Here is a 52,503-nt window from a genome sequence, read left to right on the forward strand (position 1 = left end):
ACTTCCCGACCAAGGAAGAGCTCTTCTTCGCCGACCGCACCCCCTGGGTGGACGCGCCGGCCGAGGCCGTGCGCCTGCGCGACCCGGCCGTCTCCCCCACCGACGCGCTGCGCCGGGCGATGGTCGCGTCCGTCGGCGCCTACCTGGAGGGGCTGGCCGACCCCGGGCACCGGGCGATGGTCGCGGCCGTCTCGGCGACGCCGGCGCTGCGCACGCGCGAGCGGGAGCTCGGCGAGCTGTCCCGCCGCCGGCTGCAGGCCGCCCTCGCCGAGGCGTGGGCCGACCTGCTGGACCGCGACCCGGACGAGCTGCGCCGGGCCGCCGCGCTGGTCGCCGCCACCTGGATCGCGACGGTGCGCACCGTGGCCGACGAGTTCCGCGAGCCGATCCCGGCGGCCGAGCAGGTGCCCGACCGGGCCCGCGAGGCCGTCGAGCTCACCGACCGGGTCCTCTCCGCGCTGCAGTCCACGCTGGACGGCGTCGGGACGCTGGCCCGCCGGTGAGCGCGGGGGGACCGGCGAGCCGACCCGGCCGGCCGCCCGGTCAGCGCAGCACGACCTCCCGGTCCTGGGTCTCGACCAGCGGCACCAGCACGTCGCCCACCAGCCGCTCGAGCCGCTCGGTCGGGATCGCGCCGTCCCCGCCGCCGGTGAACCGCTGCCACAGGAACGCCTCGAGCACCGAGCGCAGCAGCGCCAGCCGGGCCTCGGGCACGGCCTCGCCGCGGGCGGCGGCGCGCTCCCCGATGACGGCGACGGCCGCGGCGAGCGGGCGGACCAGGGCGGCGTCCAGGCCGGCGCGCAGCTCCTCGTCGTGGCGGGCCGCGCCCACCAGGCTGGCCACCGCGCACTCCTCGCGGGTGAGCGGCCGGCGCCACCGGTCGACCAGCGAGGCGACGTCACCCTGCAGCGAGCCGGTGTCCGCGGGCCGGTCCACCACCTGGAAGCGGCTCACCGCGTGCCGGGCCAGCGCGGACATGGTCGGCCAGCGCCGGTAGATGCCGGCCTTGCCGGCATGGGCGCGGGCGGCGACGCGGTCGCTGTTGAGCCGGCCCCAGCCCTCCTCGGCGAGGATGTCGACCGCCACCGAGAGCAACTGCTCGGACAGCTCGGCGCTGAGGGGTCTGCCGGGCGTCCCGCTCACACCGCGCTCCCGTCCGTGGTCGTGCGCACCGCGACATCCTGTCGGTTGCCCGGACCGGCCACAAGCACGTGAGACGGCCAGGACCGGAACGCGTATGTGTCGGTCGTCACGCCCCGGCGGCGCTCTGGACCTCCACGCGTAGCAGTCCCCCGGCCGAGCCGTCGTCCAGGGAGGCGGCCAGCTCCGCCCAGCGGCGGTCCCGGTCGCCGTCCCCCGGCCCGGCCGCGGCCCGCACCGCCGCCGCGTCCAGCAGGGCGGATCCACCGTCGGCCAGCCGGCCCAGCCCCGCGGCGCGCAGGACCTCGTCGGCCTCGGCGTCGGTGACCTGCCCGAGGGCGAGCACCAGCCGGCTCAGGTCCTCGACGTCCACCACGCGGACCTCCGGGCGCTCCTCGGCGCCACCCACCACCTCGACGATCACGGCGACCTCCTCCATGTGTCAGTGCGTAGCTCCGTGTGCCCCGCCGGCTCCCCTGCAGGGGCTCGCCGCGAGCTCGCGAGCGGTGGGGGGCACGGGGGTCCTACACGTGCCAGGGGAACGGCGAGAAGTCGGGGTCGCGCTTCTCCAGGAACGCGTCCCGGCCCTCGACGGCCTCCTCGGCCATGTAGGCCAGCCGGGTGGTCTCCCCGGCGAACAACTGCTGACCGACCAGACCGTCGTCGATCAGGTTGAACGAGTACTTGAGCATCCGCTGGGCGGTGGGGCTCTTGGCGACGATGCGCCGCCCCCAGTCCAGCGCGGTCGCCTCGAGCTCGGCGTGCGGCACGACCCGGTTGACCATGCCCATGGCGTGGGCGTCGGCGGCGCTGTACTCGTCGCCGAGGAAGAAGACCTCGCGGGCGAACTTCTGCCCCACCTGCCGGGCCAGGTAGGCCGAGCCGAAGCCGCCGTCGAAGCTGCCGACGTCGGCGTCGGTCTGCTTGAACCGGGCGTGCTCGGCGCTGGCCAGGGTCAGGTCGCTGACGACGTGCAGGCTGTGCCCGCCGCCGGCCGCCCACCCGGGGACGACGCAGACGACGACCTTCGGCATGAAGCGGATCAGCCGCTGCGCCTCCAGCACGTGCAACCGGCCGCTGGACCCGGCGGCGTGCTCGTAGCCGTACCGGCCGCGGACCCGCTGGTCCCCGCCCGAGCAGAACGCCCAGCCGCCGTCCTTGGGGCTGGGGCCGTTGCCGGTGAGCAGGACGCAGCCGACGTCGGTGGACAGCCGGGCGTGCTCGAGGACGGCGATGAGCTCGTCGACCGTCTGCGGCCGGAACGCGTTGCGCACCTCGGGCCGGTCGAAGGCGATGCGGACGACGCCGGCGTCCACGGCGCGGTGGTAGGTGATGTCGGTCAGGTCGAAGCCCTCGACCGGGCGCCACGCGGCCGCGTCGAAGATCTCCGAGACGTCGTCGCGAGCGCTCATGTCCCGCACGGTAGTGCCGGCGCCGGACCGCGGGCCGGCCGGTCCGGGCTCACCCGCCGAGCAGGCTGCCGACGCCGCCGGTCACCCCGCCGACGACCGAGCCGGCCCCGCCGGTCACGCCACCGAGCACCTCGCCGGCCCCCTGGGTGAGCCCACCGACCGGATCGCCACCGGTCACGCCACCGACCACCTCACCGGCGCCCTGCGTCACGCCGCCGACGACGGAGCCCACCCCGCCGGTCACACCACCGACCACCTCGCCGGCGCTCTCCGTCACGCCGCCGACCGTCTGCTCGACGACGGAGGGCACGTCCGGCGGGGCGGGCGCCGGGGGCCGCGGCGCCGACGGGGTGCCCGCGCCGCCACCGGGAGCCGGGCCGCCACCGGGAGCCGGGCCCGATCCCGCGCCGGGCAGGGACGGCGCCGGCGCGGCGCCTCCGGGCGCGGGGACCCCGGGCGCGGCCGCTCCGGGCGCGGGGACGACGGGCAGGGGGACCCCGGGCGCGGCGGCACCCGGGACCGGGACCCCCGCGCCACCACCGGCCGCGACCCCGCCGGCCGGCGCCCCGGCGGCCGGCACCCCGCCGGGCGCGGCGGCGAGGGGCAGCCCGGCGAGGGAGCCCTGCCCGCGGGCGCCAGCCACCCCGATGCCCGACACGTGCGCCGGCGTCAATCCGCTGCTGCTCGTGGTGAACGGCCACTCCTCCAGCCCGGGCGCGCCGAACTCCGGGGAGAGGCGGCCGAACTGCCCGGGGCCGGTGACGTCGACGCCGCCGCCGGGGTCGCCGGCCGCGGGGGCCCCCGCCGCGGTCGGGCCCGAGGTCAGGGCCAGCACCGGGGCCGCCACCAGCCCGGCGACCGCCGCCGTCATCAGCACCCGCCAGGTGCGGCGCTCGGTCGCGTGGGCGGCGTCGGCGGCCGCCGCGTGCCGGCTGCCGCGCCGGGCCGGACGGGACCGCGGGCTGTGGCGCCGGACGGCTCCGGGCGCGAGGGCGGACGAGGTCACGGGAGCCGCCCTACCCGGCAGTGACCGTGTCACACCTCACCGTCACGGGATGGCCGGCGCGTAGCGTCCGCCGGGTGACCGCCCCGGTGCTGCGCGTCGGCACCCTCAACCTCGCCTCCGGTCGCGGGCCGGCCGGCGCGGTCCTGCCGGCGGAACGGCTCGCCGCGGCGCTGGCCGGTCTCGACGTCGACGTCCTCGCCGTCCAGGAGACCGACGCCGGGCAGCCGCGGTCGGGCCGGGACGACCAGCCCGCGGTCGTGGCCGCGGCGCTCGGCGCGGCGCACTGGCGGGCGGCGGCCACCCTGGCGGGCACCCCCGGCCCGGTGCGCACCTGGACCGCGGAGGCACCGCCGGTGCCGCGCGGTCCGGGCCAGCCGGTGCCCGGGCCGCGGTACGGCATCGCGCTGGTCAGCCGCTGCCCGGTGCACGCCTGGTCGGTGCTGCCGCTGGGCGGCGGGCGGGCCCGGCTGCCCGTGCGCGCCCCCGACCCGCGGACCGGCCGGCCGCGCTGGTGGTGGGTGCCCGACGAGCCCCGCGTCGCGCTGGCCGCCCACCTGCCGGGCCTGACCGTCGTCGGCACGCACCTGTCCTTCGCGCCGCCGACGGCGGTGCGCCAGCTGCGGGCGCTGCGCCGCTGGGCGGCCACGCTGCCCGGGCCGGTCGTGGTCGCCGGCGACCTCAACCTGCCCGGGGGCCTGCCGGCGCGGCTGCTCGGCGGGGTCGCGCTCGTGCGAGCGCACACCTTCCCGGGCCCGGCCCCGCGCGTGCAGCTGGACCACCTCGTCGGGCTGGGCGTGGCCGCGGCCGGCCCGGGCACGGCGGCCGCGCTGGCCGTCGGCGACCACCGGGCCCTCGTCGCCCCGGTGCGCGGCGGGGACCCCGGGTAGGGCGCGCCCCCTCAGAGCAGCGGCAGCAGGCGCGGCAGCGAGGCGGCCAGCCCGGGGTGCAGCGGCACCCGGTCCAGGCCGCTCAGCGGGATCCAGCCGACGGCGGTGCTCTCCCCGTCCAGGCGCAGGGCCGCGGGCTCGATCGGGCGGGCCGGCGTCGCCAGGACGGTGGTGTAGGCCCAGCCGCCGTGGTCGTCGACCGAGCGGATGCCGAGGACGACGTCGTCCCCGGTCAGGCCGAGCTCCTCGCGCACCTCGCGCAGGGCGCCGTGCTCGGGCTCCTCGTCGCGGTGCAGCGCTCCGCCGGGGGTCCCCCAGGTGCCGCCGTGGTGGGACCACTCGGCGCGGTGCTGCAGCAGCAGCTCGGGGCCGTCGCCGCCGGCGCGGTGCACCAGCAGTCCCGCCGCGCCGGCCCGCCCCCAGTGGCGGTGGCCCAGCGCGCAGGTCGTCCAGGCGTCGGTCGGGGAGAACACCACGTGCCCAGTGAACCCCAGACCCGCGCTGGCAGGATCGCCGCGGTGAGCACCGTGCAGCTGCGCCGCTACCGCATCGAGCCGGGGCGGATGGCCGAGTTCCTCGCCTGGTTCCCCACCGTGCTGCCCGTCCGCGAGCAGTACGGGTTCACCGTCCGGTTCGCCTACGCCGACCACGCGCTGGACACCTTCACCTGGGCGACCGCCCACGAGGGCGACGAGGCGGCGTTCACCGCGGCCGAGGCGGTCTACACCGCGTCCCCGGAGCGGGCGGCGGTGTTCGCGACGTTCCCGCGCTGCATCACCGAGCAGGTCAACGGCTTCGTCGACGACGTGCTGGCCCGCTGAGCATGCGGGTCGCGGTCTTCACCGGCTCGCAGAGCGGGCCGGAGTCCCACCGCGCGGCGGCGGCCGCGCTCGCCGGCGACCTGGCCCGCGCGGGGGTCGGCATCGTCTACGGCGGCGGGCACGTGGGGCTGATGGGCGTCGTCGCCGAGGCGGCGCTGGGCGCCGGCGGCGAGGTCGTCGGGGTGATCCCGCAGCACCTGGTGGACGACGAGCTCGCCCACCCCGGGCTGCCCCGGCTGGAGGTCGTCTCCTCCATGCACGAGCGCAAGGCGCGGATGGCCGAGCTCGCGGACGCGTTCGTCGCCCTGCCCGGGGCCGCGGGCACGCTCGAGGAGCTGTTCGAGGCGTGGACGTGGGGGATGCTCGGCCTGCACGCCAAGCCCACGGTGCTGGTCGACGTCGACGGGTTCTGGCAGCCCCTGCTGGCCCAGCTGCGCCGGATGGCCGACGACGGCTACCTCGACCGCCGCCGGCTCGACGCGCTCGGGGTGGTGACCGACGCCGCGGGGCTGCTGGCCTTCGTCGAGGGCTACGAGCACCCGCCGCGGAAGTGGACGCCGACCCCGCCCTGACCGCCCCGACCTGCCGTGACCCGCTCGCCGCGGGTGTGACGGCGCCGGCGAGCGCCTAGCGTCCGTGCGGTGGAGCGCTGGGACGTCGTCGTCGTGGGCGCCGGTCCCGCGGGCTCGGCGGCGGCCCTGGCGGCGCGCCGGGCCGGGGCCTCGGTGCTGCTGCTCGACCGCGCCGGGTTCCCGCGGGACAAGGTGTGCGGCGACGGCGTGGCCGCCGAGGCGCTCGACGTGCTGGCCGTGCTGGGCGCCGACCCGGCCGCGCTGGTCGCCGGGTACCCGGCCGTGCCGCGGCTGTCGCTGCGCGCGCCGCGCGGCGCCGTCGTGGAACGCGACACCGCCCGCCCCTCGCACGTCGTCCCGCGCGCGGTGCTCGACGCGCGGGTCCTGGACGCCGCCCGTGCCGCCGGCGCCGCCTTCCGCCGGCACCGGGTCCGCGCCCTGGAGGTCGACGGCGACGGGGTGGTGGTGGACGGCGTGCTGCGCGCCGGCGCGGTCGTCGGGGCCGACGGCGCGGAGTCCGTCGTCCGCCGGGCGCTCGGCGTCCCCCGCAACCGCGACGACCGCCTCGCCGTCGCCATCCGCGGCTACGCCGCCGAGCCGCCGCTGCGCCCGGGCACCCAGCTGCTGGTGACGACCGAGCAGCGCTGGCCGGCCTACGCCTGGTCGTTCCCGCTGGGGAACGGCCGGGCCAACGTCGGCTACGGCGAGCTGGTGTCCGGCGGCGCCGACCGGTCGGCGCTGGTCGCGGGGCTGCGGCGGCTGCTGCCCGGGGTCGAGCCGGACGGGTTGCGGGCGCACCGGCTGCCGCTGTCGACCGGCCGGCCGCGGCAGCCCGACGGCCGGGTGCTGCTGGCCGGCGACGCGGCGTCGCTGGTCAACCCGCTCACCGGCGAGGGCATCTTCTACGCGGTGCTGTCCGGGGCGCTGGCCGGCACGGCGGCGACCGCGGGGGCGCGGGCCGGGGCGCTGTACCGGCGGGCGCTGCGGGCGCGGCTGGGCGCGCACCTGCGGTCGACGGCGGCGGCGTCGCAGCTGTCCCGGTGGCCCCGGCTGATGGACGCCGCGGTCCGCGGGGCCGCCGCGGACGGGCGGGTCTTCGACGAGGTGGTGGCGCTCGGCCTGGCCGACGGCCGGCTGGGCTCTCGCACGCTGGCCGCGGCGGTGCGCCACCTGCGCTGAGCGCCGGCTCAGGAGGGCGCGACCTCGAGGCGGTCCCGGCCGGCCCGCTTGGCGCGGTAGAGGGCGTCGTCGGCCGCCGCGTACAGGCCGCGGGCACCGCCGGCCGAGCCCGGGGCGTGCGCGACGCCGACGCTGACCGACAGGGCGAGCAGGCCCCCGCCGGGCAGCGCGAGCGGGGTCGACCGGACCGCGTGCAGGAGCGCCTCGGCCCGGCGGACGGCGGTCTCCGGCGCGCAGCCGGGGAGCAGGACGGCCAGCTCGTCCCCGCCGAGGCGGCTGAGGACGGCGTCACCGGCGCGGACGTGCCGGCGCAGCAGCGCCGCGAGGTGCACGAGGGCGTCGTCGCCGACGGGGTGCCCGTGGCGGTCGTTGATCTGCTTGAACGAGTCGACGTCGACCAGGACCAGGGCGGTGCCCTCGTGGTGCGGCCGGGGCTCCAGGGCGCGCTCGAGGGCCGCCTCGAACACGCGCCGGTTGAGCAGCCCGGTGAGGGAGTCGACCGTGGCCTGCTCCTCGAGCCGGCGGACCAGCCGGTCCTGCACGGCGGCGGCCCGGTCGAGCATCGTCGCGGTGACCACGAGCACGGCACCGAAGAAGGCGACGTCGACGAGGGCCTCGGGCGCCGGCAACAGGTGCAGCAGACTGACGGTGTCGCCCACGACGGCCGCGCCGGTGACGACGGCGACCGCGCCCCGCCGCAGGTGCGTCGCGGCCCACAGCACCGGGAAGGCCAGGAAGGCCTGCGCCGCCGCCGACGGGTCGCGGGTGAGCACGTTCATGACGCAGACCAGCAGGGCCCCGGCGACCCCGATCAGCGGGAAGGCCCCGGCGCGGTCCAGCGTCTCCGGCTGGGCCAGCCGGGCCAACACGGCGACGGCCACGAGCACGGCCGCGCCCGCCCAGGAGGTCGCGCGCGAGGTCGCGTCCGCGGAGTGGGGTCCGAAGGCGGTGAAGACCACGAGGACCACCGCGCAGACGCACACGATCAGGACCGCGGATCGCGCGGTGCCCCGTGCGTCCCGGGCCCGGAAGGTGGTCGGCAACCTCACCCCCCTCCGATCGGCACCGCGCAGTTCCGCCACGAGGGCCGCGTCACCCCTGTGGGTGAGGCGCGCGACCGCGTCCGGATGTGTTCCGGGACGGGCGGCGCGCTGGCACAGTGTCGCGGTCGCCGGGAGGGTCCCGGGGACGCTGGAGGGACATCTGATGGCGGACGCGAGCTGGCTGCCCGACCCGAGCGGGGCGCACGAGCTGCGCTACTGGAACGGCACCGCCTGGACCGAGCACGTCTCGGACCAGGGGACGACGGGCATCGACGTCCCCGACCCGCAGCTGCCCCCGCCCGGCGCGGTGCCGCCTCCCCCGCCGCCCGGGGACGCCGCCGTCCCGGCGTCCGCCCAGCCCCCGGCGTACGGGCAGCAGCCGGCGTACGGCGAGCCCCCGGCGTACGGGCAGCCGGCGCAGCAGCCGGCGGCCAAGCCCAGCTGGAAGGACCGGCTCAAGCAGGTCGCCGACCAGGGCAAGGCGGTCGCCGAGCAGGGCAAGGCCAAGCTCGCCGAGCAGTCGGCCAAGCGGACCGAGCAGTGGGCCAACGACCCGAACACGCTGTGGTTCGGGGAGAGCAAGGGCGGCGCCACCGGCGTGGCGGGCGTCGCCAAGGCGCGGTACCGGATCACGAAGGACCGCATCTGGATCGAGAGCGGGCTGCTGGGCACCCGGACCGAGAGCGTGCCGATGTGGGCGGTCCGCGACATGGACGTGCGCCAGGCCGTCTGGCAGCGCGGCAAGGACGTCGGCGACCTGGTGCTCGGCCTCGACGACCCGGCCTACGGCGTCCAGCAGGACACCTTCACCCTCACCGGCATGCCGGAGCAGGGCACCACCAGCGGGCAGGTGGTGCTGGACAACATCGAGAACCCGCACCAGGTGTACGACCTGCTCGCCCCGCTGGTGAGCGAGGCCCGGCACAAGAAGACGATCGAGCGGCAGTCGCAGTACGTGCACCAGATGAACCCGGGCGTGGCCTACGCCGCTGCGGCACCTGCCCCGGCCCCCGCCCCGGCGGAGCCGGACCTGGTGGACCAGCTGCGCCGCCTGGGCGAGCTCCGCGACGCGGGGATCCTCACCGAGGAGGAGTTCGCCGCGCAGAAGGCCAAGCTGCTCGGCTGAGGCCGGCCAGCCCCCCCACCGCCCCGCGCGAGACCACCCCGATGCGCCTGGCGGTCGTCACCGCCCACGCGATGACGACCGCCATGCGCACGGGGGCGCGCACAGGAGTCCGCCGTCCCGCCCGCGACGGCGAGCTCGGGCAGCGTCGCGCTCCTCAGGACCGCCGCGGCGGCACGTACCGGCAGGCGTCCAGCAGCAGCGCCCGCCACTCCTCCCGGTCCGTCGGGCGGTCCTGGTTCACCGCGAGAGCGGGGTCGACCGACCGCCCGGTGAGCGCCGGCCGGGTCCTGCGGTCGGCTAGGTCCAGGCCCGTCTCGATGGTCAGTGGGTCCCAACCCTGCAGGTGGTTGACCAGGAGGTCGATCTCGTCCCAGACGATCACCCCCATCCGGATCGCGTTGGCGCGGACGACGAGGTAGCGCTCCAGGTCGCCCGCGTCGCGCACTGTCTGGGCCACCAGCACCAGCTGGTGCAGCGGGATGACGGCGATGTCGTGGCGGCGGCCCCTGACCTGGTCGAGCGCTGCCCCGTCCAGCACGGCGCTGGCGTACGCGTGCAGCGGCACGGCGATCCCGTGCAGGCTCGCGCCCGTGGGCGGGGTGAACGATCCGGTGCCGGTGACGAGGGTCGAGCCGCCGGCCAGCCGCCCGAGGCGGAGGTCGAGCTGGTCGACGGCCCTCCCGACCTCCTGGGTGAACGCGTTGATGACCGTGGCCGCGTGAGTCGAGACGAGGTGGGACTTCGCCTCGCCGACGACCACCAGGCCGGGGTCCGGACCGTGCACCAGGGCGACGTCGGTCTGCCCGGCGTCCGACACGTTGCGGTCCCCCGCCACGGGCCCGATCGCGAGCGGCAGCTCCGGGACCGACAGCGGGCCGGCGGCGACCGCGCGCAGCGACCGCGCGACGACCTCCTCGTACAGGTCGCCGCGAGCGCGGTCCCCCTGCAAACGGCGAACCAGCTCGAAGAAGGGGCGCTCGACGGCGAGCGTCGCGTCCCGCGACGAGGCGGGGAAGACCCCCCGCTCGTAGGCGACCAGCGGGAACACCTCCCGGGTGCCGCCGAGCATCAGCGCAGGGAAGTCCCTGCCAGCGAGCGAACCCGCGGGCAAGCTCATGCCGGACAACAGCCGCCGGAGCCCCTCCGACGGCACCGAGGCCTGGCGCCACCCACCTCGACCGCGACGGTGGTCTGCCAGCCGGAGGTGGGCGAAGTACTCGTCGACAACGGGCGTCGTCAGCCAGGTCAGGGCCGGGTACGCGGCTGGGGCCGACGCGATCGCCTCCGCAGTGCACTCCAGGAGCAGTTGCGACACCCAGGCGAAGCGGACGTCCGTCGACGCGACGCGGCGGACAGCCTCGAAGTGGGGATTGAGCGCGATCGAGGGCGCGACCTCGTCGTCGCGCGGCAGCGTCATGGCCGCGACCTGCTGGAGGGCAACCCATCGCCCAGCCGCAGTGAGGTACTCCGCCAGCGCCTTGCGCGATTCCCCGTGTCCCCCGCCGGCGGCGGCGATCGGCCAGATGTAGCGGTGGAGTCCGTAGGTCCCGAGCAGGTCGCCCGCCGCGCCCTGCGCCGATGCGGACACCAGGTCCTGGTCCAGCGCGGCTCGGGGGTCGATCCGCGTCAGCACCGCCGTCGCGCGCCTCGCCGTGTCGTGCAAGGCGGCGACGAGGTCGTGGTGCAGCCGGGCAGTCGCGGCGGCCCGCTTCCGGGTGTGCGCCAGGCCGGGGAAGACGGCGGCCGCGTCAGGCTCCAGCAAGCACCGCACCTGCGCCGTGGTATCCGCGTCGGTCCCGTCGGCCACCACCTCGAGGATGAGCTCCGACAGTTCCTGCGTGTGGACGTCCGACGACGCCACGGGGAGACGAGCCACCTGGTGATCCTCGGCCGTCCAGGACACTCCCTGTAGTGGAGCCCAGCGCGTCGCCGAGGCGCGAGCGGAGGGCGTGGGATTCGAACCCACGAAGAGGGGTCACCTCTTAGCGGTTTTCAAGACCGCCGCACTAGGCCACTATGCGAGCCCTCCTGGCGCGTCGAGGCTAGCGCCCGCCGGGACGCCGGCCCGCCGCCGCAGCCCGCGCACAGCACAGCGGCCGCCGCCCCTGCCGGGACGGCGGCCGCTGCGGTGGTGCGGGTTACTCGGCGGCGGCGCGCTTGCGCCGGCCGGCGACCACGAGCCCGCCACCGATCACGAGGGCGGCCAGGCCACCCAGCGCCGGGACGGCGATGTCGGCGCCGGTGTAGGCCAGCCCTTCGGCGTCCGCGGCCCGGGCCGAGGTCACCGCCGCGGTGCCGTCGGCGGCGACCGCCACCTCGATGACGAGGTTGCGGACGTTGCCGTTGGCGTCCACGCCGGTGGCGACCAGGTGGTGGGTCCCGGCGGGCAGGTCGGCCGGCAGGGTCACGTCCACGAGGAAGGTGCCGTCCGGCCCGGCGACGGCGGTGCCGAGGGAGATCGGCGTCGAGTACACGAGCAGCTCGATGGTCGCGCCGGGGAGGAAGCCGGTGCCGCGCAGGGTCACCGTCTGCCCGGGCGCGACGCTGCTGAGGCTGCTGCCGTCGGCGCGCGAGATGTCACCGTCGTCCTGCGTGGGGACGGCGGCCGGCTTCTGCACCGCGGGGACGACGGCGCTCTCGGCGAACCCGGGGTTGCCGAGCCCGTCCGCGCCGATGCCCATCACCATGACGTCGTAGGCCTCGCCGGCCGGGACCGGGAGGACGCACGAGGTGTCACCGGCCTCGGCGGTGCAGGTGATCTCCTGGTCGGCGACGTCGGGCGAGTGGCCGTCGATCGACGCGGCCCGGGCCCGGACCTCGTAGCCGGTGAGGCCCACGGCACCGGCCGGCGCCGTCCAGGTCACCTTGAGCGCGCCGGGCAGGACCGTGGCCTGCACGTGCCCGGGCGCCGGCAGGGCGTAGCGCGGGGTGGCCGTGGCCACCGTGCTGGCCACGCCGGGGACCTCGCCGGCGACCCCGCGCACCTCCAGGGCGTACGCGTGGCCGTTGGTCAGCCCGGTGATCTGCCCCGTGTGCTGACCGCCCAGGTCGGTGCTGGTGGACAGCGTCGTCCAGGTACCGCCGTCGAGCCGGTACTGGTAGCCGGTGGTCGGCGCGTAGTCCGTGCCGGACATCGCGTAGAAGCCGACCGCGAGGGCACGGTCGAGGCCGACGACGTAGGTGAGGGACACCGGGGCGGGGACGGTCGGGGTGGTCACCGGCGGCTGGACGATCGGGGCCACGGGCGTGGCGTTCTGGACCGCGCTGCCCACGCCGGGGCCGACCGCGCTCGTCGCCCGGAGGACGAGGGCGTAGGACTGGCCGTTCTGCAGTCCGCTCCGGATGCCGGTGCGGATGCCGGTGTCCGGGTCGGTCGTGACCGCCAGGTCGTCGAAGCTGGTGCCTCCGTTGGTGCTCAGCTGCCAGCCGATCACGTCGGCCATGGCGTCGCCGGCGTCCGCGCCCGGCTTGAAGCTGATGCCCAGCTGACCGTTGCCCGGGACGACCGACAGGTCGGTCGGGGCGGCCGGGGCGCCCTGCGGCATGGCGGGCTGCCAGTCGGCCGGGTCGCCCTCGAGCTCGCCGTTCTCGCCGGCCAGGCCGCGCACCATGACGTGGTAGATCGTGCCGTTGGTGAGCTCGCCGATGACGCCTTCGAGGTGGTCGCCCTCGTCGGTGGTGGTCAGCGGGTGCCAGGTGTCGCCTTCGTCGGTGGAGTACTGCCACGCGGTGGCGGCGGGCCGGTCCTCGTCCTCGGTGACCGGCTGGAAGCGGACCGTCAGCTTCTCGTTGCCGGGCAGGACGTCGACGGCGACCGGCGCGGCGGGCTTCGCGACGACGACCGGGGCCTCGGGGGTGCCCGTGACGGTGGCGTCGGCGCCGTCGCCGAGGGCACTGGTGGCGTGGATGTGGACGGTCGCCTCCTCGCCGTTGACGAGGCCGGGGATGACGGTGCTCAGGACGCCGTCGACCTCGTCGGGCGTGAAGACCGTCCACTGCGAGCCGTCGAGGCTGTACTCGTAGCCGGTGACGTCGGAGGTCGTCGCGTCGTCGACCGGCGCCGTGAAGGAGACCGTGAGCGTGCCGTCGCCCGGCGTGGCGCTGAGACCGGTGGGCGCCACGGGGGTGGTCTCGCACGGCACGGGAGTGCCGGTCACCATGCCGTCGCCGCGGTAGGTACCCAGGGCCGCCGCGTCCTCGGTCGACAGCGTGCGGCCGGCCACGACGTTCTCGTCGCCGCCGCCACCCTCTCCGCCGGCGACCGCGGTCGTGCCGTCGTCCTCGAGCCCGTCGGCACCGTCCCCGCCGAAGGCGCGGATGAAGACCGAGGACGAGTCGTCCTCGCCCTGGAGGTACACGACCGAGGCCGCGCCGCCGCCGCTCCCGCCGGTGCCCGTCTCGGTCGTGGCGGCGGTGCCGGACTGCCCGGACATCGTGGCGTCCGGCGCCGACGTGGTCGCGCCGCCACCACCGAGCTGGGCGTGCTCGCCGGCCACATAGCCGCCGAGACCCGCGTGCACGTCGAAGACCTGACCCTCGGTGACGGGGGTGCGGACCGCGACCCGGCCGCCGAGGTCACCGAGGTCGTCGCTGGTGGGGACGCCGGAGCGACCGCCCGAACCGCCCTGGACGACCCAGTCGACGAAGCAGACGCCGGCAGGCACGGGCGCGGAGAGGCCTGTGCCCTCGATGGACCAGCCGGACTCGGCCTGGGCGGTGCCGGCCAGGGTGAAGACGACGCTGGACATGCCGATCGCGGTGACGGCAAGGACAGCCCTGGCCCGAGAGGCCGGGACGGAGGCGCGCACGCTGTTCTCCTCGAGATGGCTCGGGCACTCCCCGAACGAGGCCGGCCGGTACCGGTCGACACGGGGACGGAACCATCTCGTCTGAATTCGGCGCCGGCCAACACCCGGCACGGTGCGTCGCGTTACCGCTTCGTTATGAACTCGATGTTTGAGCCTCTGACCAGCACGGATGCGCTCTATCACCACTCGATCGAGTTCCGGAAGTCACCGGATGTGCCGGACTCGAGGCGCCCGGACCGGCAGGTCTCGCCAGGTCCCGAGACCCCGGCGAGGCGCGGGGCCCGCGCGCGGGGCGCCATGGTCCCCGGCCCGGAGAGGACGACGTCCCGACGCGCGACACCGGCCGGCCGCCGGCGGCCGGTGGGGAGACCCCGGCAGGGGGCCCGGCTCAGGCCGGCCGGATGTTCTGGTTGCCGCGGAAGGTGTTGTCCGGGTCGAACCGACGCTTCACCTGCTGCAGCCGGGCGTGGTTGGCGTCCCCGTACGCCGCCCGGATCCGGTCCTGCCCCTCCGCCCCGATGAAGTTCAGGTACGTGCCGCCGTTGGTGTAGCGGGCGACGTCCCGGCGGAAGGCGTGCACCCACTCGACGTTGGCCGCGTCCTGGCCGGGGTCGGCCCACGTGGCGAACGGGTGGGTGACCCACCGGGCCGAGCGGTGGGTCAGCGGGGTGGCCTCGTCGGGCACCCGCGCGATCGCCCCGCCCCAGGCCACCATCAGCTGCTGGGTCAGCGGCGACACCCGGTCCGACCCGTACTTGACGAAGACCTCCACGGCGTCGTCGGGCATGGTGTCGTGGTAGTCCCCGCTCCAGTACTGCCGCATGCCGGGCGGGTCGTCGATCATGCACTGGAAGTCCACGTAGGGCATCGGCGAGATCAGGTCGGCGTCCGGCCGCAGGTCGCGGAACGGCCGCACCGCCTCCAGCCCGTCGTCGACGTCGCCGGCCCACATCAGCGCGAGGGCGGCGACCGTCCGGCCCTGCAGGTGCACCGGCACGAACGGCTCCGGCGGCCCGTCGAGGAACACCAGCGCGTTGCCCAGCCGCTCGTCCGCGGTCTCCATGAGGTCGCGGAAAGCCAGCGCCACGTCGCGTCCGGCGGTGCCCGGCCACAGCAGCAGGCCGGCCAGCACCGTCGGGCCCAGCGGGTGCAGGTCGAAGGTGAACGACGTCGCGACGCCGAAGTTGCCACCGCCGCCGTGCAGCGCCCAGAACAGGTCCGGCTCCTCCGTCGCGCTGGCCGTGACCCGCTCCCCGGCCGCCGTCACCAGGTCGACCGAGCGGAGGTTGTCGCAGGACAGGCCGTGCAGGCGCTCCAGCCAGCCGGAGCCGCCGCCGAGGGTCAGCCCGGCCACGCCCGTGCTGGACACCCGGCCGCCCGTGGTGGCCAGCCCGTGCTCCTGGGTGGCCCGGTCGAACCGGCTCCAGGTGACGCCCGCGCCGACGGTGACCGTCCGCGCCTCCGGGTCCACCCGGACCGCGTCCATCGGCCGGACGTCGACCACCAGCCCGCCGTCGTTGGTGCTGAACCCGGCGACGGAGTGCCCGCCGGCGCGGACGGCGACCGCCAGGCCCTCGGACCGCGCCAGGCGGAGGGCCTCGGCGACGTCGTCCGGCGTCGCGCAGCGGGCGATGACCGCCGGCCGCCGGTCGATCCCCGCGTTGAACAGCGTGCGCAGCTCGTCGTACCGGCCATCGGTCGGTCGGATGAGTTCCATGGCGTCGCTCCCCTGCGCTCCTCCCCCGCTCCGGACGGCGGCACGCTCCTCCCTCCGCCGGGCAGCCGCCAGGGCACGAGTGCCCGGGCCGGGCGGCGGCGCCGGAGGATGACGGGGTGAGCACCCTCGCCGCCGCCGCGGAGACCCTGCGCGTGCCGCAGGCCGTCGACCTGGCCGCGATCGTGGTCGGGGCGCTGACCGGCGGGCTGCTGGCCGCCCGCGAGGGGTTCGCCGTCTCCGGCGTGCTGCTGCTGGCCGTCAGCGGCGGGCTGGGCGGCGGGCTGATCCGCGACGTCCTGCTCGCCGAGGGGCCCCCGGTCGCCCTCACCAACCGCGCCTACCTGCCCACGGTCGCCATCACCGCGGCGGTGACCTTCTTCTTCTCCGGCTGGCTGGCCCGCCTGACCGGGCTGCTGGTGGTCCTGGACGCCGTCACGCTCGGCTTCTTCACCGTGATCGGCGCGCAGAAGGCGCAGCTGGCCGGGCTGCCCAGCGCCTCGGTCGTCTTCATCGGCACGCTCACCGCGGTCGGCGGCGCGGTCATCCGCGACGTGCTGCTCGCCCAGCGTGCCGACATCGTGCAGCCCGGCCCGTACAACGCCGTCGCCGCGCTGATCGGCGCCACCGCCCTGGCGCTGCTGGCCGGGCCCGGCGGGCTGTCCCCGCTGCCGGTCGCCGTCCTGGTCATCGTGCTGGTGGCGGCGCTGCGGGTGCTGTCGGTGTGGCGCGGCTGGGAGGCGCCGGTCGCCGTCGACCTGCCGCACCGCGCCCGCACCTCCCTGGGGCGCATCCGCTGGCGGCGCCGGGGCCGGCCACCGGAGGGCGGTCCCCGCCCGCCTCGGTGAGGATGGGCGGATGCCCGACCGCACCCACGACTTCGTCGTGTACGGCGCCTCCGGCTTCGTCGGGGAGCTGCTGGCCGCCCACCTCGCCGGCGCCGCCCCCGCCGGGCTGCGGATCGCCCTCGCCGGCCGCTCGCGGGACCGGCTGGCCGCCGTCCGCGACCGGCTCCCCGGGCCCGCCCGCGGCTGGGACCTGCTCACCGCCGACTCCACCGACCCCGCGGCCGTGACCGCGCTCGCGGAGGGCACCCGCGTGCTGGCGACGACGGTCGGCCCGTACGCGCGCTACGGCCTGCCGGTCGTCGAGGCCTGCGCGCGGGCCGGCACGCACTACGCCGACCTGACCGGCGAGGTGCTGTTCCACCGCGACGCCATCGACCGCGCCGACGCCCCCGCCCGGGAGTCCGGCGCCCGGATCGTGCACTCCTGCGGCTACGACTCGATCCCCTCGGACCTGTCGGTGCACCTGCTGGCCGAGCGGGCGCGGGCCGACGGCGCCGGCGGGCTCACCGACGTCCGGCTGGTCGCCACGGCCCGCGGCGGGTTCAGCGGCGGCACGATCGACTCGATGCGCGCCCAGGTCGAGGCGGTCGGTGGCGACCGCTCCCTGCGCCGCGTGCTCGCCGACCCGTACGCCCTCAGCCCCGACCGCGCCGCCGAGCCCGACACCCGCCAGCCCCCGGACGCCGCACCACCGGCCCGAGGCCGCGACGGCCGCTGGACCGCGCCGTTCGTCATGGCCTCCTACAACACCCGCGTCGTCCGCCGCAGCAACGCGCTGCAGGGGTGGGCGTACGGGCGGGGCCTGCGCTACGGCGAGGCGATGGGCACCGGCCGCGGGCCGGCCGGCGCCGCCACCGCGGTCGCGGTCACCGCGGGGCTCGCCGCCGCGCTGGGCGCGATGTCGTTCGGCCCGACCCGGGCGCTGCTGGACCGGGTGCTGCCCGCCCCCGGCACCGGCCCCGACGAGGCGGCCCGCGAGCGCGGCTTCTTCCGGATGACGGTCGAGGCCGCCACCGAGTCCGGCCGCCGGTACCGGGCGGTCGCCTCCGGCCAGGGCGATCCCGGCTACAAGGCGACGGCGGTGATGCTCGGCCAGAGCGCGCTGGCCCTGGCGCTGGACGCCGACCGGCTGCCCGCCCGCGCCGGCTCGCTCACCCCGGCGACCGGGCTGGGCGACGTCCTGGTCGAGCGCCTGCGCGCCGCCGGCCACACCTACGAGGTCACCGCCGTCTGACGGCGACCCGCCTCACTCCAGCCGGAGGGCCAGCAGCGCCACGTCGTCCTCGGCGTCGGGGAGGAACAGCCGCTCCAGCACCCGGTCGCACAGCTCCTCCAGGGGCAGGCCGGCGGTCTCGCGGAGGACGGCGACCAGCTGCTCGGTGCCCGTGTCGAGGTCGCGGTCGCGGCGCTCGACCAGCCCGTCGGTGTGCAGCAGCAGCGTCGTGCCGCGGTCGAGCACCACGCAGGAGTCCGTCCGCGGGGCCGTGGCGTCGACCCCCAGCAGCAGCTCGCCGGCCAGGTCCAGCACCCGGACCGCGCCGTCGGGCCCGACCAGCACCGGCGGCGGGTGGCCGGCGTCGGACCAGCGCAGCAGCGCCGCCCCCTCGGCCAGCCCCGCGGGCCGCTCCAGGCGGGCGAGCACCGCCGTCGCCATCACCTCGGGGGCGAGGCCGGCCAGCGCCCGGTCCAGCCGGGTCAGCACCTCCGCCGGCGGCGCGCCGCTGGAGTGGCTGATGCCGCGCAGCAGCCCGCGCACCTGGCCCATCGCGGCGGCGGCGTGGCGGTCGTGGCCGACGACGTCGCCGATCGCGAGCACCGTCGTCCCGTCCTCCTGGCGGAAGGCGTCGTACCAGTCCCCGCCGATCTCGGCGCCGGCCGCGGCGGGCACGTAGCGCACCACGATCCGGCAGCCGGGCACCCGCGGCGGGGCGGTGAGCATGCTGTGCTGCAGCGCGTCGGCGAGGTCCCGCTGCTGGGCGTGCAACCGCGCCGAGTGCAGCGCGAGCCCCGCCCGCCGGCCGACCTCGACGGCGGTCCCGACCTCGGCCTCGGTGTGCGCGCCGCGCTCGTCGCCGTTGAACAGGCCCAGCGCGCCGACGGTGCGGCCGCGGGCCACGAGCGGGACGACGGCGCCGCCCGCCGCGCCCAGCCGGGCCAGCGCCTCCCGCGTCGCCGGGTCCGGCAGCGCCGCGCGGATGCTGGCCTCGGGGATGCGCGGGAGCACCAGCGGGCGGCCGGTGCGGGTGACGATCCGCGCCGTCGACTCCTCGGTCATCACCGACACCATCGCGTGCACGTACTCGGCAAGCTGCCGGTCCTGCCGCGGGTCGCGGTGCGCCGAGGCCATCTCCTCCATCCGGCCGTGCTCGTCGGTGACCACCAGCCAGCACCAGTCGCCCAGCGCGGGCACCACCAGCTGCGCCAGCTGCGCCACCTGGCGGGTGATGTCCAGGTCGCCGGCGAGCACCTGGCCGACGTCGGCGAGCAGCTGCAGCCGGCGGTTGGCCGCGTCCCGCTCGGCGTCGGCGTGCAGCCGGGAGACGCTCAGCGCGATCTGCGCGCTCAGCGCGTCGAGCAGGTCGACGTCCTCGGCCGGGAAGGGGTGCGCGGTCTCCCAGACGACGACGTAGCTGCCCAGCAGCCGCCCCTCGACGCGCAGCGGCAGCGCAGCGAGCGCCCGGGTGCCCAGCACGTCGTTGATCTCGACCAGCCCCGGGAAGCGGGCCTCCGCCTCGCCGCGGTCGGCGAACAGCAGGCGCTCGCCGGTGCGGGCGGTGTGGCCGGTCGGCAGGTCCTCGTCGGCGGGGAGGACGACGCCCTCCGGGGGCAGCCGGACGTCGGCCGCCTCGGCGACGGTGTCGACCAGCCGCCGGCTGAGGTGCAGCCGCAGGGTGCCGTCGGGCTCGACGACGGTGAGCCCGCTGGCCGACGCCCCGAGCACGGCCGCGCCGCGCAGCGCGACCTCGGCGAGCTCCGGGACGGCGGCGGTGTTGGCCATCTCCGCCGCGACCTCGGCGATCGCGGCGGCCCGCTGCACCGCCGCCAGCCGCCGCTGCGACTCGGCGCGCGCCTCGGTCACGTCCAGGACCGTCCCGATCATGCGGACCGGCTCGCCGCGGGGATCGCGCACCAGCCGGCCCCGGGAGACCGTCCAGCGCACCGACCCGTCGGCGTGCAGCGCCCGGGACTCGACGGCGAACTCGCCGGTCAGGGTGTCGGCCCGCGCCATCGCCTCCCGCACGAGCTCGTGGTCGTCGGGGTGGATGCGGCTGGTCATCACCTCGTCGAGCTCGCCGTCGGCCAGGGCGGCGTCCAGCCCGAAGAGCGCCGCGCACCGCTCGTCCCAGGACACCGCGCCGGTGCGCAGGTCGCGCTCCCAGATGCCGATGCCGCTGGCCTCCAGCGCGATGTCCAGCCGGGCCGCGGAGGCCCCGATCGCCGACCGGGCCGCGGAGAGCTCCAGCTCGGCGACGACCGAGACGGCCAGCTGCTCGAGCAGCTCGCCGTCGTCGGCGGTCCACCGCCGCGGGACGTCGTCGTAGACGGCGAGGACGCCCACGACCAGCCCGGACGCCGACACCAGCGGGGCACCGAGGTAGGCGGCGACCTCCCCCGACGTCACCGCCGGCAGGCAGGCCACCCGCCGGTCGGCGGCGGCGTCGGTCACCACCAGCGGCCGCCCGCTGCGGACGGCGAGCGCCGACAGCTCGCCGGTCAGCAGCGCCCGCCCGCCCACGACCCCGGGCGGCAGGCCGTACCCGCCGACGACGGTGTCCTCGTCGGTGAACAGCGTGACCTTGGCGTGGCCGGCGCCGAGCAGCCGGGCGGCCAGCCCCGACAACCGGTCGAACGCGGCCGGGCCGGGGACCTCGAGGAACAGCCGCCGGGCGGCGGCCACGCGGTGCGGGTCGTCCAGCGGGTCCGGGGCAGCAGCAGGCGACGCCGAGCCGGTCACGGCTCCTCCTCGTCCCCCGCCGCGGACGCCCTCCGCCGCGGATCCCACCATGCTGGCACGGAATCACGGAACGAACCCGTCCGCCGCGCTGGGCCGCCCCTCCCCCGCCCGGGTGACCGGCCCCGCCGCGCGGTCAACCCCGCTCCGGGCGGGGTCGATGGCGGGGGCATGACGGCACCGGCCACGCTCAGCGCCCTGCTGCCCGACTGCCGCCCGCTGCTGGCCGACCCCGCCGACCTCGCGCTGGTGTTCCAGCCGATCGTCGACCTGCCCGCGGCCCGCGTCGTCGGCTACGAGGCGCTGTCCCGCTTCCCCGGCACCGCCGCCCCGGACGTCTGGTTCGCCGCCGCGCGCGACGCCGGCATCGGCGCCGAGCTGGAGGCCCTCGCCCTGCACCGGGCGCTGGCCGCCCGCGCGGCCCTGCCGCCGGGCGCCTTCCTCACCGTGAACGTCAGCCCGCACCTGCTCGGTGCCCCGCCGGTCACCGCCGCGCTGGCGACCGTGGACGACCTGCGGGGCGTCGTCGTCGAGCTCACCGAGCACACCCCGGTGACCGACCTGGCCGCGGTGCGCCGCGAGGCCGACCGGCTCCGCGCCCGCGGCGCGCTGATCGCCCTCGACGACGTCGGCACCGGCTGGTCGGGGCTGCACCTGATGGCGACGGTGCGGCCCGAGCTGGTGAAGCTCGACCGCGCGCTGGTCCGGGACGTCGACGGCGACCCGGTCCGGCTGGCCCTGGCCGAGACGGTCGGCGACCTCGCCGGCCGGATCGGCGCCCGGCTGCTGGCCGAGGGCGTCGAGACCGCGGCGGAGCTGGCCGCCTTCGCCCGGCTGGGCACCCCGCTGGCCCAGGGCTGGCTGCTGGGCCGCCCGGCCGCCGGCTTCGCCCCGCTGGCGCCCGACGTGGCCCGCCTCGTCCGGACGCACACCGCCCGCGCCCGGCTCGGCGGCACCGTGGCCGGCCTCGTCCGGCCGGTACGCCAGGTCGAGGCCGGCGAGCGCCTGCCCGCCGTCCCGCCCGCGGTCCTCGTCGGCCCCGGCGAGCAGCCGCGCGCCTGGTACCTGGCCGACCCGCGCACCGGCGAGGCGTACACCGCGACGGTGTCGCTGCGCGTGCCGCCGGACGCCGACGTGCGCGAGACCCTGCAGCGGGCCCTCGCCCGGCCCCCGGCCCAGCGGTGGGACCCCGTGGCCTGCGCCGACAGCACCGGCGCCGTCGCCGGGCTGCTGCGCGTCGAGGACCTCGCCGCCGCCGCCGTTCCCGGCCGCGGCTGACCCTCCCGGGGCCCGGGCGGCCTACGCCGAGGCGTCGGTCAGCAGGGCCCGCTCCTCGTCGGTGAGCACGAGGTCCAGCACCGGCAGCAGGTCGGCCAGCTGGTCGACCGACCGGCCGCTGGCGATCGGGGCGGTGACGGTCGGCTGGTCGGCCAGCCAGCGCAGCGCCACCGCCGCACCCGTCGTCCCGTGCGCGTCGGCGACCTCGCGCAGCGCGGCGAGCACCCGGTCGCCGCGCTCCCCCACGTAGGCGCCCGCGCCCTTCGCCCGCGGCGAGTCGACCTGCTCGCCGGGGCGGTACTTGCCGGTCAGGAAGCCCTTGGCCAGCGCGAAATAGGGGAAGCAGCCCAGGCCGGCGCCGGCGACGACGTCCCGCAGGCCGTCCTCGTAGACCGCCCGCTCCATGAGGTTGTAGTGCGGCTGCAGCGCCACGTAGCCGGTCACCCCGAGCCGCTGCGCGGTGTCCAGGGCCTCGGTGAGCCGGGCCGCGGAGTGGTTGGAGGCCGCGGCGTACCGGACCTTGCCGGCCTGCACGAGGTCGTCGAAGGCCCGCAGCGTCTCCTCCAGCGGCGTGCTGTCGTCGTCGTAGTGCGCGTAGTAGACGTCGATGTGGTCGGTGCGCAGGTTGGTCAGCGACCGCTCGGCCGCGGCCCGGACCTCCGCCGCGGACAGCGGGTGCTCCTTGCGCCCCGGCGAGGCCTTCGTGGCGACGACGACGCGGTCGCGGGACCCGCTGTCGGCCAGCCAGCGGCCGAGGATCTGCTCGGACCGCCCGTCCCCGTACATCTCCGCGGTGTCGACCATCGGCCGCTGCGTGCTGGGCACGGCGTCGACGAAGCGGTCCAGCAGCGCGCGGGACGTCGGCTCGTCCGCCGTCCACCCGAAGACGTTCGCACCGAGGCACAGATCGCTGACGACGAGGTCGGTCCGGGGCAGCTGGGGCACCGTCCCACCGTAGGCCGGGCCCCCCTCCGGCGCGGTGGGACGGCTGTGACCTGCGGGGCAGCACCGCCCCCACACTGGCGGGACGCCGGGCAGACGTGGCAGCGTGCCCCACGGTCCGCCACTCCCGGCACGCCCGGCGAGGAGACGGAACCGTCCGTTCGACCGGGCGCCCCCGCGGCCCCGGCCACCCCCATCCGAGAGGACCCCCGTGAACAAGGCCGAACTCGTCTCCGCCATCGCCAAGCGCGCCGACGTCCCGGCGGCGACCGTCGACTCGGTGCTCGCCGGCCTGCAGGAGGAGCTCGTCGACGCGATCACCCGTGGCGAGAAGGTCGCCGTCTCCGGCCTGCTGACCGTCGAGCGCACCCAGCGCTCCGCGCGGACCGGCCGCAACCCGCAGACCGGCGAGTCGATCGAGATCCCGGCCGCCAACACCGTCAAGGTGACCGCCGGCAGCAACCTGAAGAAGGCCGCCAGCAACGTCCCGGTCTGACCCGCGGGCAGTACCGCCACGACCGGGTTGACTGGTCGTGGCGCGTCCTCCCCCACCACCTGCCGTGGGGGAGGACGCGCTGCGGTGGGGATCCCGCCGCACCCGGGGCGCCGTCCCCGGGCCGCCGTCCCCCGGGCCGCGGGGAGGGCCGTTCCCCGGGCCGCCTCCCCGCGCGGCGGGCAAGGTGGGGGCATGACCTCCCTGACGGTGGACACCGACCCGGCCGAGGTGGGCCTCGACGCCGGGCGCCTGACCCGCCTGGACCGGCGGCTGGCCCGGTTCGTCGACGAGCGGCGCATCCCCGGCTTCCTGGTGACGGTCGCCCGCCACGGGCGGCTGGTGCACGTGGGCCGGTACGGGCAGCGCGACGTCGAGCGCGGGCTGCCCGTCGAGCCGGACACCCGCTGGCGCATCTTCTCGATGACCAAGCCCGTCACCTCGGTCGCGGCGATGTCGCTGTACGAGGAGGGCGCGTTCCAGCTCACCGACCCGATCAGCACCTGGCTGCCGGAGTTCGCCGAGACCCGCGTGTACGTCGCCGGGTCCGCGCTGAAGCCGGTGACCGCCCCGCAGACCGAGCCGATCCGCGTGTGGCACCTGCTCACCCACACCGCGGGGCTCACCTACGGCTTCCACCACGCCCACCCGGTCGACTCCATGTACCGGGCGGCGGGCCACGAGTGGGGCACCCCCGCCGGCGCCGACTCCGCCGAGGTCTGCCGGCAGTGGGCGGCCATCCCCCTGGTCTTCCAGCCGGGCAGCGAGTGGAACTACGGCGTCTCGACCGACGTCCTCGGCCGGCTGGTGGAGGTCGTCGCCGGCAAGCCGCTGGACCAGGTGTTCGCCGAGCGCGTGTTCGGCCCGCTGGGCATGACGCAGACGTCGTTCGGCCTGCGCGACGGCGACGACCCCGACTCCCTCGCGCAGCTGTACGGCGCCGTCCCCGCCGAGGACGGGACGACGTTCGCCCCGCTGACCGCCATGGGCGCCGCGGCCCTGTCCACGCCGGCGTTCCTCTCCGGCGGCGGCGGGCTGGTCTCCACCGCCGGGGACTACCTGCGCTTCGTCGAGTGCCTGCGCCGCGGCGGCGCGTACGACGGCGGCCGGGTGCTGGGGTCGCGGACGGTCGCGCACATGGTCCGCAACCACCTGCCCGGCGACCAGGACCTGGAGACGTTCGGCCGGCCGCTGTTCGCCGAGACCCCGCTGCGGGGTGTCGGCTTCGGGCTGGGCTTCTCGATGGTGCTCGACCCCGCCCGCTACGGCGTCGTCGCCAGCGCCGGCGACTACAGCTGGGGCGGAGCGGCGTCCACGGCGTTCTACGTCGACCCGGTCGAGGACCTGACGGTCACCTTCTACACGCAGCTGCTGCCCTCGAGCACGCTGCCGATCCGCAACCTGCTGCGCCAGCTGGTGAACCAGGCGCTGGTCTGAGGAGGCCCCGCGCTCCAGGCATGGGAGGCGATCCCCCCGTCCGGCGGCTCCCGGACGCGGGGATCGCCTCCCATGCCCCGAGGGGCGGGCGGCTACAGGTAGCGGCGGTAGACGACGGTCGCGACCATCGCCGGCTTGCTGCCGCCCTCGATCTCGATGGCGACGTCGATGTTCAGCTGCACGCCACCGTCGAACGGGGTGGCCGCGGCGAGCGTCGCGCCGGCCCGCACCCGGGCGCCGACGGGCACCGGCGAGGGGAAGCGCACCTTCTCGGTGCCGTAGTTGACGCCCATCCGGAAGCCGCGCATCTCCACGATCTGCGGCATCAGGCTGGGCACGAGCGACAGCGTCAGGTAGCCGTGCGCGATCGGCCCGCCGAACGGGCTCTCCTTCTTCGCGCGCTCCGGGTCCACGTGGATCCACTGGTGGTCCCCGGTCGCGTCGGCGAACAGGTTCACCTGCTCCTGGGTGATCGTGACCCAGTCGCTGTGGCCCATGTGCTGGCCGACGAGACCCTGCACGCCCTCGATGCCCTCGACAACCGTCTGCGCCATGTCTGCGCCCCCTCCGACTCGGTCTGGTTGGCTGACTCCACCACACCGGCTCGCGCGAGGGAGGAACGGGTTGCTGCGCATCGGCGCCCTCGACGTGCCCGACGGCCACCTGGTCGTCATGGCGATCGTCAACCGCACCCCGGACTCCTTCTACGACCGCGGCGCGACCTACGAGCTCGGCAGGGCGGTCGAGCGGGTGGACCGGGTCGTCGCCGAGGGCGCCGACATGGTGGACGTCGGCGGGGTCAAGGCCGCACCCGGCGAGGAGGTGGACGCCGCCGAGGAGATCCGCCGCACCGTCGACCTCGTCGCCGCGATCCGCGCCGCGCACCCCGCGCTGCCGATCTCGATCGACACGTGGCGGGCCGAGGTCGCCCGGGAGGCGCTGGCCGCCGGCGCCGACGTCGTCAACGACGCCTGGGGCGGCGTCGACCCCGAGCTGGCCGCGGTCGCGGCCGAGGCCGGTGCCGGGATCGTCTGCACGCACGCCGGCGGCCTGCCCCCGCGCACCCGCCCGCACCGGGTCGCCTACGACGACGTGGTCGCCGACGTCGTCGCGCGGACGACGGCGCTGGCCGACGCCGCCGTCGCCGCCGGGGTGGACCGCGAGCGGGTGCTGATCGACCCGGGCCACGACTTCGGGAAGAACACCCGGCACTCGCTGGAGGCCACCCGCCGGCTCGGGGAGCTGGTGGACACGGGCTGGCCGGTGCTGGTGGCGCTGTCGAACAAGGACTTCGTGGGCGAGACGCTCGACGTCGTCCTGGAGGAGCGGCTGACCGGCACGCTCGCGGCGACGGCGGTCAGCGCGTGGCTGGGCGCGCGGGTGTTCCGCGCGCACGACGTCGCCCCGACCCGCCAGACGCTGGACATGGTCGCCTCCATCCGCGGCGACCGGCCGCCCGCCCGCACGGTCCGCGGCCTGGCCTGAGGTCCGCGACCGCCGGGCCCCACACCCCGGCACCGCCGCGGTACGGGGCGACCGCCGCGCTGCAGCGCGGCACCGGCACCCACACCCCGGCACCGCCGCGGCACCGCGCGGCTACGTTGCCGGGCATGTCCGCCACCGGGTTCCTGACCGCCGACGAGCTCAACGCCCTGCTGCCGGGCACCCTCCCGGGTCTGCTGGGCATCGTGGTCGACACGCACGAGCCCGGCCGCCTGACCAGCCACCTCGACGTCCGCCCCGAGCTGCTCGCGCCCAACGGCTACCTGCACGCCGGCACCGTCGTCACCCTCGCCGACACCAGCTGCGGCCTGCCCACGCGCGCGCTGCTGCCCGAGGGGTCCACCGGCTTCACCACGATCGAGCTGAAGAGCAACCACCTGGGGACGGCGCGGGAGGGCCGGCTCACCTGCGTGGCCACCAACGCCCACGCCGGGCGGACGACGCAGGTCTGGGACGCCGTCGTGACCGCGGGTGACCGCACGCTGGCGCTCTTCCGCTGCACCCAGTCGGTCCTCTGGCCCCGCTGAGGCCGGTCGCGCGGACCCGCGTGTGCTCCGGGTCACGGTCGGTGTGAGACTGGCGCCACACCAGCACCGAGGAGGAGTGCCGTGCCCCTGAGCAGCCCGTACCCCGACGTCGAGATCCCGCGCGTCTCCGTGCCGGAGTTCGTCCTCGCGGCCGGCCGCGAGCGCCCCGACGCCCCCGCCCTGATCGACGGGCTCAAGGGCGACACGATCACGCACGGTCAGCTGGCCGCCTACGTCGACCGCGTCGCGGCGAACCTGCACGCCCGCGGCCTGCGCAAGGGCGACGTCGTGGCCGTCTTCTGCCCGAACACCCCCTGGTTCCCGGTGGTGTTCCACGGCATCGCCGCCGCCGGCTGCGTGATGTCGCCGATCAACTCGCTGTACACCCCCGACGAGATCGCCTTCCAGCTGAAGGACTCCGGGGCCAAGCTGCTCGTCACCATCTCGATGTTCATGGACCGGGCCGCCGCCGCGGTGGAGAAGGCCCCGGTCGGCGAGATCGTCGTGCTGGACGGCATGGAGGGCCACGCCGGCATGCTCGACCTGCTCGACGGCGCCGCCCCGTCGGTACAGGTGGACGTCGACCCGGCGAACGACCTGGTCGCGCTCCCCTACTCCAGCGGCACCACCGGCCTGCCCAAGGGCGTGATGCTCACCCACCGCAACCTGGTGGCCAACGTCGCGCAGTGCCAGCCGCTGATGGAGCTCGGCGAGGACGAGCGGATCATCGCCGTCCTGCCGTTCTTCCACATCTACGGCCTGACGGTGCTGATGAACCAGGGGCTGGCCTGGGGCGGGGCCGTGGTCACCCTGCCGCGGTTCGACCTCGAGGACTTCCTGCGCACCATCCAGGACCACAAGATCACCCGCGCGTTCGTGGCGCCGCCGATCCTGCTGGCGCTGGCCAAGCACCCGCTGGTCGACCAGTACGACCTGTCCTCGCTGACCTCGATCACCTCGGGCGCGGCCCCGCTGGACGAGGGGCTGGCCAACGCCGCCCAGCAGCGGCTGCGCAAGGGCGCGGCCGACGGCGTGGTGGTCGGGCAGGGCTACGGGATGACCGAGCTGTCGCCCGTCTCGCACACCACCCCCGACCACGACCGCCGGCCGTCGAGCGCCCGGACCGACGTCCCCAAGGGGTCGGTCGGTTACGCGATCCCCAACACCGAGTGCCGGCTGGTCGACCCGGCCACCGGCGAGGACGCCGCCCCCGGCGCGAGCGGCGAGCTGTGGGTGCGCGGGCCGCAGGTCATGAAGGGGTACCTGAACAACGAGAAGGCCACCGCCGAGACCCTGGACGCCGACGGCTGGCTGCACACCGGCGACGTCGCGGTCGTCGACGACGAGGGCCGCTACACGGTCGTCGACCGGGTCAAGGAGCTCATCAAGTACAAGGGCTACCAGGTGGCGCCGGCCGAGCTGGAGGCCGTGCTCATCGGCCACCCGGAGATCGCCGACGCGGCCGTCATCGGGGTCAAGGACGCCGAGAGCGGCGAGGAGCTGCCCAAGGCGTTCGTCGTCCGCGCCCCGGGCTCGGAGATCACCGCGGACGCGGTCATGGCCTACATGACCGAGCGGGTGGCCCCGCACAAGAAGATCCGGTTCGTCGATTTCATCGACCAGGTACCGAAGTCGGCGGCCGGGAAGATCCTGCGCAAGGACCTCAAGAACCGGGGCTGAGAGGGCCGGGCCTGGGAGAACCGGGGTCGGGGGCCGGCTGGTCCGCGGGGCTCACCCGCGGACCAGCCCGACCACCCGCAGGTGCCGGTCCTCGCCCCGGCGCAGGGCCCGGCGCACTCGCAGCGGCGCCTGGTGCACGACCGCGACCCGCTCGGCCGGGCCCGCGGCCTCCAGGAACCACGGCGCGGCGACCCGCGACGGCAGCCCGGCCGCCGCGGCCAGCCGCCGCAGGCACGCCAGCGGCGGCTCCTGCGGGCCGTGCTCGTGGGCGGGCACGCGCACGGCCGCCGCCTCGAGCCGGCCGGCCAGGTCCGCGCAGGCCATCGCCAGCGCGGGGGCCCCGGCGCTGACGTCGGCGGCGAACGTCGGCAGCGCCGCGGCCACCCGTGCCGCCGCGGGCGTGACGTCGGCCCCGAGCCGGCCGCCCGCGCCGCCGGTCCCGGCGAGCAGGAGCAGCGCGAGCTCCCCGACCGCGGCCTGGCGCGCGCGGTCGCAGGGGGCGTCCAGGGCGATGCCGGTGACCGCGTCGGCCAGCGCCCGGGCGGTGGACCGCAGCGCCCGCAGCTCGATCGGGCAGGCCGGGGCCGTGCGCGGGGACGCCGGGCGCGCGGGCGCCGGGGGGAGGCGGAACGGGGAGGTCGTGGTCATGCCCCCGACGGTCGCGGCACGCGCTGGTGGGCGGCTTGCGCCGGGGTTGCGTGCCCCTGGGAGCGCGACCGCGGGTTCCCGGGCGCGGGCGGCGGCCCGCTCCTCCTAGGGTCGGGGCATGCGAGCGGTCACCCTGGACGGTCCCGGCGGTCCCGAGGTCCTGGGCTGGGGCGAGGTCCCCGACCCCGTGTGCGGCCCCGGCGAGGTGGTGGTCGACGTCGTCGCCACCGCGGTCAACCGCGCGGACCTGCTGCAGCGGCAGGGCCACTACCCGCCCCCGCCCGGCGCCAGCGAGGTCCTGGGCCTGGAGTGCAGCGGCGTCGTCAGCGAGGTCGGGGCGGACGTGACCGGCTGGGGCGTCGGCGACGAGGTGTGCGCGCTGCTGTCCGGCGGCGGCTACGCCGAGCGCGTCGCCGTCCCCGCCGGGCAGCTGCTGCCGCGGCCGGCCGGCGTGGAGCTCGCCACCGCCGCGGCGCTGCCCGAGGTCGTCTGCACCGTCTGGTCGAACGTCTTCCTGCTCGCCGGCCTGCGCCGCGGCGAGACGTTCCTCGTGCACGGCGGCTCCAGCGGCATCGGCACCATGGCGATCCAGCTGGCCGCCCGCGCCGGCGCCCGCGTGCTCACCACCGCCGGGAGCGCGGCGAAGCTCGCCGTCTGCCGCGAGCTCGGCGCCGACGTCGGCATCGACTACCGGCAGGAGGACTTCGTCGAGCGCGTCCGGGAGGCCACCGGAGGCGCCGGGGTGGACGTCGTCCTGGACAACATGGGCGCCAAGTACCTGGCCCGCAACGTCGAGGCGCTGGCGACCGGCGGCCGGCTGGTGTGCATCGGCATGCAGGGCGGCACGCGGGCCGAGCTCGACCTCGGGGTCCTCATGCGCAAGCGCGCGTCGGTGCACGCCACCACGCTGCGCTCCCGGCCGGCGACCGGCCGCGGGAGCAAGGCGGAGATCGTCGCCGCGGTGCTGCACGACGTGTGGCCCGACGTCGAGCGGGGCGTGGTCCGGCCGATCGTCGACCGGCGCCTGCCGATGTCCCGCGCGGCCGAGGCCCACCGGGTGGTGGCGGCCAGCGAGCACATCGGCAAGGTGCTGCTGGTCAACGAGCCCTAGCTCAGCGCGGGCGCAGGGCGGCCACCGCGTCGATCACATAGCCGACTTCCTCGGCGGTGTTGTAGTGCATCAGCCCGAGGCCGACCGCCCCGCCCGCCTCCGTGGCGCCGATCGCGTCGAACAGTTCCCGGGCGCCGCGGTCGCCGTCCCAGGCGCAGATCCCCCGGCGGGCCAGGTCGGCGGTGACCTGCCGCGGGCGCATGCCGTCGACGGTGAACGACAGCACCGGAGTCGGGCCGTCGGCGGCGCCCAGCACCTGCACGTGGCGCATCGCGCGCAGCGCCTGGTCCAGCCAGCCGAACAGCTCGCCCTCGTACGTGGCGACCGCGGTCATCGACCGGTGCAGCCGCTCCCGCCGCGTGCCCGACGCCTCGCCGCACAGCCCGGCGAGGTGGTCCACGGCCGCGGTGACGCCGGCGAACAGCTGGAGCGGCTGGGCGCCGATCTCGAACCGGTCGGGCACCCGGTCCGGCGCCGGCAGCAGCTTGTCCGGCCGCAGCCCCGCCAGCACGTCCGGGTCGGCGACGACGGCGGCCACGTGCGGGCCGCACCACTTGTACGCCGAGACGGTCAGGAAGTCCGCGCCCATCGCCCGGCGGTCGACCGGGTGGTGCGCGGCGGCGTGCACGCCGTCCACGAACACCAGCGCCCCCACCCCGTGCGCGCGGGCGGCGATGGCGGCGACGTCCGGGCGGGTGCCGATGGCGTTGCTCGCCGCCGTCACCGCCACCAGCCGGGTGCGCGGCGTGAGCAGCTCGTCGTACTGCCAGGCGGGCAGCTCGCCGGTCTCGATGTCGACCTCCGCCCAGCGGACCCGCACGCCCCGCCGCTCGGCGGCCTGGATCCAGGGCCGGATGTTGGCGTCGTGGTCGAGCCGGCTGACGACGATCTCGTCGCCCGGGCGCCACGTGTGGGCCAGCGCCCCGGCCATGACGTAGGTGAGCGCGGTGGCGCTGGCGCCCAGGACGACGCCCGCGGGCACGCCGCCGGTGAGGTCGGCCAGCGCGGACCGGGCGCCGGCGACCAGGCCCTCCGCCCGCGCCGAGGCCGGGAAGACGCCGCCGCGCGGGGCCACCGGCGCCCGCATGGCCTGCGTGATCGCGTGGACGACGTCCTCCGGGAGCAGCGTGCCCATCGGGCCCTCGGCGTGCACCAGGCCGTCGGAGAGGCCGGGGAACCGCCCCCGGACCCGGGCGACGTCCAGTCGCCCCTCCCCCGCCCCCATGTGCGCCGACCCTAGCCGCACCTGCGCGCGGGGGACGGCCCTCCCGGGCGGGCACCCGCCCGGCCCGCCGGGGGAGGATGGGGGCATGACCATCCCCGGGAACGGAAGTGAGCGTCCTCAGCAGGTCGTGGTCGTGGGACCGGACGGGCGACCGGTCGGCACGGTCCCGATGGCCGCGGCCGAGGACGGCGGTGCAGCCGACGGCGGTGGCGTGGGCGACATGGTCGAGCAGCCGGCGAAGGTCATGCGGATCGGCACGATGATCAAGCAGCTGCTCGAGGAGGTGCGGGCCGCTCCCCTCGACGACGCCAGCCGGCAGCGGCTGCGCGACATCCACGCGTCGTCCATCCGGGAGCTGGAGCAGGGGCTCGCGCCGGAGCTGCGCGAGGAGCTGGAGCGGATCACGCTGCCGTTCGGCGAGGACTCCACGCCGTCGGACGCGGAGCTGCGGATCGCGCAGGCCCAGCTGGTCGGCTGGCTGGAGGGTGTCTTCCACGGCATCCAGACCGCGCTGTTCGCCCAGCAGATGGCCGCCCGCGCGCAGCTGGAGGAGATGCGCCGCAAGGCCCTGCCTGGCGGCCCGGGCGTCGGGCAGCCGCAGCAGCCCGACTTCCGTCCCGGCGGCGGCCAGTACCTGTAGCCGCCCACGGCGGTGCGGCCCTCGCCGGCCGTCGCCGGGACCGCGACGGTCGGCCCCTCGCCGCACCGCGGCAGTGCCGCGGTGTGGGAGCCACTACCGCCCTGCAGCGCGGCGGTCGCCCCCGCACGGCGACACTGCCGCGGTGCGCGGGGCCGCCCCCAGCCGCCGCGCCGCCGGGACGACGACGGCGCCGCCTCCCCGCGGGGAGACGGCGCCGTCGGTGCGAGCCGGTCAGACGGTGAAGCGGGACACCGCCTCCTGCAGCTGACCGCTCATCCGGGCCAGCTCCGCCGCGGCGCGCTGGGCGTCCTCGACGCGGGAGTTGGTCTCCTGCGTGCCGGCGGCGAGGCCGGAGATGGCGTTGGCGATCGACTGCGAGCCGCTGGCGGCCTCGGCCACGTTGCGGTTCATCTCGTTGGTCGTGGCCGTCTGCTCCTCGACCGCCGCGGCGATGGTCGCCTGGAAGTCGTTGATCTCGCCGATGACCGAGCTGATCTGACCGATGGCCTCGACGGCCCCGGCGGTGTCGGCCTGGATGGCCTCGACCCGCCGCGAGATGTCCTCGGTGGCCCGCGCGGTCTCCTGCGCGAGCTCCTTGACCTCGCTGGCGACGACGGCGAAGCCCTTGCCGGCCTCCCCGGCGCGCGCGGCCTCGATGGTGGCGTTGAGCGCGAGCAGGTTGGTCTGCTCGGCGATGCCGTTGATCAGCTTGACGACCGTGGCGATCTCCTGCGAGGAGTCGCCCAGCTTGCCGACGGTGCGGGTGGTGTTCTCGGCGACGGTCACGGCCTGGCCGGCCACGCGGGCGGCCTCGGTGGCGTTGGTCGCGATCTCGCGGATGGCCTGCTCCATCTGCGAGGAGCCGGCCGCGACGGTGTCGACGCTGGAGGCCACCTCGCCGGCGGAGGCGACGACGGAGTCGGCCTGGCCGGCGGCGGTGCGGGCGTTGTCGGCGATGGCCGCGGACGCCCCGTCGAGCTGGCGGGAGGCGTCGGCCAGCTGCTGCGCCGAGTCGCCGACGAGGTGCAGCACCGAGCCCAGGGCGTCGAGGGTGTGGTCCAGCGACTGCGCCACCTCGCCCAGCTCGCCGCCGCCGGTCTGCCCGGCGCGCACGCGCAGGTCACCGGCGGCGACCTTGCCGAGCACCTCGCGGATGCGCTGCACCGGCACGGTCACGCTGCGCGCCACCAGGAGCGCGAGCCCGACGGCCACCAGCAGCCCGACGACCACGAGGACCACGGTCACGGTCCGCGCGGAGGTGTAGGCGTCGTGCGCCTCGTCGATCACGCGCTCGGCGTGGGCCGACGCGGCGTCGACGGCGACGACGAGGGCGTCCTGGGCCTTGGCCTGCTGCTCGCTGAGCGCGGCGGAGAGGCGCTGGAGCTCGGCCATCGGGGTGTCGACCGTGGTCGCCTCGTACTCGGCGAGGACCTCGAGGTAGCCGGTGACGGCGTCCTTGAAGTCGGCGAAGGACGCGCGCGCGGCCGACGGCAGCTCCATGCCGTCGACCTCGTCGATGTCGGCCACGAGGCGGTCGGTGATCGTCCCGACGGCCTCCTGGGCCCGGGCGATGCTCTCCGGCGGCAGGCCGGCGATGTAGGACGTGGAGACGTTGGCCGACCGCTCCCACCAGTCGACCTGCAGGCGGCGCATGCCGTCGAGCGGCTGGGCCGCCCCGGTGTAGACCTCCCGGGCCTTCTCGTCCAGCGTCGCCATCCGGCTGACGCCGAAGACGCCGACGCCGAGCGTCGTCAGGGCGACCACGAGGACGGCGCCCAGCACGCGGCTGCGCAGCCCCCATCCTGACCGCCGGCCGCTCCCCGTGTCCGTCTCCTGCGCGGCATCCATGCCCGAACCTCCACCCGGTGGTCGTCCGCGGCTCCTCCGCGGCCCCTCGGCAGGAGTGTCGGCAGGCGTGTCCCGGCCTTGAGCCGAGGCGGCCCGGGGCGCGACGGCCGGGGGACGCGACGGCCGGGGGACGCGACGGCCGGGGGACGCGACGGCCGGGGGACTCAGAGGGCGGCGAGGAACGCCGCGACGCCGTCCTCCTCGTTCGTGCCGGTGACGTCCGTGGCGACGGCGAGCAGGTCGGGGTGGGCGTGGGCCATGGCGACGGCGCGGCCGCCGGCGGCGCGCACCCACTCGAAGGCCGCGATGTCGTTGGGCATGTCCCCGAAGACGACGACGTCGGCGGGGTCGACCCCGTGCTGCGCGGCGACCTTGGCCAGCCCGCTGGCCTTGGTGACCCCGGGGGCGGAGATCTCGGCCAGGGCGTCGCTGGACGACGTCGTCACCGTGGCCCGGTGCCCGGCGGCCTGCTCGACGAGGGCGAGGAACTCCGCCCGCGGCAGGGTCTCGTGCCGGGCCAGCAGCTTGGCCGCGGGCCCGGCGACCATCTCCTCCAGCGTCGCCACGGCCACTCCGGGCACGTCGACGTCCCACCGGGGCTTGTAGACGGGCTCGTGACGGAACTCCAGCCCGTACTCGACGGCGAACCAGACGTCGGGCTGGGCCTCCCGCAGCACCGCGGTCACCTCGCGGAGCACGTCGGGGTGCAGCGCCTGCTCGTCGAGGACGGTGAAGCTCTCCAGGTCCAGCAGCACCGCGCCGTTGCAGCAGACGGCGGTGCCGTGGCGCAGCTGCTCGCGGATGCGGGTCATCCACCGCGGCGGGCGGCCCGTGGCGAGCACGACCGGCACCCCGCCGGCCCGCCAGCGCTCCAGCTCGGCCACCGTCTCGGGGCTGACGGTGTCGTCCCGGCGCAGCAGCGTGCCGTCCATGTCGCTGGCGATCAGCCGGGGCCGCCAGTCAGGCACCGGCACCCCCCGACCCGAGCACGGCCTCCAGGTACCGGGCGACGCCGTCGACGGCGTGGCCGCTGGTCCGCGTCGCGGCCGCCGCGCGCACCGCGGGGTGCGCGTTGGCGACGGCGACCGAGCGGCCCCCGGCCTCGTTGACCGCGGTGATCATCGGCAGGTCGTTGGGCATGTCGCCGAAGACGAGGACGTCGCCCATGCCGACGCCGTAGCGCTCCAGGGCGACGGCGAGCCCGGTGGCCTTGGTGACGCCGGGCGGCAGCACCTCGATGAAGCCGAGGCCGGCGTGGGTGACCTCGGCGTCGGCGGGGTCCACCACGGAGCGGGCGCGGGCCAGCAGCTCGTCCTGGCCGAGGGACGCCGAGCGCAGGAACACCTTCAGCACCGCCCCCGCGGGCAGCACCTGGTGCCGCGGGAGCAGGTGGGCGGGCTCGGGGTAGGGCCAGTCGAAGCCGTGCTGGACGCGCAGCTGGGTGCGCACCTCGCCCTGCTCGGCGGCGTCCTCGACGGCGACGACGAGTTCCCCGGCCACGGCCTCGATGCGCTCGATGACCGCCTGCGCCTGCGCGCGCGGCAGGCCGACCGTGCGCAGCACCTCGTCGCGCTCCAGGTCGACGACGAAGCCGCCCTGGGCGAGGACGGCGATGCCGCGGCCGTCGAGGGCGGCGTGGACGCTGTCGAGCAGGCGGGGGCCGCGGCCGGTGACGCCGACGACCGGGATCCCGGCGGCCCAGCAGGCCTCGAGCGCGGCGCGGGTGCGGGGCGCCACCTCGGTGGAGGCGTCGAGCAGGGTGCCGTCGAGGTCGGAGGCGACCAGCTTGGGCCGCCACGGCCCGACGTCCCCCAGCTCCACGACCTCGTCGAAGCCCGCGAGCACGCCGTGCGCCCGGAGCGGCTCGGCGGTCACGGCACCGGTACCGGCGCGGCCAGCGCCATCCCGGGGGTGAGCACCTCGTGACCGCCCAGCCAGGGGCGCAGCGCGGCGGGCACGTGCACCGACCCGTCGGCCCGCTGGTGCACCTCGAGCAGGCAGGCGATGGTGCGGGCGATGGCGCACAGCGTGCCGTTGAGGGTGGCCGCCGGCTGCGGCTTCCCGTCGGCGTCGCGGTAGCGGATGGCCAGCCGGCGCGCCTGGAACGTCGTGCAGTCCGAGGTGCTGGTCAGCTCGCGGTAGGTGCCCTGGCTGGGGAACCACGCCTCGATGTCGAACTTGCGCGCGGCGCTGGTGCCGAGGTCGCCGGCGGCGATGTCGACGACGCGGTAGGGCAGCTCGAGCGCCTGGAGGAACTCCTCCTCCCAGGCCAGCAGGCGGCGGTGCTCCTCGGCGGCCTCCTCGGGCCGGCAGAAGCTGAACATCTCGACCTTGTCGAACCAGTGCACGCGGATGATGCCGCGGGTGTCCTTGCCGTAGGAGCCGGCCTCGCGGCGGAAGCAGGAGGACCAGCCGGCGTAGCGGCGCGGGCCGGCCGACAGGTCGAGCACCTCGTTGGCGTGCATGCCGGCCAGCGCGACCTCCGACGTGCCGACGAGGTACAGGTCGTCGCGCTCGACGCGGTAGACCTCCTCGTCGTGCTCGCCGAGGAAGCCGGTGCCCTCCATCGCCTCGGGCCGCACCAGGGCGGGGGCGACGACGGGGACGAACCCGGCGGCGACCGCCCGGCTGATCGCCAGCTGGGCGAGCGCGAACTCCAGCAGCGCGCCCGGGCCGGTGAGGAAGTAGAAGCGGGCGCCGGAGACCTTCGCGCCGCGCTCCATGTCGATGGCGCCGAGGGCCTCGCCGATCTCCAGGTGGTCGCGCACCGCGAAGTCGTAGGTGGGCACCTCGCCGACGGTGCGCAGCGTGACCGCGTCGTCCTCCCCGCCGGGCGGGACGTCGTCGTGCACGACGTTGGCGATCCGCAGGTGCGCCTCGCGCAGCGCGGCGTCGGCGGTCCGCTGCGCCTCCTCGGCCTCCTTGACCTGCGCGGCCAGCGCCCGGGCCCGCTCGAGGACGGCGGGGCGCTCCTCGGGGGAGGCCTTCTTCACCGCCTGCGAAGCCGACTTCTGCTCGGCGCGCAGGTCGTCGGCGCGCTTGACCGCCTCGCGGCGGGCGGCGTCGGCGGCGAGCAGGTCGTCGACGCGGGACTCGTCGGCTCCCCGGGCGCGCTGGCTGGCACGGACGGCGTCGGGGTGCTCGCGCACGAGTCGCAGGTCGATCACGCCCCGATCGTAGGTGCCGGGTGCGTCCGGCCCGGGACGCCGAGGCGACCGGCACCCGGCCGGCCGGCGACCGCTCCCCTCCCGCCACCAGCCCGCCACCTGGCCGCCACCGGTGCCGAGATCGGCGATCTCGGCACCATCAGGGCCTGATGCCGCCGAGATCGCCGATCTCGGCGGGACGGGGCGGCGGGACGGGGCGGCGGACCGGGTCGGCGGGAGGGGCGGCGGAACGGGACGGCGGGACGGGGACGGCCGGGAGGCGGGACACTCGGGGCATGCGGTTCCTGCAGCGGCCCGACCACGACCTCACCTACGCCGACGTCTTCATGGTGCCCAACCACTCGACCGTGGGCTCCCGGCTCGAGGTCGACCTGACCACGCCGGACCGGGTGGGCACGACGATCCCGGTCGTCGTCGCCAACATGACCGCGATCTCGGGACGGCGGATGGCCGAGACCGCCGCCCGCCGCGGGGGGCTGGCCGTCATCCCGCAGGACATCCCGGTGGACGTCGTCGCCGAGGTCGTGTCCTGGGTGAAGTCGCGCCACCCCGTCTACGACACCCCGATCACGCTCGCCCCCACCTCCACGGTCGGCGAGGCGCTGTCGCTGCTGACCAAGCGCGCGCACGGGATCGTCGTGGTGGTGGAGGACGGCGTCCCCGTCGGCGTGGTCACCGACGGCGCGTGCCAGGGCGTGGACCGCTTCACCCAGCTGTCGGAGGTGATGGCCCGCGACCCGTTGACGGTCCAGGCCGGCACCGACCTGCCGAAGATCTTCGACGTCCTCTCCGACGAGCGGATCAGCGCCGCCCCGGTGGTGGAGGGCGACCGGCTGGTCGGCGTGATCACCCGCAAGGGTGCGCTGCGCTCGGCGATCTACCAGCCGGCGGTCGGGCCCGAGGGGCACCTGCTCACCTCGGCGGCCGTGGGCATCAACGGCGACGTCGCGGGCAAGGCCGGCGCGCTGCTGGCCGCCGGGGTCGACGTGCTGGTCGTCGACACCGCGCACGGGCACCAGGAGAAGGCGGTCGAGGCGGTGCGCGCGGTCCGGTCGGTGGCCGGCCGGGTGCCGGTGGTCGCCGGGAACGTCGTCACCGCCCAGGGCACCCGCGACCTGGTCGAGGCCGGGGCGGACGTCGTCAAGGTCGGCGTCGGCCCGGGCGCGATGTGCACCACGCGGATGATGACCGGCGTCGGCCGGCCGCAGTTCTCCGCGGTCGAGGAGTGCGCCGCGGCCGCCCGCGCGCTCGGCCGGCACGTGTGGGCCGACGGCGGCGTCCGCCACCCCCGCGACATCGCCCTCGCGCTCGCCGCGGGCGCGGCCAACGTGATGGTCGGGTCCTGGTTCGCCGGCACCTACGAGAGCGCCGGCGACATCCACGAGGACGGGTCGGGGCGGCTCTACAAGGAGTCGTTCGGGATGGCGTCGGCGCGCGCGGTCAAGGCGCGGACGTCGGCGCAGAGCGGCTTCGAGCGGGCCCGCGCCGGGCTGTTCGAGGAGGGCATCAGCTCCTCGCGCATGTACCTGGACCCGGCCCGCCCGGGGGTGGAGGACCTGATCGACCAGATCGTCGCGGGGGTGCGGTCCTCCTGCACGTACGCCGGCGCGCGGACCGTCGACGAGCTGCACGAGCGCGCGGTGCTGGGGGTGCAGAGCGCGGCCGGCTACGAGGAGGGCCGGCCGCTGCCGACCAGCTGGTGAGGGCGCTCCCGCGCGAGCAGTTCGAGGAGCTGGTCGCCGACGCGCTCGACGAGGTGCCGCCGCAGCTGATGGCGCTGCTGGACAACGTCGTCGTCCTGGTCGAGGACCGCAACCCCGACGAGCCGGACCTGCTGGGCCTCTACGAGGGCGTCGCGCTGACCGAGCGCGGGTGGCAGTACGGCGGCGAGCTGCCCGACCGGATCATGATCTACCGCGAGGCCATCTGCGACGTCTGCGAGACCGAGGACGACGTGGTCGAGGAGGTCACGATCACCGTCGTCCACGAGATCGCCCACCACTTCGGCATCGACGAGGAGCGCCTGCACGCCCTCGGCTGGGGCTGATGAAGGGCCCCCGGGAGGCCGCCACGAGCCCGCGTACCGTGGACCGACGTGGCGGAGGTCAAGGGCAACGGGTTGCCGATCAAGATGCTGCACGACCGCGTGCTGGTCTCCCTGCGCCGGGAGGACGGCGAGCGGCGGTCCACCGGCGGCATCCTGATCCCGGCCACCGCCCAGGTCGCCAAGCGCCTGGTGTGGGGCGAGGCCCGCGGCGTCGGCGGCAGCGTCCGCCAGGTGAAGGTCGGTGACCAGGTGCTGTTCTCCCCGGAGGACCAGCACGAGGTCGAGGTCCACGGCGAGGACCTGGTGATCCTCCGCGAGCGCGACGTGCACGCGGTCGCCGCCGAGCGCATCGAGGACGCCAACACCGGCCTGTACCTCTAGGCCCGTACCTCGCAGACCGGCCCTCGTGTCGGGGGTCAGTCCTCGGGCGCGGCCGGCGCGTGCCGGGCGACCACCTCGGTCATCTCGGTGAGGAACCGGGTGACGACGGCGACCTCCTCGTCGCTGTAGCCCTCCATCGCCGCGAGCAGGTCGGCGGCCAGGCCCCCGAAGTGCTCGGCGCCGGCGGCCAGCGCCGACTCCGACATCTCCAGCGCCACCCGCCGGCGGTCCCGGGGGTCGCGGACGCGCCGCACGTGCCCGACCCGCTCCAGCCGGTCGACCAGCGCCGTCACCGACGCCGAGCGCAGGTCGACGGCCGCGCCGAGGCCGCCGGCGGTCAGCGCCTCGCCGCGCCGGGCGGCGTCCATGATCGCGACGAGGGCGCGGACGTCGGTGCGGTTCAGCCCGTGCGCGAGCGCGAACCGCTGACTGACGGCGTCGAGCTCGACGGAGAGCCGGCGCAGCAGCAGGACCGCCTCCCGGCGCGCCGCCGTCGTCTCCTCCACGCCCCCACCCCCCGCGCCGTGCGTCCGGCCCGATCCGCCACTAATGTCTCGATCGTCGAGATTATCGCCGTTCGAGGGAAACACCATGCCGCGCAGGACCTCCGTCGCCCGCTGGCTGCTGCCCGCCCTCGTCGTGCTGGCCTGGATCGTCCTCTCCGCCCCGCTCGGGTCGCTCGGCGGGCGGCTCGGCGACGTGCAGACCAACGACTCGGCCGCCTTCCTCCCCGACAGCGCCGAGTCCACCCGGGTCGCCCAGCTGCTGCGCGAGTTCGACACCGAGCGCGCCCTGCCGGTGGTCCTGCTGTGGGAGGGCGACGGCGCCCCGCTGGACGCGGCGGCGCAGGGTGAGATCGCCTCCCGGGTCCGGGACGCCGTCGCCCTCGCGGAGGACGCCGGGGCGCTCACCGGCGAGGCCTCCCCGCCGATCCCGTCCGAGGACGGCGCGGCCGTGCAGGCGGTCCTGCCGCTCAGCCCGGACCTCGGCGAGGCCCTGCCCGGCCTCGTCGACGCCCTGCGCGACCTGCCCGGGGTCGCCGGGACGACGGAGTACGTGACCGGCCCCGGCGCGCTGTTCAGCGACTTCGCCGAGGGCTTCTCCGGCATCGACGGTCTGCTGCTGGTCGCCGCCTTCGGCGTCGTCCTCCTCATCCTGCTGGTGGTCTACCGCAGCCCGCTGCTGCCGCTGCTGGTCATCGGCACCGCCGGACTCGCCCTCACCACCACGCTGGCGGTCGCCTACCTGCTGGCCGACCAGGGCTGGATCGAGGTGAACGGGCAGAGCCAGGGCATCGCCTCGATCCTCGTCGTCGGCGCGGCCACCGACTACGGCCTCCTGCTGGTGGCCCGCTACCGGGAGGAGCTGCGCCGAGAGCAGTCCCCGGCGGCCGCCATGCGGGTCGCGCTGCGCCAGTCGTGGGAGCCGATCACCGCGTCCGCGGCGACCGTCGTCCTCGGCGTGCTGTGCCTGCTGTTCTCCGACCTGGGCAGCAACCGCGCGCTCGGGCCGGTGTCGGCGGTCGGCATCGCGCTGGCCATGGTCGCCGCCCTCACCTTCCTGCCCGCCGTGCTGGTGCTGCTCGGCCGGGCCGCGTTCTGGCCGTTCCGTCCCCGCTACGGCAGCGAGCACGCGCACGGCCGCGGCTGGGAGCGGGTCGCCGCCGGCGTCGGCCGCCGCCCGGGCCGGGCCCTGCTGGGCAGCCTCGGCCTGCTGGTGGTCCTGGCGGCGTTCGTGCCGGCCTTCCGGGCCGACGGCATCCCGCTGTCGGAGGCGGTGCGCGGCGGGTCGCCGTCGGGCGAGGGCCAGGCCGCGCTCGCCCGCCACTTCGACGCCGGCGCGTCCGCCCCGGCCACCATCGTCACCCCCGCCGGCGACTGGCAGCAGGTCGCCGAGGCCGCCGCGGGGGTGGACGGCGTGGCCGGCGTCGCGCCGTGGACCGGCACGCGGGGGGGCCCGCCGCAGCCGGGCGCCGCGCCCGTGGAGGTCGACGGCCTGGTCCGCCTGGACGCCACGCTCGCCGACGCCCCGGACAGCACCCGGGCCCGGGAGACCGTCGCCGACCTGCGCGCGGCGGTGCAGGAGGCGGACGGCGATGCGCTGGTCGGCGGCCCGACCGCCCAGGACCTCGACACCCAGGACACCGCCGCCCGCGACCTCGCCGTCATCGTGCCGCTGGTCCTGCTGGTCATCACCGTGGTGCTGGCCCTGCTGCTGCGGGCGCTGGTCGCCCCGCTGCTGCTGGTCGCCACCGTGGCGCTGAGCGTGCTGGCCACGGTCGGCCTCGCGGCGCTGGTGTTCGATCCGCTGTTCGGCTTCCCCAGCAGCGACCCACAGGTGCTGCTCATCGGGTTCGTGTTCCTGGTCGCCCTGGGGATCGACTACAACATCTTCCTCATGACGCGGGCCCGCGAGGAGTCGCGGCGGCACGGGACGCGCGAGGGGGTGCTGCGCGCGCTGGCGGTGACCGGCGGCGTGATCACCAGCGCCGGGCTGGTCCTCGCCGCCACCTTCGGCGCGCTGACCGTGCTGCCGCTGGTGATCCTCACCCAGCTCGGGTTCCTGGTCGGCGCGGGCGTCCTGCTGGACACCTTCGTCGTCCGCACGCTGCTGGTGCCCGCGGCGGTGCGGCTGATCGGCGACCGGGTCTGGTGGCCCAGCCGCCTGGCCCGCCGTTCCCAGGACGCCCCGGAGCCGGCCTCAGAGCCGGCCGGCGCGCACCCGTGACAGCCACGCGTCGGCGTCGGTGAACGCGTCGTCGGTGGCCTCCGCGGCGACCGGGCGGTTCTCCCGCTCGTCGGCGCGCGGGTAGGAGCCGAGGAAGCGGACGTCGTCGCAGACCCGGTGCAGCGCGGCCAGCGTCTCGCCCACCCGCGCCTCGGCGACGTGCCCCTCGCAGTCGAGGGCGAACGAGTAGACCCAGCGCCGCTCGCGGGTGGGGCGCGACTCGATCCGGGTCAGGCTGATGCCCCGGGCGGCGAACTCCTGCAGCACCTCCAGCAGCGCGCCCGTGCGGTCGGCCACGACCGCCACCAGCGAGGTCTTGTCGTTGCCGGTCGGCGCGGGCAGCGGGCCGGGCGGGGTGACCAGCACGAACCGGGTGACGGCGCCGCGGTGGTCGGCGATGTCCTCGGCCAGCGGGACCAGCCCGTACCGCTGCGCCGCCAGGGGAGCGCACACGGCGGCGTCCCAGCGGCCGTCGGCGACCGCCTGCGCGGCACCGGAGGTGGACGACGCCGACTGCGGGGCCAGTGCCGGCAGGTGCTCGGCGAGCCAGCGCGCGGTCTGGGCCAGCGCGTGCGGGTGGCTGGCGACCGACCCGACGTCGGAGAGCGTCGTCCCGGGCCGGACGGCGAGCACGAACGTGGGCTCCAGGAACACCTCGCGGGTGATCAGCAGCGGCGAGCCGTCGGCCAGACCGTCCATGGTCGCCGGCACCGAGCCCTCGATGCTGTTCTCCATCGGCACCAGCGCGGCGTCGACCTCGCCGGCGCGGACGGCGGCCAGCGCGGCGGCCACCGTCGGCCGCGGCGAACGGGGCGCCGCGTCCCCGACTGCCCTGCTCAGAGCCGCTTCGGCGAAGGTACCCTCGGGTCCCAGATAGGCGAACCTCGTCGGGAACGTGCTGGCGGACTGCGGATCGCTGTGCAGTTCGTCCATCGGCGTCGCGGGCATCCGACGAGGGTAGTGCGGGCGGGGTGGGCAGGTGCCCACCCCGGGGGAACCGCCTCGCCGCCGGCCGCAGGGGCCGGCCCGCCTGCGTCCGACTGGAGGGATGCGTGACTCCCGGCGCCATCGGTGTCACCGAGCGTGACCTGGATGCTGCGCTCTGGCGTCTCCTCGCCGCCAGCGACCGCGGGGACCCCGCCACGTTCGCCCGGGAGCACGACGCCGCGACCGACCTCCTGGCCGCCGCGCCCGACCCCGCCTGGGTCGCCTGGCGCGACGCGTTCGACGCCCGCCGCGCCCTGGTCGACGCCGACGTCGACGCCGCCACCGCCGCCGTCGGCGCCGCCCGGGCCGCGCTCGGCGGCTGCCCGCCGGACGCGATGACGGCCCTCACGCTGGCCTACCTGGCGCACGTGGAGGCCACCGCCGACCACGTGGACGCCGCGATGCTGCTCGCCGTCGACGCGAGCCTGCTCGCCGAGGCCTCCGGCGACACCGGCCGCGCCTCCCACCAGGCCCACCTGTGGCTGTCGCTGACCCTGGGCGCGCTGGACCTGGAGGAGCTCGCGGTCGCCCAGGCCCTGCAGGGCTCCCGCATCGCGGCCGGGCTGCCCGACCTCGCCGACCGCTGGCAGCTGCTGCTGCTGTGCGCGCGGCAGCACGTGGAGCTCGCCCAGACCCAGTGCCGGCGCGGCCACGACGTGCGGGCCGGGGAGCTGGCCGCCGTCGCGCTGCGCTGCGCCACCGAGGCGCGCGGGCTCGACCGCGAGCCCGAGCCCGGCGAGGGCGACCTGCTCGACGTCGTCCAGGCGTGGGCGATGGCCTGCGCCGGGGATCTCGACGGGGCGATGGGGCCGCTGCGCCGCGCGCACCGGCGGGTGCACCGCGACGGCGAGGTGTGGCTTCGCGGCTACACCGACCTCGTGCTGGCGCGGCTGCTGGCCCGGCTGTCGCAGGAGCGCGCCGGGGGCGGCCACGCCGAGGAGGCCACCGACCTGCTGGTCGACGCGGCCGGCGCCTTCGCCGCGACCGGGGACCGGCGGCGCTACCGGCAGTGCCTGCTGGAGCTGGGGCAGGCGACCGCCGCGCAGGGCCGCCCCGCGGAGGCGCTGCACTGGCTGGAGGCCTACCGGGCCGAGGCCGGCCGCGCGCACGCCCGCAGCCGCGAGCTGTGGGCGGAGATGTTCGTCCGCCGCAGCCGGCTGCGCGAGGCCGAGCGCCAGGCGGCGGTGCTGCGCACCTACGCCCTGCAGGACCCGCTCACCGGGCTGGGCAACCGGCGCAGCGCCGAGCGCCGGCTGGGCAGCCTCCCGCTCGGTGAGGCGCCGCTGTCGCTGGCCGTGGTCGACGTCGACCGGTTCAAGGCGGTCAACGACGACATGTCCCACTCCCGCGGCGACGAGGTGCTGCGCCGGGTGGCCGACCTGCTGCGCGAGCACTGCCGCACCGGCGACGAGGTGTACCGCTGGGCCGGCGACGAGTTCCTCGTCGTCCTGCCCGAGGCCTCCGAGAACCAGGCGCTGCTGGCGATGGAGCGGCTGCGGGCCGCCGTGGCCGACGCCGAGTGGGGCGACCTGCAGCTGGCCGACCCGGTGACGGTCAGCATCGGCGTGGCCACCACCCCGGCCCGGGACGCCGACCAGCCGGCCGTGCCCTCGGGCTGGCGCTCGCTGTTCGACACGGCCGACCTGCACCTGTTCAGCGCCAAGCGCGGCGGCCGGAACCGGGTGCGGGCACCGGGCGTGACCGGGGAGGCCTCGTGACGCTCTCCCCTCGGTGGGGCGCCTGTGACGAAACGGACGACGCCCTGCTCCCGGTCCGGCGCGCCTCCGGAACGGTGCGTGACAGGGACGACGACGGCGTGCACAGTGCGCTCGTGCCACCGGGAGCCCTGCACCACCGGGTGACCGCCGCGCTGTCGGACTGGCGCCTGGACGACGCCGAGGAGCTGCTCGCCGACGTCGAGGGCGACCCCTCCCCCTACGCCGCGCCCCCCGAGGGCGCCGACCCCGCGGCCGCCGCCGGCCTGGGCCGGGCCTGGGCGGACACCCTGCGCGCCGAGCTGCTGGTCCGCCGGCTGCGGATGGCGGGCTTCACCGTCGTCGGCGAGCCGCTCGAGCCGGTGCCCGGGGAGCCGGCCGCCGCCCCGCTGGACCTGCACGCGGGCCTGGCCGGGCTGCTGGACGGCGACGGCGGGGACCCCGACGCCGGGCCGGCGTCGCGCGCCGCGCTGGCCATCGCGCTGGTCCGCTCGGCCAAGGCCGCCTTCGACGCCACCGACGACGACCTCCAGCGCGCCGCGGGCCTGGCCCGGCACGCCCGGATCGAGCTGCTCTCCCGCCGCATCGACGCCGCCATGGACGAGGCGATCGAGGCCGCCAGCCTGCTGGACCCGGCGCTGCCGCCGTCCGCGCTGCTGGTGGAGACCCTCGCCACCCTCGCCGGCGTGCTGGCGGACCTGGAGCTCATGCCGCTGGCGCTGGACTACCAGCGCCGGGCGCACGAGACGGCGGTGGCCGCCGCCGGGGTGCCCGGCGCGCTGACGGCCGCCGACGGCGACCCCGAGGTGCTCGTCGCCCGGGCCGCGACCCGCCTCGGGGAGCTCTGCGCGGAGCTCGGGGAGGCCCTGCTCGACGACGGCGTCCCGGCGTCGGCCGTCCCGCACTTCACCGAGGCGCGCCGGCTCGCCGAGGACGCGCTGGCGCTGCTGCCCCCCGAGGCGGCCGACGCGGTCGTCGCCGCGCAGGTGGTGCACGGCTGGGCGCTGGTCGGGCTGGGCGAGCACACCGCGGCCGCCGGCCCGCTGCGCGCCGCCGTCCGGATCACCAGCGCCACCGGCGACCGTGGCCTGCTCGCCGCCGCCCTGCTGGCCCTCGGCCGCGCGCTGCGCCGCCAGGGCGACGCCGCCGGCGCGGACGAGCAGCTGGCCACGGCGCTCGCGCTGGCCACCGAGCACGGCCTGCCCCGGCTGCGCCGCGCGGCGCTGCGCGAGCTGTGCACCCTGCACGCCGAGCTGGACGACGCCGGGCGCGCGCTGCCCTACCTGCAGGCCTACCTCGCCGACGAGCTGGACCGGGTCGACGAGCGCCGCACCCGCTGGGTGGAGCTGTTCGGCCGCCGCAAGAGCCTGCTGGAGACCGAGCGCGCCGCCGGGCAGCTGCGCCGCCAGGCCTACGAGGACCCGCTCACCCACCTGCCCAACCGCCGCTACGCCGAGGCGCGCCTGGACGGGCTGCTGTCCAGCGGCACGATGCCGGCGCTGGCCGTCGTCGACGTCGACCACTTCAAGTCGATCAACGACGCGATCGGCCACCCCGGTGGCGACGCCGTGCTGCGCACGGTCGGCGAGCTGCTCATCGAGGGCTGCCGGGACACCGACGAGGTGTGCCGCTGGGCCGGCGACGAGTTCGTCGTCCTGCTGCCGGAGACGACGGCCGAGCAGGCCGAGCGCGCGCTCGAGCGCATCCGCCGGGCGGTGGCCGGCCACGACTGGACCGCGCTCGGGCTCAGCGGGCCGGTGACGATCAGCGTGGGCGTCGCCTCGGCCACCCGCGGCGACGACCGGCGCATGCTGTTCGCCGCCGCGGACGGCGTGCTCTACGACGCCAAGCGCAGCGGCCGCGACCGCGTCGTGCGCCTGTCCGCCGTCACGCAGCGCACCGGCGCCCCGCTGGAGCCGGCCCCCGCCGCCGAGGCCCCGGCGGCGGACCCCGCGCCGAGCCCGGCACCGGCCCCGGCGCCGGTCACCGCGCCGCCGCCCGTCGTGCTGCCGCCGGCCGCCGAGCCCGCCGCGGTCGCCGGGGGGTTCGCCGCGCTGCTGCTGGAGCCGTCCGCCGACGACGTCCCGCTCGCCGGCCCGCGCACCGACGAGCCCGCCGTCCCGCTGCCGCCGCCGCCCGCGCCCGTCGCGGGCCGGACGCCGGAGCCCGAGACCCTGTGGGCGACCGGCCGCGGCCCCGAGCAGGTCCTGGCCCTGGTCCGCGCCGCGCGGGCCGAGCACCCCGACCACCCCGTGGTCGTCGTGCGCGCCACCGCGGAGGCGCTGGTCGCGCTCGCCGCCGAGTTCGGCCCCGACACGGTGGTCGACGCCGCCGCGATGTCGGCCGCCGTCGGGCCGCTGCCCGAGCCGCTGGGGCAGGTCGTCGTCCTGTCCGCCGGCGGCGGCGACGCCGCGGTGGCGGCCGAGGCCGCGTTCGCCGCGCGGGTGTCGGGCACCGGGGTCGTCCGCGTCGCCGACCTCGGCGGGAGCCGGATGCACAGCGGCCTGCCCGACCCCGCGGTGCTGGCCGGGGCCGACTGCCTCGTGGTCGTCGCCGGGCTGGACGCCTCGCTGGCCGGCCTCGTCGCGGCGACCACCGACGTGCCGGTGGTCGCGGTGCCCACCTCCACCGGGCAGCCCGGCTCGTTCGGCGGCTTCGGCGCGCTGCTGACCATGCTCAACTCCTCGACGCCGGGCGTGGTCGTCAGCAACATCGACAACGGGCACGCCGCCGGGGTCTTCGCCGCCCGGATCGCCCGCCGCACCGCCCGCTAGACGCGCGCCCGCGGCCGGTCGTCCGCCAGCGCCCGGGCCACCAGCGGCACGGCGGCCAGGAACAGCGCGGCGACCGCCACCGCGCCGCCCAGGGCCCACGCGGCGAACACCAGCAGGGACGCGAGCTCCACCCCCAGACCGGCCACCGAGGTGAGCGTCGCCCGGTACCGGCCGGTGATCCGCTCCTGCAGCCGCGCCTCGGCCACCACCAGCACGCACAGGTACAGGCCGTAGGCGACCGCCAGCGCCACGAGGGCCGCGGGCCGGGCCCACGCCGCGGCCGCGGCGAGCAGGACCGCGGTGCCGGCCAGGGCCAGCGGCAGCGCAGCCGCCGGCAGCCGGGCGGCCCGGCCGGCCAGCGCCGCGCCCAGCGCCCCCGCGAGGGCGACGGCGAGCCCCGCCGCCGGCACCGCGGCCGTCGGCACGCCCCAGTCGGCGGCCAGCACGGGCACGTACTCCTCCAGCGCGTCCAGCCCGCCGATCGCGGCGACCGCGAGGACGACCAGCCGCAGCCGGGGCCGCCGCAGGGCCGCGGCCACCGCCCGGCGCAGCGGCACGCCGTCCCCGTCGTCGTGGCCGTCGTCGTGGCCGTCGTCGTCCCCGCCGTCGTGGTCCTGGCCGCCCGCGGCGGGCGGCGCGGCCGGGAACCGCAGCGCCAGGGCGGCGGTCGCCAGGCACACGGCGACGCTGGCCCAGCCCACGGCCGGGTAGCCGCCGGCGGCGACCAGCACGGCGGCCAGCCCGGCGACCGGGACCTGGACCAGGAGCTCGGTCGCGGTCGTCCAGCCGTGCACGCGGGCGAAGGCGCCGGCCGCGCCGGAGGCGGCCAGGCCGTCGTACAGCAGCGCCTCGACCGTGCCCGACACCAGCGCGCCGGCGATCCCCCACACCACGAAGCCGGCGGCGAAGGACGCCGCGGTGGGCACCGCCGTCCACAGCGCGAAGGCGGCGGCCTCCAGCACCCCGGACAGCACCAGCGCCCCGCGCCGGGACCAGCGGTCGGCCAGCACGCCCGCGGGCACCTCGGCCAGGAAGCCGGTCGCCGACCACAGCGCGAACAGGCCGGACACCTGTGCCTGGGTCAGGCCCGAGTCCAGGAAGAGCAGCGCGTACAGCGGGTAGAGGGGCGCGAGCCCGGCGAGGGCCGTCCAGCCGACGGCGAGGCGGGCCAGCGGCCGGGCGGCGGCCGGCAGCGGGGCCGGCCGGGAGCGGGGAGAGGGTCAACGGAACGGCATGCCCGGGACCGTAGCGCCTGCGCGTGACCCGGCGCACGCCGTTTCCCGGGCCGCCGTCGGCTAGGCTGGCCGGGAGAAGGGGAGTAGCCCCCGACCGCTGGTCGACATGCTGGCGCCGCCGCGAGGTGGCTCCCGGTCAGCGGGCCCACGCGGCGCGTGGGTGGGCGAGACCTTCGACCAGGCAGTGGAACGCGCGCTGCCGGTCGGAGGCTGCCCGCATCCCCCGCCCGGCGCGCCGAGCGGAAGTGTGGGGTTCTCGTGCTGGTGTTGTCGGTCGTCGCGGCGGCCTTCGTGCTCGTCCTGCCCGTCGAGCTGCCGGACAAGACGCTGTTCGCCAGCCTGGTGCTGGCCACCCGGTTCCCGCCGTTGCCGGTGTTCGTCGGCGTCGGGCTCGCGTTCGGGCTGCAGGTGGCGATCGCGGTGACCGCCGGCTCGCTGCTCACGCTGCTGCCCGGGGCGCTGGTCAGCGGCGTCGTCGCCGTCCTGTTCCTGGTCGGCGCCGTCGTGCTGTGGCGCAGCGCGACCAGCGGCCCGGAGGACGAGGACGTCGACGCCGACAGCAGCGCGGGCTCCTCCTTCCTGCGGACGGCGGCGATCTCCTTCGGCGTCCTGTTCGCCGCCGAGTGGGGCGACCTGTCGCAGCTGGCGACCGCCGGGCTCGCCGCCCGGTACGAGGCGCCGCTGTCGGTCTTCGTCGGCGCCTGGGCGGCCCTGCTGGTGGTCTCGGGCCTCGCGGTGTTCCTGGGCAAGAAGCTCGCCGACCGGCTGCCGGTGGCCCTGATCCGGCGGGTCGCGGCCGGCCTGTTCCTGGTGTTCGCGCTGTTCGCGGCCGTGGAGACCGTCCGCACCCTGGCCGGCTGAGTCCCCCCGACGGGGGACGTCGCCGCGGCGCGGCGCTCAAGTCCGGACCGCGGCGTGCCGTAACCGGTGCTGCGGGCACGCCGCACACGGGAGGACTGTCGTCATGGGGCGCAGCACGGGGGCGAGGACGAGGGCGGAGGCCGGCACCGGGCCCGCCGCGGTGATCGACGCGGCCGAGGACGGCGTCCTCGACGGCGCCGTCCGGGTGGCGGCGGCCCTGACCGGGCTGGCCTGCGCGACCGTCAACCTCTTCGACGGCGCGTTCCAGCGGCAGCTGGCCGCCTCCGGCTTCATCGGCGGCGTCAGCCCGATCGAGCACTCGATCTGCCTCACCCTGCTGGCCGGCGGCGTCCCCGCCGCGGCCGCCGACGACCTGACCGCCTCCCCCGCCTTCGCCGGCAACCCGTGGGTCGACGGCCGGCTGGCCCGGGTGCGGGCCTACGCCGGGGCGGCGCTGGTCCTCGACGGCGAGACCGTCGGCAGCCTCTGCGTCTTCGACGAGCGCCCGCACGCGTTCACCGCCGCGGAGGTCGACCGCCTCACCGACCTGGCCGCCGTCCTCGTGGCCCTGGTCGAGCGCCGCCGGCAGGCCGCCGAGCTCGCCGCGCTGGCCGCCGCCAGCGAGCAGGCCCGCCGCGAGGTGGAGGCCGCACACGCCGAGCTCGCGGCCTCGACCGCCTTCACCACCGCGCTGCTGGAGGCGCTGCCGGTCGGCATCGCCGCCGCGGACGCCGACGGCCGCGTCACCCTGTTCAACCGGGTGAGCCGCGCCTGGCACGGCGTGGACGCCGACCCGACGATCGCGATGACCGACGTCCCCTCGGCGTTCCGGCTCTGCACGCCGTCCGGTCGCCGGCTGGCCCCCGACGAGATCCCGCTGTTCCGCGTGCTCCGCGAGGGCCGGATCGCCGACGTGCCGATCACCATCACCGCCCCGGACGGGCGGATGCGCCTGGTCGAGTGCTCCGGGGAACCGGTGCACGCCGACGACGGGTCGCTGCTCGGCGCGGTCGTGGCGATGGCCGACGTCACCGAGCGGCGGGCGCTGGAGGAGGAGCTGCGCAGCGCGGCCCTGCACGACCCGCTCACCGCCCTGCCCAACCGGACGCTGCTGCTCAACCGGCTCACCGCCGCGCTGAGCGCCCGCGGGGCCGAGCCGGTCGCCGTCCTCTACTGCGACCTCGACGGGTTCAAGCCGGTCAACGACGCCGTGGGACACGCCACCGGCGACATCGTGCTGCGCCGGGCGGCGCGCCGGCTGCGCACCGCCGTCCGCCCCGGCGACACGGTCGCCCGCATCGGTGGGGACGAGTTCGTGGTCCTGTGCCCGGGCCTGTCCGACGAGGCCGCCGCGCAGGACGTCGCCGACCGCGTGACCTCGCTGTTCGACGAGCCGATCGCGGTGCTCGACGGGACCCGGTTCCCCGTCGGCATCAGCGTCGGCGTGGTCATGGCCGCCGCCGGGGAGCGCGCCGCCGCCGTGCTCGCCCGTGCCGACGCCGCGATGTACCGCGTCAAAGCCGCACGGCGGGCGCTGTCGGTGGCACGCTGACCGATCACCCCTGTGGGGGACCGGCCGCTCCAGCCGGGCCGCCGTCGTGTCGTTGCCGGGAGGTAACCCATCGCCGCCCGAGACGAGGACGACGTGACCGCCACGGTGCTCTCCCCCACCGGTGCTCCGGCCGAGCTGCAGCGCGCCGCGCTGCGCGACCTCGAGTCCGGGGCCCCGAGCGAGCAGGCCGAGCTCCGGGCCGTGCTGCGGCTGGCCACGGCCGTGACCGGCGCGGCGGGCGCCGCGCTCAACCTCCTCGACGAGCGCGACCAGGTGACGCTGCTCGCCCACCGCGCCGACACGATGCGCGTGTCCCGGGTGCAGTCCCTGTGCGCCCACACCTCCACCCGCCCCGGCGTGTTCTGGAGCCGGGACCTGCGCGCGGACGCCCGCTACGCCGGCAACCCGTTCGTCGACGGCCGGATCGCCCGCCTGCGGTTCTACGCCAGCGCCCCGCTGCGGACCGGGGACGGCACCGTGATCGGCACGGTCTGCGCCTGGGACGACGACGTGCGCGACCTGACCCCCGAGCAGGTCGCCCAGCTGGCCGACCTCGCCGAGGTGGCCCTGGCGCTGGTGGACCGCCACCGGGCCGCCCGCGCCGCCGAGGCCGCCGCCGCGGAGCTGGCGACGGCGCGCGCGTTCGACCGGGCGCTGCTCGACGCCCTGTCGGTCGGGGTGGTCGCCTCGGACGCGCAGGGGCGGCCCACCCGGGTCAACCGGATCGTGGCCGAGTGGGCAGGCGACCGCTGGGACGGGCGGCGGCTGGTGGACGCGCCCCTGCTGGAGGACCTGTACCTGGCCGACGGCGTCACCCCGCTGGACCCGGGCGACTCGCCGCTGGTGCGGGCCGTCCACGGCGAGCCCGTCCGTGACGTCGAGCTCGTGGCCGGACCGCCCGGCGGCCCGCGCCGGGTGACCCTCGCGACCGGCGAGCCCATCCACCTGGCCGACGGCACCGTCGCCGGCGCGGTCATCACGATCACCGACATCACCGAGCAGCGGGCGCTGGAGGCCCGGCTGCGCGAGGCCGCCCTGCACGACCCGCTGACCGGCCTGCCCAACCGGGCCCTGGTGGTCGACCGGCTCGAGCAGGCGCTGCGCGCGCAGCGCCGCGACCGCAGCCCGGCCGCCGTCGTCTACTGCGACCTGGACGGCTTCAAGACGATCAACGACACCGCGGGCCACGCCGCCGGCGACGCCGCGCTGCGCCGCAC

Annotated in this window: 46 protein-coding genes and 1 tRNA gene (1 of these 47 running past the window's edge); 25 read left to right on the forward strand and 22 right to left on the reverse strand. The window is 76.8% G+C overall.

Annotation, left to right across the window (positions count from 1 at the left end; translation table 11 throughout):
* Positions 1-503, forward strand: partial view of a TetR/AcrR family transcriptional regulator gene (locus ACI781_RS07065; protein ID WP_456565368.1) — the 3' portion only. 160 nt of this gene lie to the left of the window's left edge; 503 of the gene's 663 nt are visible here — the last part of the coding sequence; the start codon falls outside the window, past its left edge; it ends in the stop codon at positions 501-503.
* 40 nt (positions 504-543) lie between these two features.
* Here the strand turns inward: ACI781_RS07065 and ACI781_RS07070 are convergent, their stop codons facing one another.
* The 4 genes from ACI781_RS07070 to ACI781_RS07085 form a co-directional block, all read right to left on the reverse strand.
* Entirely contained in the window at positions 544-1,143 is a 600-nt protein-coding gene (locus ACI781_RS07070; protein ID WP_456565369.1) for a TetR-like C-terminal domain-containing protein, read from the reverse strand.
* Between the two features lie 106 nt (positions 1,144-1,249).
* Entirely contained in the window at positions 1,250-1,579 is a 330-nt protein-coding gene (locus ACI781_RS07075) for a hypothetical protein (RefSeq protein ID WP_456565370.1), read from the reverse strand.
* Positions 1,580-1,664: 85 nt separating this feature from the next.
* Complete coding sequence (locus tag ACI781_RS07080; protein WP_456565371.1) at positions 1,665-2,552, reverse strand: 1,4-dihydroxy-2-naphthoyl-CoA synthase; 888 nt, start codon at positions 2,550-2,552, stop codon at positions 1,665-1,667.
* 49 nt (positions 2,553-2,601) lie between these two features.
* On the reverse strand, positions 2,602-3,558 hold the full coding sequence (locus ACI781_RS07085; protein WP_456565372.1) for a hypothetical protein: 957 nt from the start codon (positions 3,556-3,558) through the stop codon (positions 2,602-2,604).
* Between the two features lie 74 nt (positions 3,559-3,632).
* Between ACI781_RS07085 and ACI781_RS07090 the strand changes: the two genes are divergently transcribed.
* Positions 3,633-4,445 (forward strand): endonuclease/exonuclease/phosphatase family protein, encoded by an 813-nt coding sequence (locus ACI781_RS07090; protein ID WP_456565373.1) that lies wholly within the window; start codon positions 3,633-3,635, stop codon positions 4,443-4,445.
* Positions 4,446-4,456: 11 nt separating this feature from the next.
* Here the strand turns inward: ACI781_RS07090 and ACI781_RS07095 are convergent, their stop codons facing one another.
* Positions 4,457-4,921 (reverse strand): NUDIX domain-containing protein, encoded by a 465-nt coding sequence (locus ACI781_RS07095; protein ID WP_456565374.1) that lies wholly within the window; start codon positions 4,919-4,921, stop codon positions 4,457-4,459.
* 42 nt (positions 4,922-4,963) lie between these two features.
* Here ACI781_RS07095 and ACI781_RS07100 point away from each other — a divergent pair, with 42 nt between their 5' ends.
* The 3 genes from ACI781_RS07100 (at position 4,964) to ACI781_RS07110 (ending at position 7,017) form a co-directional block, all read left to right on the forward strand.
* Complete coding sequence (locus tag ACI781_RS07100) at positions 4,964-5,266, forward strand: hypothetical protein (RefSeq protein ID WP_456565375.1); 303 nt, start codon at positions 4,964-4,966, stop codon at positions 5,264-5,266.
* 2 nt (positions 5,267-5,268) lie between these two features.
* On the forward strand, positions 5,269-5,838 hold the full coding sequence (locus ACI781_RS07105; RefSeq protein ID WP_456565376.1) for an LOG family protein: 570 nt from the start codon (positions 5,269-5,271) through the stop codon (positions 5,836-5,838).
* A 69-nt stretch (positions 5,839-5,907) separates the two neighbouring features.
* Positions 5,908-7,017 (forward strand): NAD(P)/FAD-dependent oxidoreductase, encoded by a 1,110-nt coding sequence (locus tag ACI781_RS07110; RefSeq protein ID WP_456565377.1) that lies wholly within the window; start codon positions 5,908-5,910, stop codon positions 7,015-7,017.
* Between the two features lie 8 nt (positions 7,018-7,025).
* Here ACI781_RS07110 and ACI781_RS07115 read toward each other — a convergent pair whose 3' ends face one another.
* Positions 7,026-8,066, reverse strand: coding sequence for a GGDEF domain-containing protein (locus ACI781_RS07115; protein WP_456565378.1), 1,041 nt, complete (start codon positions 8,064-8,066; stop codon positions 7,026-7,028).
* 157 nt (positions 8,067-8,223) lie between these two features.
* On the opposite strand from ACI781_RS07115, the gene ACI781_RS07120 reads away from it, so the two are divergent.
* Positions 8,224-9,186, forward strand: coding sequence for a PH domain-containing protein (locus ACI781_RS07120; protein WP_456565379.1), 963 nt, complete (start codon positions 8,224-8,226; stop codon positions 9,184-9,186).
* Between the two features lie 154 nt (positions 9,187-9,340).
* Here ACI781_RS07120 and ACI781_RS07125 read toward each other — a convergent pair whose 3' ends face one another.
* The 4 genes from ACI781_RS07125 to ACI781_RS07140 form a co-directional block, all read right to left on the reverse strand.
* Positions 9,341-11,062: a hypothetical protein gene (locus ACI781_RS07125; RefSeq protein ID WP_456565380.1), complete on the reverse strand. Its 1,722-nt coding sequence runs from the start codon at positions 11,060-11,062 to the stop codon at positions 9,341-9,343.
* A gap of 65 nt (positions 11,063-11,127) precedes the next feature.
* Positions 11,128-11,215: transfer RNA gene (locus ACI781_RS07130), tRNA-Ser, on the reverse strand.
* Positions 11,216-11,324: 109 nt separating this feature from the next.
* Positions 11,325-13,934 carry a fibronectin type III domain-containing protein gene (locus ACI781_RS07135; RefSeq protein ID WP_456565381.1) on the reverse strand — a complete coding sequence of 870 codons (2,610 nt, stop codon included), beginning with the start codon at positions 13,932-13,934 and terminating at the stop codon, positions 11,325-11,327.
* 448 nt (positions 13,935-14,382) lie between these two features.
* Positions 14,383-15,711 (reverse strand): FAD-binding oxidoreductase, encoded by a 1,329-nt coding sequence (locus tag ACI781_RS07140; protein ID WP_456565382.1) that lies wholly within the window; start codon positions 15,709-15,711, stop codon positions 14,383-14,385.
* Between the two features lie 116 nt (positions 15,712-15,827).
* On the opposite strand from ACI781_RS07140, the gene ACI781_RS07145 reads away from it, so the two are divergent.
* Both ACI781_RS07145 and ACI781_RS07150 read left to right on the forward strand, forming a co-directional pair.
* Positions 15,828-16,556, forward strand: a complete 729-nt coding sequence (locus ACI781_RS07145) for a trimeric intracellular cation channel family protein (protein ID WP_456565383.1) — start codon at positions 15,828-15,830, stop codon at positions 16,554-16,556.
* 10 nt (positions 16,557-16,566) lie between these two features.
* Complete coding sequence (locus ACI781_RS07150; protein ID WP_456565384.1) at positions 16,567-17,790, forward strand: saccharopine dehydrogenase family protein; 1,224 nt, start codon at positions 16,567-16,569, stop codon at positions 17,788-17,790.
* Between the two features lie 12 nt (positions 17,791-17,802).
* On the opposite strand, the gene ACI781_RS07155 is transcribed toward ACI781_RS07150, so the two are convergent.
* Positions 17,803-20,511: a SpoIIE family protein phosphatase gene (locus ACI781_RS07155; RefSeq protein ID WP_456565385.1), complete on the reverse strand. Its 2,709-nt coding sequence runs from the start codon at positions 20,509-20,511 to the stop codon at positions 17,803-17,805.
* A 168-nt stretch (positions 20,512-20,679) separates the two neighbouring features.
* On the opposite strand from ACI781_RS07155, the gene ACI781_RS07160 reads away from it, so the two are divergent.
* The gene (locus tag ACI781_RS07160) at positions 20,680-21,786 is read left to right on the forward strand and encodes an EAL domain-containing protein (protein ID WP_456565386.1); all 1,107 of its coding nucleotides are present in this window, start codon (positions 20,680-20,682) and stop codon (positions 21,784-21,786) included.
* A 21-nt stretch (positions 21,787-21,807) separates the two neighbouring features.
* Here the strand turns inward: ACI781_RS07160 and ACI781_RS07165 are convergent, their stop codons facing one another.
* Entirely contained in the window at positions 21,808-22,731 is a 924-nt protein-coding gene (locus ACI781_RS07165; protein ID WP_456565387.1) for an aldo/keto reductase, read from the reverse strand.
* A 103-nt stretch (positions 22,732-22,834) separates the two neighbouring features.
* Between ACI781_RS07165 and ACI781_RS07170 the strand changes: the two genes are divergently transcribed.
* Both ACI781_RS07170 and ACI781_RS07175 read left to right on the forward strand, forming a co-directional pair.
* Positions 22,835-23,224 (forward strand): HU family DNA-binding protein, encoded by a 390-nt coding sequence (locus ACI781_RS07170; protein ID WP_456565388.1) that lies wholly within the window; start codon positions 22,835-22,837, stop codon positions 23,222-23,224.
* Positions 23,225-23,416: 192 nt separating this feature from the next.
* Complete coding sequence (locus ACI781_RS07175; protein ID WP_456565389.1) at positions 23,417-24,658, forward strand: serine hydrolase domain-containing protein; 1,242 nt, start codon at positions 23,417-23,419, stop codon at positions 24,656-24,658.
* A 92-nt stretch (positions 24,659-24,750) separates the two neighbouring features.
* Here the strand turns inward: ACI781_RS07175 and ACI781_RS07180 are convergent, their stop codons facing one another.
* Entirely contained in the window at positions 24,751-25,212 is a 462-nt protein-coding gene (locus tag ACI781_RS07180) for a MaoC family dehydratase (protein WP_456565390.1), read from the reverse strand.
* 70 nt (positions 25,213-25,282) lie between these two features.
* On the opposite strand from ACI781_RS07180, the gene folP reads away from it, so the two are divergent.
* The 3 genes from folP (at position 25,283) to ACI781_RS07195 (ending at position 28,368) form a co-directional block, all read left to right on the forward strand.
* On the forward strand, positions 25,283-26,143 hold the full coding sequence (gene folP, locus ACI781_RS07185) for a dihydropteroate synthase (RefSeq protein ID WP_456565391.1): 861 nt from the start codon (positions 25,283-25,285) through the stop codon (positions 26,141-26,143).
* 125 nt (positions 26,144-26,268) lie between these two features.
* Positions 26,269-26,688 (forward strand): PaaI family thioesterase, encoded by a 420-nt coding sequence (locus ACI781_RS07190; RefSeq protein WP_456565392.1) that lies wholly within the window; start codon positions 26,269-26,271, stop codon positions 26,686-26,688.
* Between the two features lie 81 nt (positions 26,689-26,769).
* Positions 26,770-28,368: an AMP-binding protein gene (locus tag ACI781_RS07195; protein WP_456565393.1), complete on the forward strand. Its 1,599-nt coding sequence runs from the start codon at positions 26,770-26,772 to the stop codon at positions 28,366-28,368.
* Positions 28,369-28,419: 51 nt separating this feature from the next.
* Here ACI781_RS07195 and ACI781_RS07200 read toward each other — a convergent pair whose 3' ends face one another.
* A complete protein-coding gene (locus ACI781_RS07200) occupies positions 28,420-29,016 on the reverse strand; it encodes a hypothetical protein (RefSeq protein ID WP_456565394.1) in 597 nt (198 codons plus the stop codon).
* 118 nt (positions 29,017-29,134) lie between these two features.
* Here ACI781_RS07200 and ACI781_RS07205 point away from each other — a divergent pair, with 118 nt between their 5' ends.
* Positions 29,135-30,127 carry an NAD(P)H-quinone oxidoreductase gene (locus ACI781_RS07205; RefSeq protein ID WP_456565395.1) on the forward strand — a complete coding sequence of 331 codons (993 nt, stop codon included), beginning with the start codon at positions 29,135-29,137 and terminating at the stop codon, positions 30,125-30,127.
* A gap of 1 nt (position 30,128) precedes the next feature.
* On the opposite strand, the gene ACI781_RS07210 is transcribed toward ACI781_RS07205, so the two are convergent.
* Positions 30,129-31,352 (reverse strand): cysteine desulfurase-like protein, encoded by a 1,224-nt coding sequence (locus ACI781_RS07210; protein WP_456565396.1) that lies wholly within the window; start codon positions 31,350-31,352, stop codon positions 30,129-30,131.
* 85 nt (positions 31,353-31,437) lie between these two features.
* Between ACI781_RS07210 and ACI781_RS07215 the strand changes: the two genes are divergently transcribed.
* On the forward strand, positions 31,438-31,992 hold the full coding sequence (locus tag ACI781_RS07215; protein WP_456565397.1) for a bacterial proteasome activator family protein: 555 nt from the start codon (positions 31,438-31,440) through the stop codon (positions 31,990-31,992).
* A 231-nt stretch (positions 31,993-32,223) separates the two neighbouring features.
* On the opposite strand, the gene ACI781_RS07220 is transcribed toward ACI781_RS07215, so the two are convergent.
* The 4 genes from ACI781_RS07220 to serS form a co-directional block, all read right to left on the reverse strand.
* Positions 32,224-33,840 carry a methyl-accepting chemotaxis protein gene (locus ACI781_RS07220; RefSeq protein ID WP_456565398.1) on the reverse strand — a complete coding sequence of 539 codons (1,617 nt, stop codon included), beginning with the start codon at positions 33,838-33,840 and terminating at the stop codon, positions 32,224-32,226.
* A 164-nt stretch (positions 33,841-34,004) separates the two neighbouring features.
* The gene (locus ACI781_RS07225) at positions 34,005-34,814 is read right to left on the reverse strand and encodes a Cof-type HAD-IIB family hydrolase (RefSeq protein ID WP_456565399.1); all 810 of its coding nucleotides are present in this window, start codon (positions 34,812-34,814) and stop codon (positions 34,005-34,007) included.
* Positions 34,801-35,715, reverse strand: coding sequence for an HAD family hydrolase (locus ACI781_RS07230; RefSeq protein WP_456565400.1), 915 nt, complete (start codon positions 35,713-35,715; stop codon positions 34,801-34,803). Before ACI781_RS07230 ends, ACI781_RS07225 begins: the two co-directional genes overlap by 14 nt.
* Positions 35,712-37,007 (reverse strand): serine--tRNA ligase, encoded by a 1,296-nt coding sequence (serS, locus tag ACI781_RS07235; protein WP_456565401.1) that lies wholly within the window; start codon positions 37,005-37,007, stop codon positions 35,712-35,714. Before serS ends, ACI781_RS07230 begins: the two co-directional genes overlap by 4 nt.
* Positions 37,008-37,282: 275 nt before the next feature.
* Between serS and ACI781_RS07240 the strand changes: the two genes are divergently transcribed.
* Genes ACI781_RS07240 through ACI781_RS07250 form a run of 3 tightly spaced genes read left to right on the forward strand, consistent with a single transcriptional unit; the run spans position 37,283 to position 39,435 of the window.
* Entirely contained in the window at positions 37,283-38,710 is a 1,428-nt protein-coding gene (locus ACI781_RS07240) for a GuaB1 family IMP dehydrogenase-related protein (RefSeq protein WP_456565402.1), read from the forward strand.
* The gene (locus ACI781_RS07245; RefSeq protein WP_456565403.1) at positions 38,707-39,054 is read left to right on the forward strand and encodes a metallopeptidase family protein; all 348 of its coding nucleotides are present in this window, start codon (positions 38,707-38,709) and stop codon (positions 39,052-39,054) included. Before ACI781_RS07240 ends, ACI781_RS07245 begins: the two co-directional genes overlap by 4 nt.
* A 48-nt stretch (positions 39,055-39,102) precedes the next feature.
* Positions 39,103-39,435 carry a GroES family chaperonin gene (locus ACI781_RS07250; protein ID WP_456565404.1) on the forward strand — a complete coding sequence of 111 codons (333 nt, stop codon included), beginning with the start codon at positions 39,103-39,105 and terminating at the stop codon, positions 39,433-39,435.
* A gap of 35 nt (positions 39,436-39,470) precedes the next feature.
* Here the strand turns inward: ACI781_RS07250 and ACI781_RS07255 are convergent, their stop codons facing one another.
* Positions 39,471-39,941, reverse strand: coding sequence for a MarR family transcriptional regulator (locus ACI781_RS07255; RefSeq protein ID WP_456565405.1), 471 nt, complete (start codon positions 39,939-39,941; stop codon positions 39,471-39,473).
* Positions 39,942-40,026: 85 nt separating this feature from the next.
* Between ACI781_RS07255 and ACI781_RS07260 the strand changes: the two genes are divergently transcribed.
* Positions 40,027-42,162, forward strand: coding sequence for an MMPL family transporter (locus ACI781_RS07260; protein ID WP_456565406.1), 2,136 nt, complete (start codon positions 40,027-40,029; stop codon positions 42,160-42,162).
* On the opposite strand, the gene pheA is transcribed toward ACI781_RS07260, so the two are convergent.
* On the reverse strand, positions 42,136-43,110 hold the full coding sequence (pheA, locus tag ACI781_RS07265) for a prephenate dehydratase (RefSeq protein ID WP_456565407.1): 975 nt from the start codon (positions 43,108-43,110) through the stop codon (positions 42,136-42,138). The two genes, ACI781_RS07260 and pheA, sit on opposite strands and share 27 nt — an antisense overlap.
* Positions 43,111-43,214: 104 nt before the next feature.
* On the opposite strand from pheA, the gene ACI781_RS07270 reads away from it, so the two are divergent.
* Entirely contained in the window at positions 43,215-44,867 is a 1,653-nt protein-coding gene (locus ACI781_RS07270; RefSeq protein WP_456565408.1) for a diguanylate cyclase, read from the forward strand.
* Between the two features lie 113 nt (positions 44,868-44,980).
* The gene (locus ACI781_RS07275; RefSeq protein ID WP_456565409.1) at positions 44,981-47,638 is read left to right on the forward strand and encodes a diguanylate cyclase domain-containing protein; all 2,658 of its coding nucleotides are present in this window, start codon (positions 44,981-44,983) and stop codon (positions 47,636-47,638) included.
* Here the strand turns inward: ACI781_RS07275 and ACI781_RS07280 are convergent.
* The gene (locus ACI781_RS07280) at positions 47,635-48,831 is read right to left on the reverse strand and encodes an MFS transporter (RefSeq protein ID WP_456565417.1); all 1,197 of its coding nucleotides are present in this window, start codon (positions 48,829-48,831) and stop codon (positions 47,635-47,637) included. The two genes, ACI781_RS07275 and ACI781_RS07280, sit on opposite strands and share 4 nt — an antisense overlap.
* A 300-nt stretch (positions 48,832-49,131) precedes the next feature.
* Here ACI781_RS07280 and ACI781_RS07285 point away from each other — a divergent pair, with 300 nt between their 5' ends.
* The 3 genes from ACI781_RS07285 to ACI781_RS07295 form a co-directional block, all read left to right on the forward strand.
* Entirely contained in the window at positions 49,132-49,734 is a 603-nt protein-coding gene (locus ACI781_RS07285; protein WP_456565410.1) for a TMEM165/GDT1 family protein, read from the forward strand.
* Between the two features lie 103 nt (positions 49,735-49,837).
* Complete coding sequence (locus tag ACI781_RS07290; protein WP_456565411.1) at positions 49,838-51,286, forward strand: diguanylate cyclase domain-containing protein; 1,449 nt, start codon at positions 49,838-49,840, stop codon at positions 51,284-51,286.
* 93 nt (positions 51,287-51,379) lie between these two features.
* Positions 51,380-52,503 (forward strand): diguanylate cyclase domain-containing protein (locus ACI781_RS07295; protein WP_456565412.1); only part of this gene is annotated, 1,124 nt, incomplete at its 3' end.

This window comes from Blastococcus sp. SYSU D00695, from assembly GCF_054050555.1.

Coding starts and splice junctions, on each gene's coding strand:
- ACI781_RS07075 (WP_456565370.1), bottom strand. CDS start 1,579: ATGGAGGAGGTCGCCGTGATCGTCGAGGTGGTGGGTGGCGCCGAGGAG.
- ACI781_RS07080 (WP_456565371.1), bottom strand. CDS start 2,552: ATGAGCGCTCGCGACGACGTCTCGGAGATCTTCGACGCGGCCGCGTGG.
- ACI781_RS07105 (WP_456565376.1), top strand. CDS start 5,269: ATGCGGGTCGCGGTCTTCACCGGCTCGCAGAGCGGGCCGGAGTCCCAC.
- ACI781_RS07120 (WP_456565379.1), top strand. CDS start 8,224: ATGGCGGACGCGAGCTGGCTGCCCGACCCGAGCGGGGCGCACGAGCTG.
- ACI781_RS07135 (WP_456565381.1), bottom strand. CDS start 13,934: ATGTCCAGCGTCGTCTTCACCCTGGCCGGCACCGCCCAGGCCGAGTCC.
- ACI781_RS07140 (WP_456565382.1), bottom strand. CDS start 15,711: ATGGAACTCATCCGACCGACCGATGGCCGGTACGACGAGCTGCGCACG.
- ACI781_RS07150 (WP_456565384.1), top strand. CDS start 16,567: ATGCCCGACCGCACCCACGACTTCGTCGTGTACGGCGCCTCCGGCTTC.
- ACI781_RS07160 (WP_456565386.1), top strand. CDS start 20,680: ATGACGGCACCGGCCACGCTCAGCGCCCTGCTGCCCGACTGCCGCCCG.
- ACI781_RS07175 (WP_456565389.1), top strand. CDS start 23,417: ATGACCTCCCTGACGGTGGACACCGACCCGGCCGAGGTGGGCCTCGAC.
- ACI781_RS07180 (WP_456565390.1), bottom strand. CDS start 25,212: ATGGCGCAGACGGTTGTCGAGGGCATCGAGGGCGTGCAGGGTCTCGTC.
- ACI781_RS07190 (WP_456565392.1), top strand. CDS start 26,269: ATGTCCGCCACCGGGTTCCTGACCGCCGACGAGCTCAACGCCCTGCTG.
- ACI781_RS07200 (WP_456565394.1), bottom strand. CDS start 29,016: ATGACCACGACCTCCCCGTTCCGCCTCCCCCCGGCGCCCGCGCGCCCG.
- ACI781_RS07205 (WP_456565395.1), top strand. CDS start 29,135: ATGCGAGCGGTCACCCTGGACGGTCCCGGCGGTCCCGAGGTCCTGGGC.
- ACI781_RS07210 (WP_456565396.1), bottom strand. CDS start 31,352: ATGGGGGCGGGGGAGGGGCGACTGGACGTCGCCCGGGTCCGGGGGCGG.
- ACI781_RS07215 (WP_456565397.1), top strand. CDS start 31,438: ATGACCATCCCCGGGAACGGAAGTGAGCGTCCTCAGCAGGTCGTGGTC.
- ACI781_RS07220 (WP_456565398.1), bottom strand. CDS start 33,840: ATGGATGCCGCGCAGGAGACGGACACGGGGAGCGGCCGGCGGTCAGGA.
- ACI781_RS07240 (WP_456565402.1), top strand. CDS start 37,283: ATGCGGTTCCTGCAGCGGCCCGACCACGACCTCACCTACGCCGACGTC.
- ACI781_RS07260 (WP_456565406.1), top strand. CDS start 40,027: ATGCCGCGCAGGACCTCCGTCGCCCGCTGGCTGCTGCCCGCCCTCGTC.
- pheA (WP_456565407.1), bottom strand. CDS start 43,110: ATGCCCGCGACGCCGATGGACGAACTGCACAGCGATCCGCAGTCCGCC.
- ACI781_RS07290 (WP_456565411.1), top strand. CDS start 49,838: ATGGGGCGCAGCACGGGGGCGAGGACGAGGGCGGAGGCCGGCACCGGG.